Below are 57,671 nucleotides of genomic sequence, written 5' to 3'. Positions count from 1 at the left end.
GTAAATGAACTGGCTCCGCGTCCTCATAATTCTGGCCACTATACGATGGAAGCATGTCACACTTCCCAGTTTGAACAGCACATTCGCGCTATATGCAACCTGCCGCTGGGACCTGCCGGTCTTTTGACACCGGTTGTGATGGTGAATGTACTAGGCGAGCATGTCGAGCCGCTCCTTAAATGGATTGCCCAAGACGAAAGCGGTGCAGGGGCATCGGGAGTTACGGCTAAGCTTCATTTATATGGCAAGCACGAGGCGAAGATCAAACGCAAAATGGGCCATGTTAACCTGTTGACGGAAGATTATGATCTGGCGCTGAAATGGATCGAGAAGAGCGGTATCTGGAACTCATAAGTTGAGGGATGTTCTTGAGACTGATACATTGTATGAGACAATATAAACAGGATCTATAACTTTAACTATCGGAGGATTAACCATGATTGAAAGATACAGCCGACCGGAAATGGTCGCGATTTGGACGGAAGAGAACAAATTCAAAGCTTGGCTGGAAGTTGAAATTTTGTCGTGTGAAGCTTGGGCGGAGCTGGGCGTTATTCCTAAAGAAGATGTAAAAGTGCTTCGTGAAAATGCCGCATTTGATATGGACCGTATTTATGAAATTGAGCAGGAGACGCGTCATGATGTTATTGCTTTTACACGTGCAGTGTCCGAGAAACTTGGTCCGGAGCGCAAATGGGTTCACTACGGCCTGACCTCGACGGATGTCGTCGATACGGCACTTGGCTACCTGATCAAGCAGGCTAACGAGATTCTGGAGAAGGACCTTCTGAACTTTATCGAAATTTTGAAAAATAAAGCCATTGAGCATAAAGATACGGCGATGATGGGCCGTACACACGGTGTACATGCAGAGCCGACTACCTTCGGCCTTAAAATGGCGCTTTGGCATGAAGAAATGAAACGGAATCTGGAGCGTTTCCGTTTTGCGGCTGACGGTGTGCAGTACGGTAAAATTTCGGGCGCGGTAGGTACTTATGCGAATATCGATCCTTTCGTAGAGCGTTATGTATGCGAACACCTGGGAACAAGCCCGGCTCCGATCTCGACTCAAACTTTGCAGCGTGACCGTCATGCGGAATATATGGCTACTTTGGCACTGATCGCGACTTCACTCGACAAGTTCGCAACGGAAGTCCGCGCTCTGCAGAAGAGCGAGTTCCGCGAAGTGGAAGAAGCTTTTGCCAAAGGTCAAAAAGGTTCATCGGCTATGCCCCACAAGCGCAATCCGATCGGTTCTGAGAATATTTCGGGATTGTCCCGTGTAATCCGCGGACATATGGTTTCGGCTTATGAGAATGTTACGCTGTGGCATGAGCGCGATATCTCGCACTCCTCTGTAGAGCGCATCATTTTACCGGACGCAACAATCTTGCTTAACTACATGCTGAACCGTTTCGGCAACATTGTGAAGAACCTGACGGTATTCCCGGAGAACATGAAGCGCAACATGCAGAGCACTTACGGAGTTCCTTTCTCCGGCCGCGTCATGACCAAGCTGATCGACAAAGGCTTCAGCCGCGAGCAGGCTTACGATACGGTTCAGCCGCGTGCGATGCAGGCATGGGAAGAACAGCGTTCTTTCCGCGAAATCGTGGAGAATACTTCTTCCATTACGGAAGTGCTAAGCGCTGAGGAGATTGAAGATTGCTTCAATCCAAGCTGGCACCTGAAACATGTAGATACGATTTTTGACCGTCTCGGCCTGAAATAAATTCATGAAAGATCTGCTTGGGAGGACGTAACTATGGGCGCAAACGCCGCATTGACGACAGCCGAACATCTGATAAAAGCCCCTTTGGTCTACAAGGGAAAGGTTCGCGAACTGTACGATTTGGGAGAACACTACCTGATTGTCGTAACGGATCGGATTTCCGCTTTCGATTATATATTGAAGCCTGCGGTGCCAGGCAAAGGCAACGTTCTGAATACGCTCAGCAAGTTCTGGTTCGATGTAACGGCTCCTTTTATGGCTAACCATGTGGTGCATACGGACGTTGAACTGTTGAAGGATATCGTGACAGAACCTGAGCTGCTGAAAGACCGGATTATGGTTACCCAAAAAGCAGCCCGCATTCAGATTGAATGCGTGGTCCGCGGTTATATTACGGGCGGAGGCTGGCGCCAATACCAGGAAACCGGGATGATTAACGGCATTAAGCTGCCGGAAGGTCTGCGCAAGAATCAGGTGCTGGAGTATCCGATCTTCACGCCGGCAGCCAAGAATGATGTCGGTCATGATGAAGACATTACTTATGATCAAATGTGCGAGCTGGTTGGTGAGCAGGTGACTCAGCAGCTGCAAGCCAAAAGCATTGCGCTATACGCGCTGGCTCATACTTATTGCGAGCATCGCGGTATTATTTTGGCGGATACGAAGTTTGAATTCGGGTTTATCGGGGATGAGCTTATCCTGATTGACGAAGTGTTCACACCGGACTCTTCCCGTTATTGGGCGCAGGACAAGTATGAACTCGATACCGAAATCGACTCGATGGACAAAGAACCTGTCCGTACTTATCTGGCTAATTCCGGCTGGGACAAGAACAGCGAGCCGGACGAGCTTCCCGCTTCGGTTGTGGAAGAAACGTCCCGCAGATATCGTGAGATTCTAGACCGGTTGACTGCCGAAGAATAAATGGAATCGGCTCAAAAGGAAACGGTAGTTCAGGTGTTCTTGTAACACCTCTATAGATAGATACACAATAGGCATGTAGCCAAGAACGGTCGAGACGCCGAAGGCAGCAAGCGCTGGCCCAAACGGACAGCATGCAAGAGGGCGATCGATAACTAAGGGAGGATAAACCGTAATGAAAGCAACCGTCTATGTGACGATTAAGCAAAGTGTATTGGATCCGCAGGGAAATGCCGTTCAAGGGGCTCTGCATTCGATGGGATTCGAAGAGGTCGGCAAGGTACGTGTAGGCAAGTATTTGGAGCTGGAGCTGGATACAACAGACCGCGCAGAGGCGGAAACCCGGTTAACCGCTATGTGTGAAAAGCTGCTTGCGAACACAGTCATTGAAGATTACCGCTTTGAACTAAACTAACTGAACGAACTAACGGATCAGGAGGATTATCCCATGAAATTTGCGGTACTGGTATTTCCGGGTTCTAACTGCGATATCGACTGCTACAAAGCGGTAGAAGACACAGTGGGCGAACCGGTCGATTACGTGTGGCATACGGCCACGGACTTATCCGATTACGATTGCATTCTCGTACCTGGAGGCTTTTCTTACGGTGATTACCTGCGCTGCGGAGCGATTGCACGATTTGCATCGGTTACTGCGGCATTGGTGAAGGCAGCCGAGCAGGGTAAATATATTCTTGGCATTTGCAACGGGTTTCAAATCCTGACAGAAGCGGGACTGCTCCCGGGGGCACTACTCCGTAACCAGTCTCTGAAATTCCGCTGTCATTCCACCAAGCTTCAAGTCGTGAATAACCAGACACCTTTTACAACGGATTATGCCGAAGGTGAAATCATTGATATTCCGATTGCTCACGGAGAAGGCAACTACTACTGTGATGAAGCGACTCTTCATGAACTTCAGCAGAACAACCAGATCGTATTCCGTTATGAGCAGGGTTCCAACCCGAACGGATCGGTGGACGATATAGCAGGAATCAGCAATAAAGAGGGGAACGTTGTCGGCATGATGCCGCATCCGGAGAGGGCGGTTGATGCTCTTCTGGGATCGGCGGACGGCAAACGCATGTTTACATCGATTTTAAACGCTTGGAGGGAACAACATGGCACAGCAGTTAGCCGCTAAAGAACCGAACGCAGAGCAAATCGCCGAGCAGAAAATCTATAAGCAGATGGGTGTCACCGATGCGGAGTATGATCAAATCTGCGGATTTCTCGGACGCAAGCCGAACTACGTCGAAATTGGCGTCTTCAGTGTCATGTGGTCGGAGCACTGCTCCTACAAGAATTCCAAGCCGCTTCTCCGCCGTTTTCCAACGACGGGCGAGCGTGTACTCATGGGTCCCGGTGAAGGCGCGGGTATCGTAGATATCGGCGACAACCAGGCAGTTGTATTCAAAATAGAAAGCCATAACCATCCGTCTGCGATTGAGCCTTACCAAGGCGCTGCGACGGGTGTGGGCGGTATTATCCGTGATATCTTCTCGATGGGCGCGCGTCCGGTTGCACTGCTGAACTCGCTCCGTTTCGGACGTCTGCAGAACGATCGTGTGAAGTACTTGTTCGAGCATGTTGTATCGGGTATTGCCGGATACGGCAACTGTATCGGTATTCCGACTGTGGGCGGCGAAGTAACTTTCGACGAGAGCTACGAAGGCAATCCGCTCGTAAATGCGATGTGTGTCGGACTGATCGATCATGATAAAATCCAGCGGGGTGTTGCCAAGGGCGTCGGGAACCCGGTGTACTACGTCGGCCCGGCTACAGGCCGTGACGGCATCCACGGTGCGACTTTCGCATCCGAGGAGCTGACGAGCGAATCCGAAGCGAAGCGTCCTGCCGTACAGGTAGGCGATCCGTTCATGGAGAAGCTTGTAATGGAGTCCTGCCTGGAGCTGATCGATACGGGAATCGTTCTGGGGATCCAGGACATGGGCGCTGCAGGCTTGACCTGTTCGAGCGCAGAGATGGCGAGCAAGGCCGGCAACGGTCTGGAGCTGTACCTGGATGAGGTGCCGCAGCGTGAAGAAGGTATGACGCCTTACGAAATGATGCTGTCCGAATCCCAGGAGCGCATGCTGTTCGTTATTGATCCGAAGGATGAAGCGCAGGCGCTGGAGATTTTTGAACGCTGGGGCGTGATCTGCGCCAAGGTCGGCAAAGTAACCGACGATGGCCGCTTGAAGCTGATCCACCAGGGTCAAGTTGTCGGCGATATGCCGGTGACCGCCCTTGTGGATGAGTGCCCGGTTTACAGCAAGCCTTCGGCTGTACCTGCTTACTATACAGAGCAGGCGAATCTCGATACGAGCCGTTACGAAGAAGTGACGGATCTGACCGGTTCGCTGAAAAGTATTCTGGGCTCCCCTACAGTGGCGAGCAAAGAATGGGTTTATAACCAATATGATTACATGGTTCGTACAAGCACGGCGGTCCAGCCTGGTTCTGACGCAGCTGTCGTCACAATCCGAGGTACACGCAAGGCGCTTGCTATGACAACCGACTGCAACAGCCGTTACGTGTATCTCGATCCTGAGGTGGGCGGACGAATCGCGGTCAGCGAAGCGGCGCGTAACATTGTCTGCTCCGGCGGCGAGCCGCTTGCCGTAACGGATAACCTCAACTTCGGCAGCCCGGAGAAGCCTGAAATCTTCTGGCAGCTGGAAAAAGCAGTCGACGGCATGGCAGAAGCATGCCGTGAGTTGAGCACGCCGGTTATCGGCGGTAACGTGTCGCTGTACAACGAGAATGCTAAAGGCGCGATCTACCCGACACCGGTTGTCGGCATGGTAGGCCTGATCCAGGACGTGGATCATATCACGACACAAGGCTTTAAGAACGAAGGAGACGTCATCGTACTGCTTGGCGAAACCAAAGCGGAGCTGGGCGGAAGCGAGTTCCAGAAGGTCGTGCACGGCGTTGTGGAAGGACGTCCGCCACAACTGGATCTGCAGACCGAGAAGCGCCTCCAGGCAGCTGTACTTGGCGCGATCCGCCAAGGCCTCGTCGCTTCGGCGCATGACTTGTCCGAGGGCGGACTGGCTGCGGCTGTCGCGGAGAGCAGCATTTCCGGCAACCTCGGAGCGAAAGTGGATTTCCGCACGGAACTTCGCGCGGATCACGCTCTCTTCAGCGAGAGCCAGTCCCGCATTCTGCTCAGCTGCCGTCCGGACAAGCGCGATGCGCTGACCGCCTGGCTCCAGGAGCAGAACGTGGCTGCACAAGTGATCGGAACGGTAACAGGAACAGACGTGTTGCTGAACATCAACGGACAACCTGGCGTTCAAGCTGCGGTAGCTGAATTGAGGCAGGTCTGGAAGGACGCGATACCATGTCTGATGCAGTAACAGCCATGTCCGCAAGCAAGCTTTGGACGGGTGACTACTACAACGAAGGCCACAATGCCCATGACGGCATGTTCGATAAGCTTAAAGAGGAATGCGGCGTGTTCGGGGTCTTCGGACACCCGGACGCGGCTTCCTTATCCTACTACGGGTTGCACGCGCTGCAGCACCGTGGGCAGGAAAGTGCGGGGATCTGTACCGCTGACGCAGATAATTTCAATTACTACCGGGGCATGGGGCTGGTTAAAGAGGTTTTCGATCAGAGCAACCTTCCTTCACTCGTAGGTACATCCTCGATCGCTCATGTGCGCTATTCCACGGCAGGCGAAAGCAAGCTGGCGAACGCACAGCCGCTGGTATTCAAATACCGTGAGGGAGACCTTGCGATTGCAACCAACGGGAACCTCGTTAATGCGGGTGAAATCCGGAGGCAGCTGGAGAAACAGGGTTCCATCTTCCAGACGACGAGCGACACAGAAGTCGTTGCGCATCTTATCGCGCGCTCCAAGTATGACGATATTGTGGATGCTGTTAAAGACGCACTGAATCAGGTGATAGGCGCGTATGCTTTCCTCGTGCTGACGAAGGAAAAGCTGATCGCTGCACTTGATCCCAATGGTCTGCGCCCATTCGCAATGGGCAAGCTCGGGGATGCGTATCTGTTCGCTTCCGAGTCCTGTGCGTTCGACATCGTGGGCGGCACCTATCTGCGCGATCTCCTGCCGGGCGAACTGGTCGTACTGGACCGTGACGGACTAACGGAAGACCGGTTCACAGAAAGTCATACACGCGCAACTTGCGCGATGGAATATATTTATTTTGCTCGTCCGGACAGCGACATTGATACCATCAATGTCCACTCCGCGCGCAAACGGATGGGAAAACGGCTCGCTGCGGAAGCATTCGTAGACGCAGATCTGGTAACCGGCGTGCCCGATTCCAGCACTTCGGCCGCAATCGGCTTTGCGGAGCAGACGGGCATTCCTTATGAGCTCGGGCTGATCAAGAACCGCTATACCGGCAGAACGTTCATCCAGCCGAGCCAGGAGCTGCGCGAGCAAGGTGTGAAGATGAAGCTCAGCGCGGTGCGCAAGGTCGTGGAGGGCAAACGTGTCGTCATGATTGACGATTCCATCGTCCGCGGCACGACTTCGCTTCGTATCGTTAATCTGCTCAGAGAAGCGGGCGCTACGGAGGTTCATGTGCGGATCTCGTCGCCTCCGTTCCAGAATCCTTGCTTCTATGGCATTGATACGCCGAGCCGCAAAGATTTGATCGCCGCTCAGAAGACGATCGAAGAGATCCGTCAGGCGATCAATGCAGATTCGCTTTACTTCCTCAGCCAGGAAGGGCTGATCGATTCAATCGGCCGCAAGGCGGGTGTTGAGAACGGTGGCTTCTGTACAGGCTGCTTCGACAATCGTTATGTGACGTATGTCAACGATAGTGAAGATGCTTCAGGCGGCTGCGGCTGTTAGCACAGGGCTTTGCTCGCTGTCCGGTCTCAATATTAACGGAACAGACAGCGTACCAGATAAGATAGAGCCGGCAGATAGAGATAGCCATAGAACATGAGATAGTTATAGAAGATAGAGAAGATAATGCGGTAACGATAGGATAGCTTGAGCTTAAGCAGTGCAGAGTGGAAACCAGCCAAGAGCGGCGGGTACATTTGGACGATCGGGGAGTGAGACAAGTGTCGGAGGCTTACAAGAAAGCAGGCGTTGATATCGCGGCCGGTAACGAAGCGGTCGAACGGATGAAGAAGCATGTGAAAAGAACATTCCGTCCTGAAGTATTAACGGGACTGGGCGGCTTCGGTTCTTTGTTCAGCTTGAATAAGGACAAGTATGAAGAGCCTGTGCTCGTGTCGGGTACAGATGGCGTGGGTACGAAGCTCAAAATCGCTTTTGCCATAGACAAGCATGATACAATCGGGATCGATGCGGTCGCCATGTGCGTCAACGATATCGTGGTTCAAGGCGCGGAGCCGCTCTTTTTCCTAGACTATCTGGCCTGTGACAAAGTGGTTCCGGAGAAGATTGAATCCATTGTAAAAGGGATTGCTGATGGCTGCGCGGAATCAGGCTGTTCGCTGATCGGCGGAGAAACGGCGGAAATGCCGGGCATGTATACCAAAGGGGAGTATGACATTGCCGGGTTTACCGTAGGGATTGTCGACAAGAAAAAAATCATCGACGGTTCTACCGTTCGTCCTGGCGACGCGGTTATCGGCCTTGCTTCCAGCGGCGTTCACAGTAATGGGTTCTCGCTGGTGCGAAAGCTGCTTCTCGAAGAGAAAGGGCACGCTTTGACGGATTCGATCGATGAGCTGGGCGGTGTACTCGGCGATGTGCTGCTGGAGCCGACCAAACTGTATGTGAAGCCGGTTCTGGGCATCCTGGATGAAGTTGAAATCAAAGGAGCAGCGCACATTACGGGCGGCGGTTTCCTTGAAAATATTCCACGTACGCTGCCGGATGGCGTAAACGTGAACATTCAATATGGTTCTTGGCCGATTCTGCCTATCTTCTCCCTGATGCAGCGTGAAGGAAATATCTCGAACAATGATATGTTCCGCACGTTCAACATGGGAATCGGGATGGTCATCATCGTGGCTCAGGAAGAGGCGGACAAAGCGCTGGCGATTGCGCGTTCGCATGGACACGAAGCTTACCGGATCGGCGAAGTGACGGAAGGCGATAAGATCGTCACGTTCGACGGAGCGGAGGTTTAAGATGCGCAAGCTGCGGATCGCCGTGTTCGCTTCGGGAAGCGGGTCCAACTTTCAAGCGATCTCGGACGCGGTTCATAACGGGACGCTTGATGCAGACCTCCAGCTGCTCGTCTGTGACCGGCCGCAGGCGCAAGTGGTTCAGAGGGCGAAACAGGCGGATGTGCCTGTTTTCGCTTTTTTACCGAAGACGTATTCGGGCCGGGAAGCTTATGAGAGTGAGATTCTTACTCTATTGAATGAGAAAGAAATTGATCTAATCGTGCTTGCGGGTTATATGCGTATTCTGACGCCTGTGCTTGTGGAGCCCTTCTATGGCCGGATGATCAATATTCATCCTTCGCTGCTGCCTGCTTTTCCTGGTGTGAGAGGGATTGCGCAAGCACTTGAGTACGGTGTGAAGATGACCGGCGTGACCGTTCATTATGTAGACGGGGGCCTCGATTCAGGCCCGATTATTGCCCAGCGCGCAGTGGAAGTGCAGGAAGACGATACCGAAGACAGCTTGGCGGAGCGCATTCATGCGGTCGAGCACGAGCTGCTGCCGCTGGCTATCGGCTGGATTGCAGCGGGAAGAGTCAAGCTGGACGGACGCCGGGTGACCGTGAGTTCATAGGAAGTTAAATCAGGAAGTACAAAACGGATCACAACTAATTATTGCGGATAAATAGGAGGAGAAACTGTGGCAATCAAAAGAGCGTTGATCAGCGTATCGGATAAAACAGGGATCGTGGAATTTGCAGGCGAATTGGCGAAGCTGGGTGTGGAGCTCGTCTCCACAGGCGGAACAAAGACACTGCTTGAGCAGCAGGGAGTGCCCGTTATCGGTATTTCCGATGTAACAGGTTTTCCGGAGATTCTCGATGGACGTGTAAAAACACTGCACCCGGCCGTACACAGCGGCCTGCTGGCGATTCGTGACGATGCGGAGCACCGCAAAGTGATGGAAGAGCTCGGGCTCGGCTACATCGATCTTGTGATTGTAAACCTGTATCCGTTCGCAGAAACCATTGCAAAGCCGGATGTAGAATACGCGGATGCTGTTGAGAACATCGACATTGGCGGACCGACTATGCTGCGTTCCGCAGCTAAGAACCATGCATTCGTCTCCGTAGTGGTGGACGCTGCCGATTATGAAACGGTGCTTGCTGAAGTTCGTGAAGGTTCGGATACCACCCTGGAGACGCGTAAACGTCTGGCAGCGAAAGTATTCCGTCACACCGCGGCTTACGATTCCCTTATCTCTGAATATTTGTCCGCTCAAACGGGCGAAGAATTCCCGGAGCGTTACACCGTTACTTATGAAAAAGTACAGGATCTCCGCTATGGAGAAAATCCTCATCAGAAAGCCGCTTTCTACCGCAAGCCGCTTGCCGGAGCCGGAAGCATTGCTACCGCGGAGCAGCTTCACGGAAAAGAGCTTTCTTACAACAACATCAACGATGCTAATGCAGCTCTGCAAATCGTGAAGGAATTTACGGAGCCGGCTGTGGTAGCGGTTAAGCATATGAACCCTTGCGGCGTCGGAATCGGCAGCACAGTGAAGGAAGCGTACGAGAAAGCCTATGCGGCTGACCCTACCTCTATTTTTGGCGGAATTGTAGCTGCTAACCGCCCGGTTGACGGTGAAACGGCGAAGCTTCTCCACGAAATTTTCCTAGAGATCGTGATCGCGCCGGACTATACCCCGGAAGCGCTTGAGATTCTTCAAGCGAAGAAGAACATCCGTCTGCTTAAGCTCGGCAACATTGCAGGTGCTGAGCGTAAGGCGCTGCCGATGGTTACTTCCGTCGAAGGCGGAATGCTCGTACAGGATAGCGATGTACATGCAATTGCGGAAAGTGACCTTAAGGTAGTAACGGATCGCCAGCCGACCGAGGAAGAGCTGAAGCAGCTTCTTTTTGCCTGGAAGGTTGTGAAGCATGTGAAATCCAACGCTATAATTCTGGTAGCAGACGATATGACAGTCGGTGTTGGCGCTGGTCAAATGAACCGTGTCGGCGCTGCCAAGATCGCAATCGAGCAGGCGGCTGACAAAGCCAAGGGATCGGTACTGGCATCGGACGCATTCTTCCCTATGAGCGATACGCTTGAAATTGCGGCTGCGGCAGGCATTACGGCCATTATTCAACCGGGCGGCTCCATCCGTGATGAAGATTCGATTAAGGTAGCGAATGAAAAAGGCATCGCCATGGTTGTGACAGGCGTTCGTCATTTCAAACACTAAGAGGCGGGAGGTACGACATTATGCGTATTTTGGTTATCGGCCGTGGAGGCCGTGAGCATGCAATCGTATGGTCGCTCCGCAAAAGCCCGAAGGTCACGGCTCTGTTCTGTGCGCCGGGTAACGGCGGAATCGCCGAGCTTGCCGAGTGCGTGCCGATTACGGAGTTTCAGTTTGCGGAAATCGCGGAGTTCGTGCGCGGGAATGCGATTGATCTCGTTGTAGTCGGACCGGACGATCCGCTGTATGAAGGCATTGTGGACTATCTGGAGGAGCATGGCATCCGTGCGTACGGACCTAACCGGGCCGCGGCGGAGATCGAGGGCAGTAAAGTATTTATGAAGCATCTGCTGAAAAAATACGAAGTGCCTACGGCTGCATACGAGGCTTTTGAGGAGTATGAAGCGGCGCTCGCCTACCTGCATAAGCTTGGCGCTCCAATCGTTATCAAAGCGGACGGGCTGGCCGCAGGTAAAGGCGTTATCGTGGCCGCGACTCTGGAAGAGGCCGAGAAGGCTCTGAAAGAGATCATGGTCGACAAGCTGTTCGGCGCATCGGGCAACCGCGTCGTCATCGAAGAGTTCCTGCAGGGGGAAGAGATGTCCCTGCTGGCTTTCGTCGATGGCAATGTAGTCAAGCCGATGTCACCGTCACAGGACCATAAGCCGGTCTTTGACGGCGACAAAGGTCCGAACACCGGAGGCATGGGCACTTATTCGCCTGTACCGCACATCCCGCAGGAGATCGTACAGCAGGCGCTGGATACCATCGTGAAGCCGACGGCTGAAGCGATGGTGAAGGAAGGCCGTCCGTTCCGCGGCGTATTGTACGCGGGACTGATGCTGACCGAGAACGGACCGAAAACGATCGAGTTCAATGCCCGCTTCGGCGATCCGGAGACGCAGGTCATTCTGCCCCGGCTGAAAACCGACCTGCTGGAGATCATTCTCGCGACACTCGAAGGCCGCCTGGCGGACCTGGAGATCGAGTGGAGCGACGAAGCAGCCGTATGCGTCATCCTCGCATCCGGGGGCTACCCGGGCTCGTACCCGAAAGGGCTGCCGATCGAAGGACTGGACGCCGCAGGCGACGCGATCGTATTCCATGCGGGTACGGCGCTTGAGGGCGGCCGCCTGGTCACCAGCGGCGGCCGTGTGCTCGGTGTCACCGCGCTGGGCCAAGGCATCGCAGACGCGCGCGAGAAGGCTTACGCGGCGGCTGAACGCATCACCTTCGAGGGTAAGCAGAATCGTACGGACATTGCCTTGAAAGCTCTGAAGGCTATGAAGTAAAAGCTTCTGGCGGCAGGAATGAGCGGTGTGAGCGAGCGGGATTCCTGTGGAACATGCTGCGCTGCCTCCCAAGGGTAGACATTTTGTCAGGCCCTATTAGCTCATTGCAGCTGAATTTAAAAGTTTGCACGGCTATCAGATAAGATATAGCGTAATTAGAAGCAGGCTACGAATACGGGGAAGGACACTCCCTGCGATAACTAGCTTGCCAACAGGCACACCTAAACATCCCGGGACCATTTGTTGCACAATGGTCCCGGGATGTTTTTTTGGCGTAGAAGCCGACCGGGAAAAGGAGATCATTCGCGGGACGATACGTAGGACGATGCGTAGGACGATGATTATTCTAAGTGATATCTTTAAGTGTTAATGTTTTTTTCTCTTCTTAAGTGTACCTTTATCAAGCCAGTACAGCTGGAGCTCGTTTTTGTGTTTGTAGACATGAAAAACGGCCGCCAATGAACCGAGAATAAGTGCAATGGACACCCAATGATCCGTAATCCAATACCAAGTCTGTTTCATAGAGAGTTCCTCCAAATCCAGATGCGGTTATGCAGCTGCAACGCCGGAAGTCACGAAAACCGCTGATGCGCCCGGACTCTAATATCGCTCCTATTATTGCCTACAGGGGTACCGGTAATCCTTTTTGAAAACCAATGCCTAAGAAATTTAATGTCCTTGTCTCTATTTTGTGACAAATTGTATCAATAATATGAAAAACCTATTTACAAGTTACATTATGTATCGTAAAGTAGAACAGGAAAGATTTGTATTAAGGAGGGCGAGAAATGAAAAAGTTGGTTTATGGTTTGGCAATGATGCTGGCTTTATTCCTGCTTCCTTTGGCGGCTTCAGCGGCATCCATCACTCAGGTTCAGGTTAACAGCAAAACGATCGGTTTATCGGCAGAACCGCAGATTTCAGGAGATACGGCTTATGCCGACCTGAATTCGGTTCTCGGAAGTCTCGGATATACCGTGCAGAACAATGTGTATGGCTCCGGGTATCTGGCTTCCAAAGACGGTTCCAACATCCAATTGGTTCCCGGCTCCAGCTCATTCATCGTAAACGGGGAAACGAAAGAGGCGGGGGCATCCGTTGTGAGCAGCGGAAGCACGCCACAGCTTAATCTGAAAGCTTTTGCAAGTTTGACAGGACGACAATTGAAAGTAAACTCCGAAGCAGGCCTTATTTCGCTCAATGATACTTTGCAAACAAGCGTCCTCGAAACACTTTACACTGGTACGCTGACAAAGGAGACATCTTCAAAAGCCAGAGCGGTCTTAAGTTCAACCGGGTATACGGGCTTCATTACCATTTATTATCCGGATGGAAAGAAATTTTATGAAGGCGACATGGTGAACAGCAAATTCGAAGGCAACGGAAAATATTACGATTGTTTCGGAACTCTCCGTTATGAGGGGAAATGGAAAGATAACAAGTTTGACGGGAACGGTAAGTCATACTATGAAGACTCACATCCGGAATACGACGGGAAATGGAAAGCGGGCCTTAAACAGGGATACGGCGTGTATAACTGGACATGGGAGCCTTGCCCGGGCATTCCCGATAATGTGAGCGGCTACAATAAGTACACCGGATTCTTCAATAATGACGAATTCAATGGAGTAGGCCGCATTAAATGGGCGGACGGCAGCCGCTTCGAAGGTAACTTCATAAATGGAGTGATTCAATGCGGGGGCACTTTCCACTGGACGGATGGCTGGAAGTACATCGGCATGTACAAAGACGGTCTGCGTCATGGCTATGGTACGGAATATGATCCAAACGGAACGATCATTTATGAAGGTGAGTTTAAGAACAGTGTAGCAGAAGGCTATGGCCGTTTGTATGACTGCGATGGCAACCTCGTTTATGAAGGAGAATTTGTAAACGGGCAGCCTGCCGGTTCCGTTAACTCTGTATCGGCTACAGATTTGGAAGAGCATGCACAGCCTGAATTTGAAAAGACTTTGGCAGAACAGCAATAAGAACATAGTGTCAGTAACCGGCAGCTCCTTTTGGAGCGCCGGTTTTTTTGATGCGGGAAGTAAGGGGAGGAATTGTATAGCACAGTTGCGGGAATGAAGGACAAGTAATGATAGGCAGTGAAAAGAAAATTACAGGCCTATGCATATGGGAGAATGGTGTCGCTGCTTTCCTGCGAAAATGATTCTGATCTGCCGATGTGCCCAAGCAGGTTGCTCGCTCTGCTACTCCAAAAACCGCCGGCGAAGTTCTGGCGTCGGCATCATGCACTGCTCCCGCTGCCCGAACCAGCGGTAGCGGTTGCGTGCAACCCAGCGGTATACCGCGTCACGGAGCGGCTTCGGTACGGCGATGAAGCCGTACAGCAGCGGCCACGGGTACCGCAGGCGGCGCAGCACACGCAGTCCGGCGGTGGACTGCATGTAAGCGCGGTTTCCTTCGACAAGTACGAACGTGTCGAAGGAAACCGCGGGGAGGTCGTGCCGGGCAAGCAGCCTCTGCCCGGCGTCCGACTGCAGCGCCGCGAAGCGGACCCGCCCATGCGGGTCGCGGCGGATGGTAAACATGACGGCGGAATTGCACAAGTTGCAGACGCCGTCGAACAAAACAACGGGCCCGTCCATATCCGGGCCCGCGGTATGGCTGCGCATCCCGATCACCTGCCATTCTTGTTCCTGTGGAATACGTATCTATTCCTCTAGTATACCACAGCGGCATGGCAGGGAGCGCAGAGGGCTTTGCGCAGGAGCCAGCACAGCTGCGGCTAAAGTCCGGGAACAGTGATGCCGCAGATACAGCGAGGAGGGAGCGGGCGCAGCACAGCCGCCTCCGGGGCTGCTGCATATGCAGGTATGCTGGCTGATTGACACTACGGGCAGGCAAGTGTGAACAGAGCAGCTCTGCACGAACAGGATAAAAGGATCAGCGAACCCGTTCTCCATTCAAAACTGACAACGAGTGATTGAAGTTCTGAAGGCCGAGGCCTTCTTGGCTGGATGCGCTTCGGCACCCGAATCTCCACAGAAAGGAAGTGATCCGGCCACACCTTCCGATACGGATACCTTGTTACGACTAAGATATGGCTCTGCATGACGGCGCTGACGCCAAAGGCCTTTAATGCCTGACGAAAAGGCCGCAGCTGCGGCCTCTTCTAAAATTTCTTCCCCGGCAAAGCCTTCTCAAGCCTGCTTCATCCCCTACCGCCGGGACCTGCGGGAACGCCGGCGGGACGTGCGTTTACTCCGGTAAACAGTCGAAGTGCTTTTACGATTAGTGCGGCGGCTCTTTTTCTTCTTCCTTCTGCGTTTCGTGGCGGAAGCCGTTTCTTTGGTTGCCGCTTTGGCACCGAAGCCGCTGAACATCAGCTTGAGCATCGGAGCGAATTGCTGGACCGAGCCTACGAATTTCTGTACCTTACCCATGGTGCCGATGACACCCTCGATTCCGCCCATGCGGTCAACAATGCCTTTGATCTGGTTGAAATTCATGTTGCCTAGAAGGCCGGCGGCACCGCCGCCGGTACTCGCTGCTGCCTGCGTGGTCTGCTGAACAGCCGGGAGGTTACTGCCGCCAGGGAAGAAGTCGGAGTAGGTCGGCCCCCCCGGCTGAAATCCGCCACCGCCAGGGAAGCCCCCTTCACCGCCTCCAAAGCCTCCTCCGGGGAAGCCCCCGCCTTGAAACGGAGCTCCCTGACCTCCGCCAGGTCCCGGTGAAAACAGACTTCTTGTATGCACCTCCGGCTGTTGGCCGTATATCGGATATTGGGAGTTCACTTTCATTCACGATCCTTTGCATCAGGATTTACTAGTACAGCGTATGTGATAGGCAAACGTTTGGTTTGGACGGATGTCACGGGTCGGGGAAAATGCCACGGTCAAAAACACAGTCACGGTTTAAGGCGGTGACGCATAAAAATTTTACAGTTTTGCATTTCTAAAGGAAGGATATTATAATGAATCTGTCGAAGAAGTAAACACAGTTCTAATTAGTTGGATAGAGAATGTAATTCTAGGGGTTGAAATGATGCAGCTGAAAAAACTTAACGATAAAGCGATCGACCAGCTTTTCGAGGCGATCCTTACTTTGAAAGATTTAGAAGAATGCTATACATTTTTTGATGATCTGTGTACGGTCAACGAGATTCAATCGCTGTCCCAGCGTCTTGAAGTAGCCCGTATGCTTCGCAAGGGATGCACGTATAATCAGATCGAAGCAGAGACTGGTGCAAGTACGGCAACCATTTCACGCGTAAAACGCTGCCTGAACTACGGCAATGACGGTTATGTGCTGACGCTGGACAGATTGAACCGCTAATACCGGAGCAATTAACCGGCAGGGCATACCGGCCTCTACCTTTTCTATTCAAAGGAATGGCCATATGTGAGTGAGGCTCGCGACTCTAGACTTCGCGGACTATTACCAGGTAGCCGGAGCTCCTCAAGAAGCTGCGGGACTGCATAGAGGAACGATAAGCGGCAGATAGTGCATGCGGCCGTACTTTCCAAAGACGCGGTTATTCTACGCAGAGAACTACTTTGTACAGCATAGCGTTCTTGTAGAATGTAGCCGGAAACCTTTAAGACCGGGTTTGCTTTTATTTATAAGCTGCCATCTATAGTTTTTGCCTAACTGCTTATTGGTTTAGGTTATGAAGAAGCGGCCTTTCGTATAGGACGGGACAGCGCACTTACTTGACTTGCTGCATGGATGATCCAATCTTTTTAAGGATGGAGATCAGCGTGCGCTGAAGACTTTTTATACAATCTAATAAGCTCCGGATGGTTTGTAAGTCTTACAGCCTGAAGGACAGAGAGCCGATATTTTGTATGGGCTTCTGGAGATGGATGATGCAACACGGACCTTCTTTTCGCGAGAGCGATGCCACACATAGACGAATCCCTTCTTTACACCCGTAAAGGGGGATTTTTCCTGTTTATTGACAGACGGGTTCAGTTTGGGTAGCATGAAATCAGGATTCAAACCGGAGCGGAGTGAAGACCATGCGGAAGTATGGAGTACTTGTTATCAGTCATGGCTCCCGGAGTCCCGAATGGGTTCAGCTCGTGGATGAAGCCGTGGCTGGCATGCATGTGCCGGACGGCATACCGGTGTTCGGTTCTTATCTGGAGCTTGTGGACGGAAGATTGATCGGGGACGGCATTACATGGCTGGAGAATCAGAATGTTACCGATCTGATCGTGGTTCCGTTATTCGTATCGGCAGGGAGTACGCATCTCGATGAAATCGCGTATGCGCTCGGGGTCAAGCCGGAGCCGCAGCTGCCGACGGATCTGGAGCCTTTTGCTATTCGGGCACAGATGCATATGTTGTCTCCGATGGATGAGGACGCAGATCTGCTGGCAGAGATGGTGTATGAGAAAATAAGCGGCTTATCGGACAACCCGGAGCGGGAAATTGTCCTGCTGATCGGGCATGGCAGCGTGGAGAAGCATTTTCATCTGGCCTGGCGGAGAAGTCTGGAGCGGATCGCAGAACAGCTGAAGAAGATTGGCGGCTTCGGCGAAGCCGATATTGCGATGCTGCTGCCGGACCAGACGAAGCGGAAGATGACCTGGTGGCACAAGCATAAACCGCAGCATGCGGTGATTATTGCGCCGCTTTTTTTGAGTGAGGGCTATTTTACCAAACAGGTTATTCCTGCAAGGCTGCAGGGGTACGACTACCGATATAACGGGCAATCTATATTGCCGAGTCCGAAGGTCAGCCAGTGGCTGGAGCGGCAGGTTGCTCTATTCTATAAACAGGTACATTATGAGCAAAAAGGTGATAAAGAGAATGGCCAAACGTGCTAGATTGATCTATAATCCTACTTCGGGTCGGGAAGAAATGCGCAAGCGCCTGCCGGAAATTCTGCAGCGTCTTGAAAAAGGCGGCTTCGAAACGTCTACCCATGCAACGATTGGCGAGGGAGATGCGCTGATGGCTGCTTCCCAGGCCGCGGAACGGGAATTCGATCTTATTATTGCTGCAGGCGGAGACGGTACGCTGTATGAAGTGGTGAACGGAATTGCCGAGAAACCGAACAGGCCGCCTATCGGTATTTTGCCGCTCGGGACGACGAATGACTTTGCCCGGGCTCTGAACATTCCGCGTGACTGGGAAGATGCGTGCAATCTCATTGTCCGTAACTATACAAGGCCGATTGATGTCGGCAAAGTGAATCAGAAGTACTTCATTAATATTGCGGGCGGCGGCTCCATGACGGAGCTGACCTACGAGGTTCCGAGCAAACTTAAGACGATGATCGGCCACCTTGCTTATTATGTAAAAGGACTCGAAATGCTGCCGCGCCTGCGTCCGATCGAGATGTCTTTAAAGTGCGATGAAATGGAGATTCATGAGGAAGTAATGCTTTTTCTCGTGGCGAACAGCAACTCTGTCGGCGGTTTTGAGAAGCTTGCGATGGATGCGAGCCTGAACGACGGGCTTTTTGATGTGATTGTACTCAAAAAGTGCAACTTGGCAGAGTTTATCAAAGTCGCATCTATGGCGCTAAGAGGCGAGCACACGAACGATCCGAACGTGCTTTACTTCCAGACGAAGAAGCTTGAAATTACTTCGCACGACTATGTCCAGCTCAATCTGGACGGCGAACTCGGCGGCACTCTGCCGGCGGTGTTTACGAACCTTCAATCGCATATCAACATCATTGTAGACGAATCCGGACTATCGACATATAAACATCAACGCAAATAGGGAGTTAGTATAATGAACAAAAATAATCGGCGGAGCAGTTCGACGTCGGGTCACAAGCGCGCCGGCGGGGCAGGCAAGCCCCGCGGCGGGTCGGTTGAGCAGGGCAGTAAGCGCAGTGCGGCTCGTGTTGAACGAGAGCAGCGGTCCGGCTTGAGCGGAGAAAGGGCTGCGTTTGGCGGCGGGCAGAGTGAAGTGAACAGCGCGCAGACAGGGCAGGGCCGTAAAGGCGCTGCCCGGCATGCTTCTGGCGGCAGTAAGCGTGCCGGGCGGGAACAGCAGGCAACGGGTGGCAGCGGCAAACGTCCGGCCCATACAGCACTGGCTGGTCTGCCCGTGGAGAAGAATGGCGAGTATACCGCTGAGATTATCGGTATTGGACATGACGGAGAAGGGGTGGGCCGCGTTGACGGCTTTACCCTTTTTATCCCTGGTGCCCTGCCGGGCGAGCGGGTAAGAGTTAAAGTTCTTAAGCTGAAAAAGCAGTTTGGCTACGCCAAGCTGCTCGAAGTGCAGAAAGCGAGCCCGGACCGTGTCGGGCCTCCTTGCCCGATCTATGACCAATGCGGAGGCTGTCAGCTCCAGCATCTGGACTATGCGGCGCAGCTGGAAGTGAAGCGTCAGCTGGTTGTAGATAACCTGGAGCGGATCGGAAAGCTTAAGGTAGCGGATCGCACGGGCGGCGTGGTTGGTGCTGCAGATCGTTATTCGGGAGATTACCGGATGGTTAAAGATGCCGGGCAGCCAGCGGACGCTGGGTTAGGGATACCGGAGAGCCAGATTCTAAACGAAGATGTGCTGGAATCTGCGGAGGTTGGCAAAGGTATGGATACTGCCGGAAGTGCTGTCAGTGCTATCAACGAGGCTGATGACAGTGTGGGTGAGGGTGCCTATGCTAATAATACCGGCGATGCTGACCTATACACAGGTATGGCTGGTTCACAGGGTTCGCTAAGAAGCAGAGAACTGCAGCCATTGCAGGATACGGAGTTTGTGGATGCAGCATCTCTGCTGGATAGTGCAGGTGACGGGGATACCGAGATTTTGACGCAAGATGGGGCTGGACATGAGGCTGTTTTTGCCGGGACAGAAGGCATTGTGGTGTATCCGACTATTGGAATGGACGACCCATGGCGTTACCGTAACAAAGCTCAGGTGCCGTTCGGAGAAGAGCAGGGCGGTCTTGTCGGAGGCTTCTATGCACAAGGCAGCCACCGCATCATTGATATGGAAGCTTGTCTGATCCAGCATTCCAATAACGATGAAGTCATTGCGAAGGTGAAAGAAATCGGCCGCAGGCTGGGAATTCGCGCCTACCGTGAGGAGACACATGAAGGACTGCTTCGCCATGTTGTCGTTAAGGTAGGCTTCCGCACAGGCGAAATTATGGTCGTGCTGATCACCAACGGCGAAGAAATTCCGCGCGCTGCGGAGTGGATCAGGGAGATTCGCGCCGCGATACCAGGCGTAGCAAGCATCTGCCAGAACGTGAACACCGGAAGAACCAACGTCATCTTCGGACGGACGACGCGTGTGCTCTGGGGCCAAGAGGTCATCTACGATTACATCGGGGATGTGAAATTCGCCATCTCGGCCCGCTCGTTCTTCCAGGTCAACCCGGTTCAAACCGAGGCGCTGTATGGCAAAGCGCTCGAATATGCCGGGCTGACCGGCGGAGAAACCGTGGTCGATGCGTACTGCGGCATCGGCACCATTTCGCTCTTCTTGGCGAAGCATGCCAAGAAGGTGTACGGCGTCGAGATCGTGCCGGAGGCGATCGAAGACGCGAAGCGCAACGCGCTGCTGAACGGCATCAGCAACGCGGAGTTCGCCGTGGGAGGAGCGGAAGACGTCCTCCCCGAGTGGCAGCGCGCGGGCGTCCGCCCCGACGTGATCGTCGTCGATCCGCCCCGCAAGGGCTGCGACGAGCGGCTGCTGGACACGATCCTCCAGCTCCGTCCGGAGCGGGTCGTGTACGTGTCCTGCAACGCCTCCACCCTCGCGCGCGATTTGCGCGTGCTGGAGGATGGGGGGTACCGCACCGTCTGCGTGCAGCCGGTGGATATGTTCCCGCATACGACACATATAGAGAGCGTTTGTTCCTTGATTTATAAGGGTTTTGAGTGAGTGGAGAAGGTTGTTGGGGACGAAATGGGACGGAAAGCTTATTTCCGTCCCTGTTTTCGTAATAAAATTGTTTCGAATTTGTCAGCTGTGTTTTACGCTCCCGAAGAAGGATTGAATACAAGAAGGAAAAGAAAAGACGCTGGGATGAACACTATCCCAACGTCCTTTGATTGATTGCGTGGTTATATTACGAATAGGTTTTCAAACTTAACGGCAGTGGTTTTGGTCTATGGAACGGAAGAAAAGGCATAGGCATTATCCCTCGTGTGTCAGTTATAGACGATTATTGCCTGTTTGTGAAGCAAACTTGTCTGCAGTGATGAGCCATATAAACCTCCAAGTTGTTGTTGGCGGCGGCTTTTATTGATTTCTTTTTGCCTGCTTAATGAAATTTGTTATTTTCTCCATTGTACTCTCAAAGTCATTCATAACCTCGTGTTCCCATACTCGTAAAACAAGCCATCCTGATTTTGAATAGTAATTATTAACATCATTATCTCTGCCAACATTCCTCTGGAGTTTTTTCTCCCAGTATTCTACATTTGAACTCGGCTTTTTTCCGTGTATTGGACAGGAATGCCAAAAGCAAGAATCAATGAAAATGACTAATTTATACTTTTGGATGGCGATGTCAGGATTGCCCATGAGCTTTCTAACGTTTCTTCTGAATCTGAACCCTTTATTCCATAATTCCTTTGTAACCTTGCTTTCCAATGTAGAGCCCGAAGAACGTATTGCCTTCATATTCTTCGAACGTTGTTCTTGTGTAAACATATCCGCCATAAAATCCTCCAAGATAAATCGTTTTTGTCTTAATGTATAGTCCTATTACATTAGAATGAGAATCTAGGGTCGATAATTTCCCGTTGACTACAAGGACTTTCGACCCTATTGTCGAATTGGAATAATTAGGACCAGAATAAAATACAAGGTATAAAAACGTACATTAGCAACACTCATGAGTGTTTTGGGACATTGATTGTAATTGCCTCGGCGGTATGAAAGTGAAGTTGTTAACTTTTTTATTATTACAGGAAGATAGTCCGGAGTGGATACTGTACTGTTTTGACGGCACCTATTCGGGAAGGTCCAAATATTACAATCAATGTCGAAAATCAGAGTAAACGCAAAGGAGTATTTAAATGAAATTGTTATATTCTAATATATTGCCCCTTAGTGTACCCGAAGGTCAAGAAACATTTATTGACTGTTTTAATGAGCAAATTGCAAAATCAGATCGTATTGAGATTGCGGTTGGGTACGTATCGCGTGCTGCATTAGAAGAACTAGACAATCTGGTTGAAGAACATAATTTAACTAACATATGTCTTAATATTGGTATGTACTTCACCGAAGGAATGCCTGAAGGAACTTATAATATTGCGCTTGAGCTGGATAAGAAATGGAAAGAGGCTGGTATTGGCGAAATTAGGATTGTAAAAGTACTTAAGTACCATGGTAAATTATACTGCTTTTATCAAGAAGGAACCGCTTTTTCCGCTATCATTGGTTCTGCAAACTTAGGAGCAATCAAAATGGAGGCCAGTAATCGCCGACAGTATGAAATTTCATCGATTACTGACGATTCTACTGAATGCAGAGAAATCGCAGAGTTTATAGATAAGCTTAAAGAACAGAATTGTTCTTCTAATATTGCCTCCATAGTAGGAATGCCGCTAATTAGAGAAGTTAATACATCGCTTAGCGGCATCGACAAAGTAACGCAAATTCCTCAAACGGGTGTACAGCTTTATGAAAAACATAAAACAGAAGTTTCATTTGTGTTGCCGTTAAAAGTCCCGGCTTACGATGAGCGGCAAATGGATGATGGCAAGCATTTTACGAAATCAAATATTAACGTTTGCTATGCAGCACCACGTAGTAGGAGAAAATCCCGTGATTGGTATGAAATCCAACTGACTGTCAGTAAAGAGATTACCCGCTCTGTAGGATACCCTGAAAAGAACAAAGCCTTTTTTGTTGTTACCGATGACGGTTATTGGTTTAAGGCTCATACCACAAGTGATGGCAATAAACAGTTCAGTGCCGTTGGTGATGAGCTTATTCTTGGTCGTTGGATTAAAGGCAGACTTGCGGCTGCAGGACTTGTAACACCTGTTAACGATACCCAAGCTGATATAGATCGAAAAGGAATGATTACTAAAGAAATGTTGCAAGCATATGGTTGCGATAGCCTTGTCCTTTCCAAAACTGACCAAAAAGCTTTGGACGAAGAGGGAGCTGAGCTTGATGTGTGGGTTTTATCGTTCGAAACCACAACTTTGATTGAATGAGAGGGGCGGCTATGCAATACTTAAAAACATACCTTCAAAAGATTACAGATCGAGGCAATGTAAAATTGGCAGAGTCCATTGCTAAAACTGCTGAAGATATTGGCAATCAACATATTCGCAATTTCTCATTTATAAGTCATGAAATTGGTCTGTTGTTTGGCAATGTACAGTCTGGAAAAACCGGTCAAATGTTTGGTATCATGTGTAAAGCTACTGACTTCGGTTTTCCAGCATTTATCTTGCTCACAACGGACAATGTTGTTTTACAGCAACAAACATTGGATCGCCTCAGAGACGACTTGGATGGTTTCTGTATCTGCGGTGAAAACGATTCTGGTTTATTTATTGAAAATAGCCTTGTTAAGCCAGCAATTGTTGTTCTAAAGAAAAATGCAAGAGTACTAAGATTGTGGGCGAATGTATTTAATTCAACTGGCTTTATGAAGGGCAACCCTTTATTCATCGTTGACGATGAGGCGGATGCGGCTTCATTGAATACACTTGTAAACCGCAACGGTCAGTCATCGATTAATAAATATTTGGATTCTATAAAGAATGGGGCATCAAGCAGTTTGTATCTACAAGTTACTGCTACCCCTCAAGCGATCTTATTACAGACAAGAGTTTCCGAATGGCATCCATATTTTTCATACTACTTCCGTCCAGGCGATGGCTATTTAGGCGGAAATTTTTTCTTCCCGAATACTGGAAAGCCTGAATGCATTAATTATCTTGAGACAATTAATCGACCAACGCGAAACGTTGTTATACGCCACCTTGCTGTCTCAGCGCAGATAATGGCGACCGGCGGCAAAGTATCAAATTGCCTTGTACATCCGAGTGTTCGTCAAGCTGTCCACCAACGTTTTGCAAACGATGTAATAAAAGAACTTGGTTGGTGTGTTGAACACATTAATGATGATTTTATATCTGAATTGCAAGTTCAGTATGCTTCTTTAGCACCCGAGAAAAGCGGAAAACTTCCGTTTGACGATATCTACAAGATTACCAAGGAATTGTTGGTGAATAAGGATATAAAAATCCTCGTGATGAACGGAAAAACAGACGTTGAAAGATCAGAGTATGAACGAGGCTGTAATATTGTTATAGGAGGAAATACCCTTGGCCGGGGTGTCACCTTCCCTGGATTGCAGACTATTTACTATACAAGAACAAGTAAAAAACCGCAAGCTGACACTATGTGGCAACATAGTCGAATGTTCGGTTATGACAGAGATCCCGGCATGATGAAGATATTTATAGAAGAACAACTTTATAAATTGTTTTCTGATATCAACGCCACTAATAATTCTATCATCGCTCAGATAGAGCGAGGTATTAATGATATAAAAATCTATTATCCAATCGGAATTAATCCAACAAGAAAAAATGTGCTTGATAATAAACATGTAGAGGTTATCTCTGGAGGGACAAACTATTATCCGTTTGATCCAGATAATGATTCCATTGAGGGCATTACAAAGCTATTAGAGCCTTTTTCTGATGATGAGCCTCACTATCAGGTGAATTTGAGATTTATTAAGGAGATATTGTCACATATTATTCCTAGTGTTGATTTTAAGCTGGATGCTTTCCTTTCTGTCATTGACACTATTCTATCGGAACAACCAGCAGGACAGGGGATTTTAATAGTTCGCAGAGAAAGAAATGTAGCACAGGGAACAGGTGCTTTATTGTCCCCAAATGACTGGAAACTTGGTGGCACATTCCTCGACAAAATAGTCCTTACCATGTACCAAGTCACAGGAACTAAGGGTTGGGGCGGTAAAGCTCTTTGGGTGCCCAATATTAAACTTCCTCACGACACCATGTATTATGATGTGATTGAGGATACTACAGAAGCTTAAGGGGGGAACCGAGTATGTTCACTAATAATATACCACAAAGAATTCTATTTGCCCCTTCACTTCAAGGGGGAAATACTTTACTGATATTAAGTGGATATGCCACCCCTAATATGGCTTCGTGGTTAATAAAGAGTTTTCAGGAACAGGATGTATCTCCTATAAATATTTCGTTACTGATAGGCATGGTTCCTTACAACGGGCTGAGTGTTCCTATACATGAAGGATTTAAAGAACTCCATGGCAAGGCATATCCAAATGCCGTGGAGAATTTTACTTGTAGTTATGTCTGCGAAAACCCTCCAGTCCATGCGAACTTATACATTTGGTTGCAGGATGGAACACCAATGCTGGCTTATACGGGTTCTGCTGAATTTGTACAAAACGCATTTATTTCATCGCGAAAAGAAGTCATGGAATATTGTGACCCAGAAGAAGCATATGATTTTTTTGAGAAAGTCGAAGCAAGCTCTATATACTGTAACCATTCAGAGGTTGAGGACCATATCGTTCTCCGTCCCACACATCAAATTTTAGATGCTGAAAACAATCCCATAACTACCTTGGCTGGGGAGGGTATTGGTTCCATAAAATTATCTCTTCTTACGAATAAAGGTGACATTGGAGAAAAGTCCGGTCTAAATTGGGGCCAGCGTAAGGGGCGAAATAGAAATCAATCATATATCCATCTTCCTTCACAAATCGCAAGAACAGGTTTCTTCCCATTAAATAAACAGCATTTTACTGTAGTCACTGATGACGGTCATACGCTCCTATTAAGGGTAGAGCAACAAAACAATAAGGCGATTACAACACCTCTTAGTAATGCTCAACTTGGAGAATACTTTCGAAACCGTTTAGGTCTTGGAAATGGTTCGTTTGTAACGAAGCAAGACCTGTTGAATTATGGAAGAACGGATGTTACCTTTTACAAAATTGATGATGAGCAATACTTTATGGATTTCCACGTATAAAAAAGCAGTTACTTTGTTAGAAAGTCAACAAAGTAACTGCTTTTTTATACTTTAATACTTGGGGCAACGCTCTCGTATTCAATTCCAGCAAAACACTTTAAAATAGCCTCGAATATAATTTTTGCACCTTGGCAAGGTACAGCCATACCAATTTGTTTTCGTACACTCTCTTTACTTCCTATGAATCTATAGTTATCAGGGAAAGTCTGTAATCTTGCCCGCTCTCTACTAGTCAACGCTCGTGGCTCTTCCCAATGATAAATGTGTGTTCCACCGCCGCCGCTTCCTGTAACTGTATAGGAGGGCTTTGTTGGATCGAGTCTTTTATAGATTTGACTTATTTTTGCACCTGTAACGTTAAGCCTCAGCTCTTCTGGGAGGTCTGCTGTGAATGCGTTCTGTCCAGGAAGAATATGTTGCAATCTTCTAACAACGTTCGCTGATTGATTCGTCAATTCGTTATTAAAAGCGTCTGTTGGAATAGGAGGGTTTTCTATTGCATTTCTACATGTATTATCAATTAAGGTATAAGGCGCTGTTGATGGAACTTTAAATTCAATGCCGATATCATTTCGTATGCCAACAATTATCAAACGATGTCTTGCTTGTGGTATCCCGTATTCCTCAAACTTATACAGATGAGGTGTAATCGTATAACCGGCCTCTCTCAATTCTTTGAGAATCATAGTGAAGGCCTTGCCATCATTTGCATTTCTAAGTCCACCTACATTCTCTGCTACAAACCACTGCGGTTTAAAGATTTTTAATGCTTTGACCCCATATGAGTACAAGGGACCGTAAACTCCGTCCATACCTTTTTGTTCACCAACAACGCTATAATCATTACAAGGGAAACCAAAAGCAAATGCATCAATTGGAGCTAGCTTAGACATATCTAGCTTTCGAATATCCTCATGGTATACAGAATTAGGTGCATCGGGACAAATATTAAATCTATAAGTTTCACAGGTATCCGCGTCATAATCATTCGCCCACTGATGTACAATTCTAAAATTGTCATTATCTATATTTGCATTTATGGCTCCCCAAGCAATACCGCCCGGGCCGCAAAATAATTCTCCAAGCCTAAAAATCATAACTGATCAACCTTCCTTTTTTTGTTGAGAAAATCGATCTGAGCTTGAATGTGTTGCTTTTCCTCGTCATCCAGAGATGAAGCACCTTGAAACACAAACCGATATTCTTTAATATCTTCCTCATTCAGATAACCTGCTAACACATAAAGTGGTAACAATTGAATGTTATATAAACGTGCAAGTTTTTTTAAATCATCAGGAGTACAATTAATCTGTCCTCTCTCTATCTTGCTAAGTCTTGAATCTGTTAAGTTGGTTAATTCATACACCTTTTTTAGGCTCAAATCACATTTTTCGCGACTCTCTTTCAATCGATCGCCTAACGCGGTCATACTACCACCTCTAGTGTTAGAATAACATATTCGCTGCGAATTTGAAAGATATTTCATTAAAATCGCTGCAAATTTGCAGCGCAATAAAAAAGACAGGCCCCTTTTTTTGCGAAATGTCTCTCAAACTAGTTTGGAATCGGTAATGGTCTTTTCGATCAGACAAGAATTAAGTAGTCGGTTAAATTCTTCAATCAAGCATATGGCGTACTTGTCACAATTCCTAAATAAGAACATGTGTTTGCTTAGATCTTACCAAATAATCGTTCGTACATCAAGGTTGAAAAGGTGCTGGTATGTTTTCAACCTTGATAGAATTTTGTTTCCGCTTTCCTAATGATCAATAATGTCGCACTAAAAGTTCTTGCTAATTTGATAGACCCAATTGCTAGAATAAAATTACATCTGACGATAGGAGGAAGTACAATGCCTCAAGCAGGAGTTTCTTTTATAGTTGAGATTAAGGAAGCACATATTATGTGGTGGGAATTTCATCCAAGTAGACGTTCTCATTCAAGACGTGAAGTTTATGGAGAAGGCTATATTCAAATTCCAGCTGGTAGTGCTTATAATTATGGTATTTTTAATAGAAATAATCCTTTCGGAGCAAATGTTCGGTATAACTGCACATCATATAATGGATATTATAACGGACGCTTACTTGCTCAAGGTAATCAGGGAGGAGACCCTAATTATGCCAAGCAATTTTCAGAAGAAGAAAACTTAAAAGCTATTGGCGATTGGTATGATTACGTAGGTGCTACAGCTGGTGATTATGTTAAAGTTGTATTTACTTCACCAACTGATATGATAATCGAGCATAGTTGTACTCCGAATGAATTCCATATCTAGCTTGCAGACGGGTGTAGGAATCCCCTCTTCATATTACTCTCTTGTAACTCTCTTGCAATACGATCACGTCCTTTCCCTGTAAGAAAGCCTTCGAATATCCTTCTGACAATATCAGAGTGGCGTCATTTCGGATGAATAACCTACCATCTTTCACTTCATAACCAAGTGGTGGAATTGATCCTTTAAACTCACCTCGTTGAGCTATGAGCTTGAAAGTTGTCTTTACACGATCACTGATGTTCTGTGATTCTCGCTCATACATTCATGCGTATAAACCGAACATATGGACGTTACCTTCTAAAGTATTGATAGCATTATCAAAAGTGTTAATATGGAGGTTATGCTGTTCCGCCATATCTCTGATTTCATAGGATAGTCGTCCATTCCTCGCTAATCTGGATAATTCCTTCGCCATAATCACATCGAATTTGTTGGCTTTGGCATCAACGATCATACGTTGCAAAACAGGACGTTTGGATATGTTCCGCATACTTTTTAGCCTCTTGCTCAAGATATTCATCCGTGCCTTCGTTTGCATTATAGGTGACGAATGGAGGAAGATAGGTGCCATTGCATCTGGTGACGGTACTTTGTATGGGTCTTAATAATTCGCTGATCGTGAACCAGTTGTATCCCCCTGAACGGTATTGCCTATCCGTACCGCCTGTCGTCGTTGCGACCATAAACTCTTTGCCTTTTAAATTATCCCCTCCGGGTCCAAAAGCCCAGCCAAACGTCAATACATCATCGAACCACTTTTTTAAAAGAGGAGGGCAGCTATACCAATAAAAGGGGAACCGAAACACAACCCGGTCATATTGAAGCAGCAATTGTTGTTCCCTCTCCACATCGATATTCCAATTGGTGTACTCCTGATAGAGGTTGTGAAAATAGATGTCGGTTTGATCTCTCAGCTCTCGTGCCAACGCCTGATTAGCCCGGGAATTATTTAGATTGGGATGCGCAGAAATAACCATAATTTTCATAACAATCATCCTTTCTCATTTTTCGTAGCATCACGATCTACATCCCCATTATTATGCGGAATTTCATTTTTGCAAAGTACGCTTTTTTTTCAGACTAAGTCCTGTGAAACGTACCATAGACGAAGCCTGATTTCGGCAGGTAGTACGATAATCCGTACTAAGTATGATTAATCATCGTACTGTTTTCATTCTGGATACTTTGATAAAATTACTAACAAGGTAAAGATCATGTGACCGGGAGATGGTAAGATGCGAGAGGAAATTCACTATTCTAATAATACACAGGGGATACTTGCCACTCTGCAGGTGATCGGAGGAAAATGGAAGCCACTCATTTTGTTTATTTTATTGCATCAAGGCACAAAGCGATTCGGGGAATTGAGACGTCTGCTTCCGAATGTCACGCAAGGAATGCTTACCAATCAGCTTCGTGAGATGGAACGGGACGGACTCATCATACGCCGTGTGTATCAAGAGATTCCCCCAAAAGTTGAATATTTTTTGACTGATCACGGAAGAACGTTAAGTTCGGTTTTGACCGATATGTGCGGATGGGGATTTAAGCATATTGAATTTATGAATAATGCGAATGGGAACGACACGAACTCCCTCTGACGCTTACGGCGTTGCCAGTCTAACATTTTATTCTCCGAGTCTAGTCCTTTATTTTTCAGTCCAACACTTTATTTTCTCTGGACACTAGGAATATGAATAACATTTATGTATGCAGCAACCAGGAGTGGCCACACGTTATCGGTGTTGGCTGCTTTTGTTTTTGTATACAGCCCTCTGAATTTATCCTGAATTACTATGATCTTTCCTATCCAATTAAAAAACCTCTCCAATAATTTAGTTAATTTGAACCGAAAACGCTTCTCTGCGTGTTCGAACCTCATTCTAGAGTAATACACTAGTGTTAGGGTCGAGAGCTGTCGCAGGAATAAAAAAACGACCACAGAGCAAATGACGATGCTCCATGGCCTGCATCGCTTCGCAATACTCATAATCGTCAGGGTTTGCGATCTGCGATCTCATCCGTGAACAGCTGACCAATTTCATCTGCTGTCAACCCGAGCTTTAAATATAACTGGATGGCCATGACTCGATCTACGGCAGACTCGGCGAAACTCCGATAATCGTTCTCTAGCCTATCTGGTTGCAATAGCCCTTTTTTTCGTAATGCCGGATGGAACGAATGCTGACGTTGGTCAATCGGGATAACTCACCTATTTTCACTTTTATGTACCTCCTTGATAAATGCTCAAGTCGGCAAATGCAAATTGAATCTACATAATCCTGAATCCAGTAAAAAATATCATCTCCTCATTCGGAACAGGAGGACTTCCATTTACGGTGATTGATGTATTGCTCACCCCACTCGTCCAATTGGTCAAATATTGATTTCAGCGTCATTCCAAATTCACTCATTTCATAGACAACTTTTGGCGGTACTTGATTATAAACCGTTCGAATGATGATGCCGGCTTCCTCCAATTCTCGAAGTTGCTGAGTTAACATTTTGTGTGTAATATCGGGAATTTTCTTTTTTAATTCACTCGTTCTCTTGCGTGCAGATCCACAGTTTAAGTGACATAAAATTAATAATTTCCATTTCCCCCCTATAACCTCCAATGCCGCTTCGGCAGGGATGTTAAACGTTCGTATATCCTGTATTTTCATGGGATAACCCCCTTAAATGTTTGGTTGGAATAGGTACTTTTCGGTGCCTATATTACCTTTTAGTTCCTATTGTACAAAAAAGTGCGTTCTTCCTTTTTTTTGCATCCTATCTGATAATCATATCGTACCTAGTAGAAAATGGAAGGTGATTAATATGAAAATCTTGACCGTTGTTTCGCACCCTAGGGTGCAATCCTTAACCTTTTCGGTTGCAGATAGATTTACACAGGGACTCACTGATGCGGGACATGAGACGGAAGTGCTTGATCTGCATCGCAGCGGGTTTAATCCTATATTGTGGGAGCCAGATGAACCCGAATCGTCATCCGAACGCAAGATCTACTCGCCAGAGGTTGAAACAGAAATTGAACGAATGAAGCAACACGATGCTCTCGCGTACATTTTCCCGGTATGGTGGCATAGTTTCCCAGCCATACTTAAGGGATATATCGACCGTGTATGGAACAATGGTTTCGCGTACGGCTCCCACAAACTGCATCATAAAAAAGTACTGTGGATTGGTATGGCATCGGCTCCGAAAGAACACTATGAGAAGTATGAGTACGACAAGATGATGACCCATCACCTTAACATCGGAATTGCCGGTTTCTGCGGAGTCTCTAATAGCAAGGTTGAGATATTGTATGACACTTTGGACTCAAGACCGGAAACTTTCGACAAACTCCTGACGCAAGCGTATCATCTCGGACTATTTTATGACAATGATTTAAAGTCCGTTGCTCAATAGCTCATTTTTCGTGAAGCCACTCTCCTCACGAGAATGGCTTCGCTTATTTTAAAATAGATTTTGAAGAAATATGAGCAATATCAACGAAAAGAAACAACGAGTAAGTGAGCGGTATCATGAGTATTTGTTTATTATCTATCATTGAGAGTTGCCGTAGAATGCCGTAAGGCTGAATGGTAAAGCAAAATAACACAGGATAAAATGAAGGAAAAGACGCTGGGTGGATTATCCCAACGTCTTTTTATCTACTTGCTTAGTATCCATAGTAAACAGATTATCATTTATCAGCTGCTGCCTGGTCGGCAGTCCGCAGAGGGTAGCCATAAATGTTCATTGTTGTGGCGACTCCTCTAACTTCATATAGTACTTGTATTTTTAACTAATCTTCTTATATCCTCTAATAAAGTGAGTTCTGCACTAATCACATCATTCAAATAGTTAACAACAATGTTTTCTTGGTATTTCCTACTAATTATCATGAACCGCAACTTATTTATTAAAGCAATCCAAAAATTATTTGCATGTTCCAACGATGACAATAAATTGTTTATACCTTGTATTTCAAATTGATTTTGTTTCAAATACTGAAGAAATATGTGTTTACTTTGTTGGATAATAGACAGTTTCCATTCGAACAATTCACAATAATTACAATTATAACTATAGACTTTACTTTCTAAATTGATCATTTCATTTTGTAGAAGTTCCTTTAGTTTTATTAATCCTTTGATATTTGGATGGAATAAACTACTTTCGTTACTATGCGGATCAGAATCACTATAAGCGAGTATTTGCCTGCAGAAATTAAGGAAATTATTAGATTCGTTGTGAGGGTTAATTTTATTTACGTCGATCGTAATTTTGAAAAATTTAAAATAACAACTAAAAGCAGGCTCAAGTTCAACTAGATCAATCATTCCAACGTTTCTACTACCGTTATAAGGAATAAAACTTTTATTCAGTAGAGGATCGTTTTCTAAATAAATTAATTTATTATTTTCAATTTTAATTCCTATAAATATATGATCAAGTTCTTCATAGTTTTTCGGATAAATAAATTTACTTTCAAATGAAACAAAGTTTTTATAAAAGGGGACCCTTGGTGGGAATGTGCCGAAAGGTACTAAATGTCCTTTACTTAACTCCAAAGCGTAATCATTAAATAGTTTATTTCCGAGACTTGCATGCATTTCAACGTCAAAAATGTGATTGGAGGTATGGTTCCATGGAAACCGAATTGCGATGTCTTTTAGTAACTTTTCCTTCTCATCAATTTCTACATAGAAAGATGGATTTTGTAAGAAAACAGCGAAAGGTTCTGCTTCGAGCTGTATTCGTTCTTTAAGCGCAAAATAAAGAGGGATCTGAAAACAATCTAGATACTTCCATAGTTCATCGGGTCTTCCATTCATTAGAAGGTAATCGTTCGGATCAAGAATCATATTCAATTAAGATCTGTCCTCCTTGTCGCGGCGCAGACATAGTGTCTTATTATTGAGTGTAACCTTGAATAAAAACGACTACTTCATCAATTGTGGACATATTCTTCATGATTAAAAATTCATCTTGAATTTCAATTCCATATTTCATTTCAATCATAACCATTAAGCGGATAAACATAATGGAATCAAAACCATTTTCCGCCAACTGGTTGTTGAGTGCAGTCGAAGGCTTATGATCCATAAGTTCATAAATGAATTGTTCAACTTGATTTCTGATATTGCTCATTGTATACGCTCCTATTATTCTGATGCCTAATATAAACATGACATTTAGTATGTAGATTAACGTATTTGTTAACAAAATTTTATCATACACTATCCAAAAAAATCAATATATTAAAAGATATATATAATTCTGGAAATTAGCTCTTCTAATTATACATCGGGTTCCACAGGTAATTCTAAGGGTGTAATGGTTGAACATAGCGGTGCCTGGGAATTGAATAAGCAAGTCGACTCATACAGAAAGTAACTGGAATTGGCCTCCAGATTATTTGTTGTTAGAATGGATGGGAAGTACACAACAGGAGATGACATAATTTATGTATAAAATGTTTATGACAATACGCTGCCCTTCTACTAACAGCTTGTGGTAATAATGATACGGATATTCGAAATGCGGAGAGTACAGAGGGGAACCGGCAGCAGTCCGGGCAAACAGGAGACGTACAGGAAGATTCGCAGGAAACAACCAGCCCAACGAAGAAACTCAGCGTCCATCTGAAGAAAGTGCAATTCAGGAGAAGTGGTCTTCTCTACAATTGGATAGAGAAGGACAAATTTTCAATGAAGTCCTACAGTGAAAATGTTAATGAAATACCGTTCACGGGGTGATGAGTCTTTCGAAACTTACCAAGAGGTTTTTTGACCTTTTCGATTCGAAAAGGCTTTTTAAAGGAGGCAGCCAAACAAAAGGTTGGGTGTACAGAATCATTTCTCTAATGATGATATATCATCCCTGTCATTACTTGTGTCATTCTTTGAATGGCTCAGATTGGCTGCTTTTGTTTGCAAACCCTGTTTGGAATAAAAATTAATAATGTCATCAATAGTGGAAAATACGACACTAACGTTCGAATCATGTGTACTTATGTTGATAGAAAACCGCTTTTCTGATGTAGTAACATCTTTATTTTATATTAGCATTTGGTGACTTAAGCTTGATTTAAAGCTTTTTTCAGAGTAATTCCTGCCGTGAATATAGGAACTTTACCTGCCGGAAGTTGCACCTCTTCACCGGTTTTGCGGCTTTTTCCCATGCGTGCTTCACGATTACGGACATCAAATCTCCCGAAGCCGACTAGTTGAACTTCTTTGCCTTGCTTTAAAGCTTCAAAAATTGAGTCCAGCACATGTGTTACAGCTTTTTCAGCGTTCTTTTTTGAAAATCCACCAGATTTAGCTACTTCTTCTATTAATTGATCTTTGTTCATTTGCGATACCTCACTTCTATAATTATAAATTATGAAAATGACAACCTTCGTGATTGTCCATTAGAAAAAATTGATCTACATAGAAACGGTTATTGAACAACAGGAAGGGAGAATTAGACTTTCAAAAAACTCAAAATTTGTAACATGACACATAATGCGGGGAACATTGAGTAACCAAGAATTATATACGTGGCTGCTCGTTTTCTCCTCTTTAGATAAAAAAACTGCCCTTAACACTTGTTAAGGACAGTCACTGTGAATTACAGTTTTACAACATTTTCGGCTTGAGGACCGCGGTTGCCTTGAGTTACATTAAATTCAACGCGTTGACCTTCGTCCAACGATTTAAATCCATCCCCTTGAATCGCAGAGAAATGAACGAATACGTCATTTCCGCCTTCCACTTCAATAAATCCAAAACCTTTCTCTGCATTAAACCATTTCACTGTTCCTGTTTCCATAATAAAATTACCTCCAATTTGTTATTAACATGCTTTTTTTAAAACAAAAAAATCACATATTGAAAAAAGTACCATTACATAAATGATCACTTTTTCAATATGTGAGTTTATGTTAAATCCGTTTATAACCTGATAATAGCACACAAAAGTGTGATAAGCAAGTTTGTGTTGTTCTCCTTTTCCTATATGCCATATGTGATACCGTCTACATGATGTGAAAGCATCTCTGGTGGAGAACTTAGTCAGGAGTTCGGATCGAGCTTGGGCAAAGTACGCTCAGAAGCTCGGAGGCTTCCTTAGTTTTTATGTTTTTCGCGCTCTAAGCAATCACCACATTCGCAAGTGTTGCTTACGAATTTGAGGTCGTTAAACCGCCCTATGCGCCGCTGACACAGGAGATTCCGATTCGTTATACAAAGTGTTATTACGAGCGTTTCCTCATTTTTCCAAAATAACAAAACCGCTACATCCCGATACTAGGGACAAGAAACAATGTGGTATACTATTTTAAACGCATATATAAAGGGGTCTCATTTCATGACAACCGATCAAATCTCGCAATTCGAAAAGAAAATCATCATCCGCAACATTGAACGCGAAGATTTCGATAAAATCATCGCGCTGCAAAATATTTGTTTTCCGAACATGGGCCCCTGGAAGCTGGATCAATTGGAAAGTCACGTCCGCACGTTTCCCGAGGGTCAAATCTGCGTCGAGCTCGACGGTGACATTATCGGCTCCTGTTCTAGCCTGATCGTGAACTTCGACGATTATTTGGAGCAGCATACGTATTCCGAGATCACGGACAAGGGCTATATTCGCAACCATAACCCCCGGGGAGGGAACCTCTATGGGATGGAAGTTATGGTGCATCCGGATTTCCGTCGCATGAAAATCGGCAGAAGGTTATACGAGGCGAGGAAACGGCTGGCGGAGCAGCTTAACCTCAAAAGTATTATCGTAGGGGGACGTATCCCGGGGTATCACAACTATTCCGATAAGTTGTCGCCAAGAGCTTACGCGGAGGAAGTGCTGCAGCAGAACATCTACGATCCGGTGCTGACCTTTCAGATGATGAACGGATTTACGCTGAAGAGGATCATTACCAATTATTTGTCCGATGATGCCGATTCTGAGAATTTCGCGGCCCTGTTAGAATGGAATAATATCGAATACAGGCCGAGTATCAACAAGACGCTGTATAAAATGTCTTTCCCCGTCCGCATTTGCGTAGTCCAGTATATGATGAAGAAGATCGATTCTTTCGAGGAATTCGCCACCCAGTGCGAGCACTACGTGGACGTGGCATCGGATTACAAATCCGATTTCGCTGTTTTCCCGGAGAACTTCACCATGCAGCTGCTTTCCTTCTTGGATGAACGCTCTCCGAGCTTGGCCGTCCGGAAGCTCACGACATATACGACCAACTATGTGGAGTTATTCTCCGAACTCGCGGTCAAATACAACGTAAATATCGTAGGCGGCTCTCACTTCGTCGAGAACAATAACCGGATCTACAACGTGGCTCACTTGTTCCGCCGGGACGGCACAATTGAGCAGCAATACAAACTGCATATTTCTCCTAACGAGCGGAAGTGGTGGGGCATCAACGGGGGTAGCTCACTCGAGGTGTTCGACACGGATTGCGGTAAAATATCGATTCAACTCAGCAGCGATATCGAGTATCCGGAGTTGTCGCGTATCGTCGCAGAGGAGGGGGCGCAGATTATATTCGTTCCTTTCTGCGCGGAAGACAGACAGACGTTCCTGAGGGTGAAGTACTGCGCACAGGCCAGGGCGATCGAGAACCAAGTGTTCATTGTGACCGCGGGAACGGTAGGAAATTTAACCCATGTGGATAACGTAGACGTTCAGTATGCCCAGTCCGGTATCTATACGCCGGCTGATTTCTCTTTCTCTCGCGACGGCATCGCGGGGGAGTGCAGCGAGAATACGGAGACGGTCATCATGGCCGAGGTAGATATGGAAACGCTGGAAAGGTACCGTAAGTCCAGTGATGCATTGTCGTTCAAGGATCGCCGGACGGACATCTATTCCTTACAAATACGTACTTAAAACATACCAGAGGTGCTTATGAAGAAGTTAACGATTGCAACAACGCAATACGGTCTCACCGATATCCGTACCGAAGAAGAGTTCTGGACGGGAATCAAGACGAAGGTTCGGGATGCTGCCGAGCAGGGCGCCTCCATGATCGTATTCCCGGAGTACATGACGGCTCACTTGCTAAGCATAGAGCCGTCGATGCTGCACGATGAAGCGTGTTATTTTCTGGACGGGCTGACGGATAAATATATCGAGTTCTTCGGAGAGCTGAGCCGAGAATACGATATTGCTATACAAGCGGGGACGCATATTTGCTTAGAGGAAGAGGGTAAGTACTCGAACAAGGCATTCCTCTTCTTTCCCGAGGGACGGGTGGAAACGCAGAGAAAGGTGCATCTTACGCCGGAGGAGCAAATTCGCTGGCCTCTGGTCGGAGGTGACGAGCTTAACGTATTCGACACGGAGTGGGGCAAGATGGCGATCTTGACCTGTTACGACATCGAGTTTCCGGAGCTGGCAAGGGCAGCCGCACTTCGCGGCGCGGAACTGCTTCTATGCCCTTCCTATACCGATAGTTCCTTCGGGTACCATCGTGTGCGGCATTGCGCCCAAGCGAGGGCGATCGAGAATCAGCTGTTCGTTGTATTAAGCGGCCTCGTTGGAGCTTTGTCCGAGGATCGTCCGCAGGTGGACATTGGTTTTTGCCAAGCGGGCGTATTCACTCCATGTGATCTACCGTTCGCCGCGGATGGCATCTTGCAGGTCGGAGAAACGAACGAAAACAGGACGGTGCTGGCGGAACTTGACTTCCATAGGCTCCGAGAGAATCGCGAACGCGGCGCGGTAGCACCTTTCTACGACCGCCGCCCCGATCTATACGAACACGAACACCAGAAGACGCTGCTGTAAACCGAAAAGGCCGTTTGGTCCCTTGCGAGAGGGGTCAAACGGCTTTTGTAGTACCAGAAAAGAAAAAATTAAGCTTCGAAGAAAAAGTAACCCGAATCGAAAAGAAAATCTTAAGAGATTAGCAAATTTTTGGATTTCACCTGTTGTCGCGGATGGTTTTCAATTAGCCTGTACAGGTAATAAACGCTACTCAATTCTCATCTTAAAAGTAAAGAGCGGCGGGACTTGGCCCAGCAAGACAGAAACATGAGACTAAGAAAGCCCATACTCACTTCTAGGCTGGATCTTGGCTAAATCCATGATTGAAACAAAAGGGTTTTTCTGGACGCTAAGTATCCATTTTTTGCAAGATGTGGTTATATTCACGGCGGTGCTTAGGAATTGAATAAGCAAATCGATCATACAGAAAGTAACGGGAATTGGCCTCCCAATGTATTTGTTGTTAGAATGAATGGGAAGTACACAACAGGAGATGACATAACTGATGTATAAAACATTTATGACATTAAGTGCCGCTGCCCTTCTGCTAACAGCTTGTGGTAGTAATGATACGGATATCCGTAATACGGAGAGTACAGAAGAGAACCGGCAGCAGTCCGGGCAAACAGATGTCGTACAGGAAGATTCACAAGGAAATAACCAGCCCAAAGAAGAAACTCAGCGACCATCTGAAGAAAGCGTAAATCAGGAGAAGTGGTCTTCCCTACCTGAGTATGATACGATTATTCAACAAATCGGTGATAAGGATTATCAGTTCAAAACGGTAACCGATAACGAAGGCGATCGAATACTTCTCATAGAACAAGACGGTAAAGAGCGCTACAAGACCATCTATGTCAAAAAGACGAAGCGTCTTAAAATCATTCAATTGGATAGAGAAGGACAAATTTTCAATGAAGTCTTGCAGAAATAAGATATATAATGAATTACCCTTCACGGGGTTGAGGAGGTTGTCTTAACAGGCATCCTCTTTTTTATTAGCTTGAGCAAACTTATTGGTTAAAATCATTTCCTTCAAAATTTTGTTAAAGAATCCGATATATAAGGAGGCAACCGATATAAAAGAAAATCATATGGGGCAAAAGAGGGGACTATTAAAATGTTTAATCGTAACAAACTAGGTGTTTGGCTTGGAATGGCCGTTGTATTGCTATTGGTCAGCGCTGGATGCGCAAAGGAACAAACAGACGAGGAGAAGCTGGCGGAAGCAATTAAGAATTCGCTTGCGAACTCTGTGAATAAGGCAGCAGATCCAGCCGCTAAAAAAGAAGAGCCCACCGTGGAGTCTAAGCTAAGCGAGATCAGCAATTTTGTAACCTCGAGCATTTGGAATGAAGGATTCGTTAACATAGGCTGGTACAAAAATAGCGGTACTGGCAGCACTGGCGAGAAGATCGATATAGATTTCACTATTGACCGCCTAGGTAAAGCGATGGAGAAGAAGGCGGAATATAATACGTATATACAGGGTTTGGATGCGAAGTACGATAATGTGAAGCAAGTATGGGCCAAACTCTCCAATGAAGCCGATATCCTATATAAACAGTTAAAGGAAAGTAAGCCCCAAGCGAACGACAAGAGTTACAAATTCGATACCGGATTATTCAAGCAGTATAGTGAAGCTTTTAAAGATGATGTACGAGCTCTAAAAACGAAATAATTAGACCACTTATTGAAGAGAATAGGCGAAAACAGTAGAGGGGCTGATGCTCCTCTTTTACTTTTTCTAAGTGCCAAACGAATAATAAAAGGAAGGAATTGTTCAATCATCTATTGAAAACATTAAAGCAACTGGTTATTTGTGGTATCAATTTCTAAGCTAATAAAGGAGATGTCAATGACAGAGAGTAAATATAGGCGGTTGTTTGATTTCATCCGCTACTTCGAGGACGAGAGTGTGCAATTCTGCAAATGGCAGCCGGGCAAAGAGGTTAAAGACGGAGTTTACTCGATGCCCTATTGTATTTACGACGAGAAATTACATACGTTTATTGGTGCGGTAAACGACTGTGACATCTTGCTGCCAAACTATTTAAATGTGCTGGGCAGTGCGATCGGAACGAGTAATGAAGCTCTTCAAATCATTAAGGGAACCAACGATCTGGAGATGCTGCAGGCGATCCTGACCTATTACGTTCGTCAAGAAAGGTTTTGTGATGGAACATGGGCGCAAGCTGCGGAGAATAAGATATTTCTGAATATTTTATTGAAGCTTAAGGAATGTCTGCCTGATGATTTTTAAGCACATTTCTTTCCGGAAGATTAAGATCTAATGACCACCATTCTAATCCTTGCTTAAAAAAGGAGAATATATGAATATTCAAGCGGTCTTCGGGCAATTTCCCATCCTCGCGTCGGATGATCTGATACTGAAACAAGTTGACGTCAGCCATCTTGATGAGGTTTACAGCATTTACAGCAATGACGGAGTGTTCGAGTATTGTGGAATAATCCCCAAACATAACCGGGACACGGTCAAGAAGATGATCGGCCATTTTGAACGGGATTATAATAAGAAATCCAAAGTTAAATGGGGGTTATTCCTAGGCAGCGAAAGCGATAAGCTTGTGGGTATAATAGAAGCTTTTGATTTGAATCAGAAGGTAAACATGGTGACGATCGGTTATTTCCTTGAGGAATCATATTGGGGCAAAGGAATTGCGACCCGCGCGGTAGAGGTACTGGTTCGATTTTTATTCGAGGAAGCCGGAATAAACAGAATTCAGGCTGAAGTGATGCCCTTGAATGAAGGTTCGAAGAAGGTTCTGCTCAAGAACGGTTTCCTCCAAGAAGGGACGATTAGACAAGCAGCCCTGTGGCCGGGCAAAGGTGTTGTGGATTTGGAGATCTATGGCATACTCAAGATTGAGTACGACAAGCTAAACCAAATTCGTTGATAACGATGGGAATATGCCAATAAAGAATAGTCAGTTATGTGGTATAAGCAAAATGTACCTGAGAAAAAGAGTGTTCCATTTGAGAGGATTTTTTATATGGCTGAAAAATGGACAGTTGTATCGAGCCCAGGGAGTGCGGCGTATCACTTATGCCATCCTGGAAGAAAAGGGGCATTATTGTAGATGAAATAAGAACAGCGCGCGCCGATACTAATCGGCACGCGCTGTTTGTTTAAGTATATTATCCGCGCGAAGGAAACTCACCTTGCAAGCAGATGATAAAAGTCTGCGCGATAAAAGGCTGCATGTTGTTGTGCGGCTGTGAACCGCCCGTAACGTTCAGAGCCACCGGCGACATCTGTACGTTAGGAGTCGGATCATACAGATTGGGAGCGGGCGAGAATTCGTCAGGAGGCTCGCCTTGCGCCCAGAAGTTCTGGGTCGGATCTCCGACCGCTCCTGCACTATCAATCGCCTGCGGCATATGTGTATGCGATGGCATCTCTGTAGTAAGAAGCGTTACCGTCTGTTCTCCCACCTTCTGACCCATACTGCGCGGAGTCAGTCCCTGACCGCTGCCCTGGTGCATAGGAGCCGTGCCCATCAGATTCGGAAGCGCAAAGGTCGTTTTGCCGTCTCCGCCATATTGAACGCCGAGGATAGAGAACAGGGCTGTATTTTGAGTAATGGACATTAACTGGCCATTGCAGAGTGCCCAGCCTTTGGGCGCAAAATTTCCCGCAAATATACGGATTTCACCAATATAAGCGTCTGCCATTGATTAACCCTCCTTTTCTAGTTCCGGCTAGGGAAAATGCCTTGAATTGCTATAGCAAAGTTTAGAGACAAATAAGGCTGCATGTTGTTATGGGGCTGGCTGCCGCCTGCCTGACCGATGGCGCCGCTATTCATCTGAATCATCGTAGCTGCGGGATCGTACACAGATCCGTTGGCCGCCGCCCATACATTATTCAGCGGAGAAGGATCGCTAGCCGAGGTGGAGGAAGCCTGCACCTGATGTGTATGCTGAGGAATTTCCGACACGGTCAAAGTATGAGCGGCTTCACCTGCCGCAGTTCCGAGCGGGATTGTGCTGGAAACATGAATCGGGACGCGGCCGCGGTAATCCGGCAGTGCAAAGGTAGTTACCCCGTTCCCGCCATATACGTTGCCGAGCAGGGAGTAGAGGGCCTGATTTCCGTTGATTTGGAGAATTTGGCCTTCGCAATACATCCAGCCCCTTGGAGCATAGCCATTAGCGAATAGTCGTACTTCGCCCACAAACGGTTCTGACATGGTAGAACCTCCTTTAATTCATTAAGATTTAGAATCACTTGTTAAGGCTGAGAAGGGAAAACTCCTTCTAATGCAATGATGAAAGAAATGGTTAATGAGGGCATTACATTATCGTGAGGCTGATTGCCTCCTACGGATGACAATGCTTGATTGCTCATATTAACGGGAGTGATGCCGGGGCCGCCGCTGGCAAAATGCCGGGAAGAGCTCATGCTCCATACGTTGTTCTGGGGAGTACTGTCTGTCGCAAGCGTACTGTTGGCATTGGCGATATGGGTATGGGAAGCGAGCTGACTGGAAGTCAGGGTGACCGTTTCGGTTCCGCCTTTATTGCCCCAAGGATATGTTGGATTCTTGTGAATCGGAACCCTTCCCTGAAGATCCGGCAGGGCGAATGTGGTCTGACCATTTCCGCCATACGTAGTGCCTAGCAGGACATATAGGGCTTCGTACTCGGCAATAGAGAGTACTTGACCGTTGCATAAAGCCCAGCCTCTGGGAGCGAAATTGCCCGCAAACATGCGGATTTCACCCAAATAACAATCGCTCATGGTGAGTCACCTCTTCATTTAAATGTTTGTAGGGGTAGTGCAGGACTCCATTCCATACGGAGATGAAGTCCGGAAACGCCGGTATTGCCAAAGCCTAGCCTCTGATAGAGCCGCAATGCGGGACTGTCCGGAAGAACGTGAAGCACAAGCTTCAGGGAAGCGGTTACAGCTTCCTCCTGAAGTTCACGGATCAGCAAGCTGCCTATCCCTTGGTTCTGATGAATGGGCAGCAGGGCAATATCGACCAGCACCAGCGAGTCGTTCGTGCGGGCAACTAGTATTCTTCCGGCTGGAGAATCGCCTACGTGGATGATAAGTTCCTCGGCGTCAGGATACTGGGCGGTATAACTGTTTTTTTGAGCCATCCATTGCATATGCAAGAACGGGCGCCTCATCTGCTCATCCCATCCCCAAGCTTGCAGCTCCGCTTCACGGGTGCTTGCATACAGTTGGAACAGAAAGGGAGCATCGGCAGGGCATGCCGGTAATTTACGTATCATGTTCCCTCCCCGATAGGCCGTTGGGCCTAGAATAGTTCGATTATAACGCACTGATTGTAAAATTACACCATTCGTTTTTCAAAAAGTGACATTCTATATTAAAATTCTACAAAACCCATTTACCAGGAAATGGAGATGTCTTATTATGGATATTAGCGTAAACAATTTTGGCCTAGTAACTATATCGGTACAAGGAGGACATTTAGTAAATAGATGGAAAGTAATATCCTTATCGATCCTGCCCAAAGGCGCGGGAGTAGGGCATGGATTTATTCAGGTAACAGAGAGCAATGGATGGGAGAGAAGATTCGATTATGAACGTGTATAAGTATGTAAAAGTAGTGCTGGTTGCAGTGCTGGTTCTGACCTCATCAGGCATAAGTCCCTTCCTTGCAAAGGCGCAAGTCGCCAGCTGGCAGAGTATAGCAGATCCTAAAATTACTAGCATCTCGACAGTGGGCTACTCGAACGGGAACTGGCTGATTTTTAATACTTCCGGCAGCTATTCCTATTCTACTGACGCGATTACTTGGAACAAAGGGGCAACAGAACTAGATGTGAATAGTAGAAGATGTAACGGTAAAAAAACAATAAATATGGGGTATGAGTTGTTAGTTAGTTGTGACAACGGAGATATAGTGGCGTTGCCGAACGGTAAAAGTCCTGCCGACATAGGAAATTGGGAGGCAAGAAGATCTCTCGGCGATAGTGTCAATCACAATCTGACCGCGATTGCTACAGATGGTGCGGGTACGACCGTAGTAACGGGTCAAGCCGGTGCGATTCTGGTGTCAAAAAACGGGACTACTTGGGCAGACAATCGACAGAGCGGAATAAACCCATATGGTGTTGCTTTTGGGGAAGGAAAATTTATTGTCACGGGCGACAATTCTGCCAGCAAAAGCGTGCTCTACTCCTCAACGGACGGGGTAACGTGGACTGTGGTGAGCGGAGCAAGTCCCACGCAGCGTCTGAGAGGAATCGCGTACGGCAACGGTAAGTTTGTTGCTGTCGGATACAGCGGGTATATTTATGTTTCCGAAGATGGCGTGACCTGGAAGAAAGAAAATCCCCCTTCAGATGTATCAGCAATCACCTATACAAATTTAACATTTGGAGCGGGCAAATTTTACGCCACGGGAACGAAGGAAACATTGATTTCTTCCGTAGACGGTATAAATTGGGAAACTGAGATGTACACCGGCACCAGCAGCAAAAATTATACTTCGGTTGCGGTGACAGAGGGGCGTGCGATTGTTGCCGCTTCAGATCTGCTCAAAACAGCCGTCGTGAATACGCCGGCATCGAATGTCACTACTTTTGCAACCACTGGCAAGACAACGACAACAGCAAGCTTCAGCTGGACCGCAGCAAGCGGAGCGACAGCGATTAGTATCGAACAATCACCGAAAGGTCAGAACAACTGGACCACAGCGCAAACGGGAGCAATCGGCGTCTCCGCTGCAAACGCAACGGTCACGGGTTTAACCCCAACGACCGAGTATGATTTCCGTCTTGTCGTTACAGGGGGCACGAACGCAGGCAACTCGAACGTAGTATCGCTGCAAACCGCTACACCAATCGTGCCAGTTGCAGATTTCGCAACTACCGGCAAGACGACCACGACAGCGAGCTTTAGCTGGACGGCAGCAAACGGAGCGACAGCGATCATCGTTGAGCAGTCACCTAAGGGCCAGAATACTTGGACCACAGCGCAAACGGGAGCGATCGGGGTCTCCGCTGCAAGCGCAACGGTCACGGGTTTAACCCCAACGACCGAGTATGATTTCCGCCTTGTCGTGACAGGCGGCACGAACGCAGGCAACTCGAACGTAGTATCGTTGCAAACCGCTACACCAATCGTGCCAGTTGCTGACTTCGCAACTACCGGCAAGACGACCACGACAGCGAGCTTTAGCTGGACCGCAGCAAATGGAGCGACAGCGATTAGTATCGAACAATCACCGAAAGGTCAGAACAACTGGACCACAGCGCAAACGGGAGCGATCGGGGTTTCCGCTGCAAGCGCAACGGTCACGGGTTTAACTCCAACGACCGAATATGATTTCCGTCTCGTCGTTACAGGGGGCACGAACGCAGGCAACTCGAACGTAGTATCGCTGCAAACCGATACACCAATCGTGCCAGTTGCTGACTTCGCAACTACCGGCAAGACGACCACGACAGCGAGCTTCAGCTGGACCGCAGCAAATGGAGCGACAGCGATCATCGTTGAGCAGTCACCGAAGGGCCAGAATACTTGGACCACGGCGCAAACGGGAGCGATCGGGGTCTCCGCTGCAAGCGCAACGGTCACGGGTTTAACCCCAACGACCGAATATGATTTCCGCCTTGTCGTGACAGGCGGCACGAACGCAGGCAACTCGAACGTAGTATCGTTGCAAACCGATACACCAATCGTGCCAGTTGCTGACTTCGCAACTACCGGCAAGACGACTACGACAGCAAGCTTCAGCTGGACCGCAGCAAACGGAGCGACAGCGATCATCGTTGAGCAGTCACCGAAGGGCCAGAATACTTGGACCACAGCGCAAACTGGAGCGATCGGGGTCTCCGCTGCAAGCGCAACCGTCACGGGTTTAACCCCAACGACCGAGTACGATTTCCGCCTTGTCGTGACAGGCGGCACGAACGCAGGCAACTCGAACGTAGTATCGTTGCAAACCGCTACACCAATCGTGCCAGTTGCCGACTTCGCAACTACAGGCAAGACAACCACCACGGCGAGCTTCAGCTGGACCGCAGCAAGCGGAGCGACAGCCATCATCGTCGAGCAGTCACCTAAGGGCCAGAATACTTGGACCACGGCGCAAACGGGAGCGATCGGGGTCTCCGCTGCAAGCGCAACGGTCACGGGTTTAACTCCAACGACCGAATATGATTTCCGCCTTGTCGTGACAGGCGGCACGAACGCAGGCAACTCGAACGTAGTATCGTTGCAAACCGATACGCCAATCGTGCCAGTTGCTGACTTCGCAACTACAGGCAAGACAACGACAACAGCGAGCTTTAGCTGGACCGCAGCAAACGGAGCGACAGCGATCATCGTTGAGCAGTCACCGAAGGGCCAGAATACTTGGACCACGGCGCAAACGGGAGCGATCGGCGTCTCCGCTGCAAGCGCAACGGTCACGGGTTTAATTCCAACGACGGAGTACGATTTCCGCTTGGTAGTAACTGGCGGCACGAACGCAGGCAACTCGAACGTAGTATCGCTGCAAACCGATACGCCAATCGTGCCAGTTGCTGACTTCGCAACTACTGGCAAGACGACGACAACAGCGAGCTTTAGCTGGACGGCAGCAAACGGAGCGACAGCGATCATCGTTGAGCAGTCGCCGAAGGGCCAGAATACTTGGACCACGGCGCAAACGGGAGCGATCGGGGTCTCCGCTGCAAGCGCAACGGTCACGGGTTTAACCCCAACGACCGAATACGATTTCCGCCTTGTCGTGACTGGCGGCACGAACGCAGGCAACTCGAACGTAGTATCGCTGCAAACCGATACGCCAATCGTGCCAGTTGCTGACTTCGCAACTACAGGCAAGACAACCACAACGGCGAGCTTCAGCTGGACCGCAGCAAATGGAGCGACAGCGATCATCGTTGAGCAGTCGCCAAAGGGCCAGAATACTTGGACCACAGCGCAAACGGGAGCGATCGGCGTCTCCGCTGCAAGTGCCACCGTGTCGAGCTTAACCCCAACGACCGAGTATGATTTCCGTCTCGTCGTTACAGGGGGCACGAACGCAGGCAACTCGAACGTAGTATCGCTGCAAACCGCTACACCAATCGTGCCAGTTGCTGACTTCGCAACTACCGGCAAGACAACTACGACAGCGAGCTTTAGCTGGACCGCAGCAAACGGAGCAACAGCGATCATCATCGAGCAGTCGCCAAAGGGCCAGAATACTTGGACCACAGCGCAAACGGGAGCGATCGGGGTCTCCGCTGCAAGCGCAACGGTCACGGGCTTAGCACCAACGACCGAGTACGATTTCCGCCTTGTCGTGACTGGCGGCACGAACGCAGGCAACTCGAACGTAGTATCGCTGCAAACCGATACGCCAATCGTGCCAGTTGCTGACTTCGCAACTACTGGCAAGACGACGACAACAGCGAGCTTTAGCTGGACGGCAGCAAACGGAGCGACAGCGATCATCGTTGAGCAGTCGCCGAAGGGCCAGAATACTTGGACCACGGCGCAAACGGGAGCGATCGGCGTCTCCGCTGCAAGTGCCACCGTGTCGAGCTTAACCCCAACGACCGAGTATGATTTCCGTCTCGTCGTTACAGGGGGCACGAACGCAGGCAACTCGAACGTAGTATCGCTGCAAACCGATACACCAATCGTGCCAGTTGCTGACTTCGCAACTACCGGCAAGACGACTACGACAGCAAGCTTCAGCTGGACCGCAGCAAACGGAGCGACAGCGATCATCGTTGAGCAGTCACCGAAGGGCCAGAATACTTGGACCACGGCGCAAACGGGAGCGATCGGCGTCTCCGCTGCAAGTGCAACGGTCACGGGTTTAACCCCATCAACCGAGTATGATTTCCGTCTCGTCATAATCGGCGGCACGAACGCAGGTACGTCCAATGAGGTATCGGTGACGACACCTGCAGCTTTGACGTATTCCCTCTATCCGATCGGAGATCAGACACTGAACGCTCTTGTCATCGGATACGCATCAGGTACTCAGGAGATCAGGAATATCGGGCTGTTCCGTACGGGAACGGGCAAACTGAGTAATCTGAGTGTTTCTCTCAGCGGTACGAATGCCGGTGATTTTGAAATCACTCAACCGGTCCTGACAGAATTGAATGCAACTAATTTGAATACGGATTTTACTGTCAAAGCCAAAGACGGCCTTGCAGCCGGAACTTACACGACACAGGTCACCATATCGGCCACGAACATGACGGACGTGACTTTAACCGTTACACAAGTGGTGAATCTTCCTAATGTTCCTGCCAATCCACAGAATCTTACAGCAGCGGCCGGGGACCGTCAGGTCGAACTGAACTGGAGCACAGTAACCGGAGCTACCTATTATGATGTTTACAGAGGGACTGCTTCCGGGGTTTATGACAGTACGCCAATCGCAACTGTGACGGGCGCCACTTATCTTGCCAAAGATTTGACCAATGGGACAACCTACTACTTTATAGTGAAGGCAGGGAATCCGGGCGGCAGCAGCGCAGCTTCTAACGAAGTCAGCGCAACCCCGGGTGCCGTTCCACTGGCTCCAACGAATGTAACTGCCGTAGCCGGTAACGGTGAAGCGACAATAACATTCACGGCTCCGATAAATAATGGGGGGCTGCCGATCATTCAATATGAAGTAACGGTGTCGCCTGGGAATACAATCGTAACGAATGCATCCAGTCCGGTCACGATAACGGGACTGACTAACGGCACGAGTTACACGTTTACGGTAAAAGCAATAAATGCAGCAGGAAAAAGTGAAGCTTCTGCCGCTTCCAATGCGGTGATTCCTGCCGCGCCTTCTGGTGGAGGAGACAATGGCGGAGGTAACGGTGGAAACACCGGCAGCCCATCTCCAAACCCGGATCCACAGCCACAGCCAAATGGTGTGGATGTGATCATTAACGGTAAACCGGTAAACGCAGGAACACTCCTTGCAACCAGCCGCAACGGTCAGAAGGTCGTAACCGTCAGCGTGAACGAGGAGATGCTGAAACGTTATCTTGAAGGAGAAGGTAAAGGTGCGGTCGTAGTTGTTCCCGTTACCACTGAATCCGATGTATATGAGGCTGAGTTGAACGGTCGGATGGTTAAACACATGGAAGCAGGGCAGGCTGTCATTGAAATCAGCACAGATTCTTCTTCCTATATCCTGCCTTCGCAGCAGATCGGCATTGATGTGATTTCCCGGCAGTTTGGACAAAGCGTCGAGCTTCAAGATATCAAAATTTATCTTCAAATTGCGGAACCATCCGCGGATATCATCCGTCTGATGAACGAAGCAGCCAAGAAAGGCGGCTTTGAGACAGTTGTGCTACCGCTCAATTTTACCGTACAAGCGGTATATGACGGCAGAACGATAACTGTAAACAATTTCAATAGCTACGTAGAGCGCACGATGCTGATTCCGGATGGCGTAGACCTCAGCCGGATTACGACAGGCGTTGCGGTAGAACCAAACGGAACGGTCCGACATGTACCGACCAAGGTAATGAAGAAGGACGGCAAGTATTATGCGATTATTAACAGTTTGTCGAGCGGCACTTATGCCGTTGTCTGGCATCCGCTGGAATTCAAGGATGTCGAGGGCCACTGGTCTGAGCAATTCGTGAATGATATGGGATCGCGGATGGTAGTCAGCGGAGTGGGCAGTGAATTATTCCAGCCGGACCGCGATATTACCCGTGCTGAATTTGCCGCCATTATTATCCGCGGATTGGGGATTAAGCTGGATAACGGCAAATCTTCATTCGCCGATCTGAATAGTTCAGACTGGTACTATGATACTGTGTATACGGCTCATAAGTATGACTTGATCAGCGGTTTTGAGGACGGAACGTTCCGTCCTGAGGATCGGATTACCCGTGAACAGGCCATGGTCATTCTTTCGAAGGCTATGCTCCTTACAGGCTTGAAACAGAAGCAGGCCGACAGTTCAGTTGAAGAGCAGCTGAAAGCTTTTACAGATGCTCTAGATGTATCGGGCTGGGCGAGAAGCGGTATCGCCGATAGCGTTCAGGCCGGTATTGTAACCGGCAGAAACGGCGGAAAACTGGCACCAAAAGCCTTCATCACCAGAGCGGAAGTAGCTGCTACCTTGCAGAGACTTCTCCAGAAATCCGATTTAATTTGAGGGTTTAAGATTTCAATACATGAACCTTGTCACATTAAAGGTTACCGTAGCAGCTGTTTAGTGACTGCTGCGGTAGCCTTTTTTGCTTATTAATTCTCTGTCGGCACCGGTTCGGTGCAGAGTGCATATTCAGAAAATATTCAACAGGTTCTGTTCTAATGATAGATGCGAATATAATCGCATACTGCGGCACTATCTTGGATAGATAAACCCCCTGAAACATTTTTTTGGTAGAATAAAGAATAACGAGGGGCAGGGGTAGAGGGCATGAAGGTGATCATTGTCGATGATGAGAAGCTGGCTTTGAGAAAAATAGAGAAATTGCTGGGTGACCAGGAAGGATTGAATACAGAAATTGAACTGGTCGGGGCGTTCCAGGACCCAGTGGAAGCCCTTGAGGCTGTTCAGCGCGAGACGCCGGATATAGATTTAGCGTTCCTGGATATCGAGATGCCGGAGATGAACGGTTTTGAATTGGCGGAGCGGCTGTTGGCGCTGTATCCGCAGCTCCAGGTTGTTTTTGTAACGGCTTATCACAGTTTTGCTGTGAAAGCGTTCGAGGTCGATGCGCTGGACTACTTACTGAAGCCGGTTCATCCTTCCAGGCTGTCCGTGACTTTGAAAAGAGCGGCAGCCGGCCTTGCTGTGCCTGCGAGTTCAGGCCGTGATAACCCGGCCGGTACAATGTTGTGCTGCCTGAGAAGTCTGCATTATGTGGATACAAGCTGCCAGAGGCAGTACTTTTCATGGAAGACGCTGAAAGCGCCGGAATTGTTTGCGTATCTGATCCATCACCGCGACAGAACGGTGGGCAAGCAGACGCTTATCGATCTCCTGTGGCCGGATTATGATTTCAAAAGGGCAACCGCCCAATTACATACCGCCGTTTATCAGATCCGTAAAATGATCAGAAGCTGCGCACTCGACATCACGGTCAAATACCAGGATGAGGCTTACCGGCTGCTATGGGGCAACACAACGCTGGATGTGGAAGAATGGGAGAAGAGTCTGCAGGCTGCTCCTCCTGTCACGCGAGATACGCTAGAGCTGCATGTCAATATCCTGGATCAATATGCAGGCGATTATCTGGAGGAACACTGGTATTCCTGGTCGGACTATGAGCAGGAGCGGCTGCGGCTGCTATGGCTCCAGCATGCTAAGCAGGTGGCCGAGTACCGTGCGGAGCTGGGGCATTATCCGGAAGCAATCGGGCTGTACCAGACTATGATGGAGAAGTTTCCTTACATGGAAGCAGGGTATTACGGACTGATCCGGATCTATGCGCTGCTTCATAACACGGCGGAAGTAAGACGGATTTATCAACTGCTAACGGATGAGCTGGCAAAAGAATACGGGACCGCACCCAGTGAGGTGCTGAGGGAGTGGTACCGGCAGTGGGAACTGGAAAATCCGTTGACTATGCATATGCAGTAGATCAGACCAGTTAAGCAGTTCAGAGATTGCAGGAAGGGGAGTCGGGTGTTGAAAATCAAAATCATATCCGCGCTTCTGATGATTGCCGGGGTGATTCTCTTCAGCTATCCCAAGGTTGCGGAGATGGTAGAGGATGCCCGTCAGCAGAAGCTGGAAAAGGATTGGATTGCCAGCTTTCAGAATGTGGAGAGTGTCTCGGAGTCCACTCAGGTTCCCCCTGTTTCTGATGAAATAGGGACTGTGGAAAGCAGCCCGCAAGACACGGCCGAGCTCATGAAGAGTTACGCCGGGTCCGGGAAGGTCGAAGGAATTCTGGAGATCGATAAAATCGGTTTGCGGCTGCCAATTATGGAGGGGGCTACCAACCGCAATCTGAAAACGACGGCGGCCAGCATCGAACACACCGGCACTGCCGGAGAAGTCGGCAACTATGCGATCGCCGGGCACAGGAACCGGACCTACGGCCGCAATTTTAACCGGCTGGATGAACTCGAAGCGGGTGATCAGCTGAAGGTGGATACCGGTGAAGCGAGTTACCAATACACCGTAACGGAGAAAACGCTGGTTAAACCGGAGGATGTCTGGGTGCTGGAGGGAGACGGCAGCAGCAAAGAAATTACCCTCGTTACCTGTCATCCTATCGATAATCCGACCTACCGCCTTATTGTCAAAGGACGCATCATTCCATAAAAAAACCGCTCAGGCTCCCGCAGGGAGAACCAGAATGAACAGCGCGCCGCAAGTGCCGCGCCTTCTGGATCTGAGTGGTTTTTTTGACGTATAAGAGATGAAGGCGGAGCTTGTCTATATTCAGAAAATATTCAGAGCAAGGGCATATAATGGATTTGTTTGGCTGCTCTCTACAATCATCAGGATTTAGCATAGAAGATGCAGTTAGAAAAGACTACAAGAGGAGAGGTGAGAAATTCGGATGTTAAGAAAATGGGGAAAGCTGCCCTATGCTTGTATGGCAGTTATCCTGCTGCTCAATCTGCTTGCCCCTTCATCTTTTGCGCTCGCTAACGGCGGATCAGGTGGAACAGGCGGAGGCACATCCGTTACGACGGGGGTATATGGCGCAGATGGCGATTCATCTGTCAACAGCAGTGTCTACGGGGACCCTAAGGCGAAGGGCTTGGCGGCCAGCGGCCCGGTTATCCAGCAGAATATCATTACAGGGATATCGATGAAAGACAAGGACGGCAATAAGATCGAAGATGTCCGCCTGGATCAGGGAGCAAGGGTTCAAGTAGATGTTTACTGGACACTTCCCGATAATCACGGATACAGCAACGGATCAAGCTTTACCTTCGATCTTCCGGACAAGTTCAAGGTAGACCGGGTATTGACCGGTGAACTGGAAGGCGATGTAGGGACGTACGAAGTGACGCCTGAGGGACAAGTTACGTTTGTTTTCAGCGAAGAGATTGAGAACAATCAGAAATGGACCGGGAACTTCTACGTATGGAGAGAATTTGAGGAAAGCAAATTTTCCGGCGGGACTAATCAGGAAATTATTTACGAGTTCCCCGGAGTGCAAATTGTTATCCCCGTTTATTTCAAAAGCAAAAGTACCAAAGAAATGAACAAGACGGGCTCGCCGGACAAAGGCAGAAATCCGGGTAAAATCAGCTGGACAGCAGATATAAATCTCGGCGAGAAGAAGATTCAGAATGCGGTGTTCAAGGATACGCTGAAGGGTGACGCCAACCTTGATATGGATATGAACTCCATTGAGGTGTATGCACTTGAAGTGCAGCTCGACGGTAAGCTTGTACAGAAGCAGAAGCTGGACCCGAATACCGATTATACAAGTACGCCGAATGCGGGCGGATTCGTGCTCAATCTCGGAGACATCAGCAGCGCTTACCGGGTTGTGTATATAACCGGTATTACCAGCACAGCGGATAAGACTTATGTCAATGAGGCAGAACTGTCGGGTACGGGGCTAAGCAGTCCGCTGCCGGCTACGGCAAGCGTACCGGTGCAATTCAGCAAGCCGCTTACGAAGAATTCGCCGGCTTATGATTCGGCTTCGCAGACGATCACATGGGCGGTTCAGTATAATTACAATGAGCAGACCATCGCTGCCAACGATGCTTGGATCGATGATATTATTGAAATGAACCAGCAGGAGCTGATTCCTTCGTCGTTCGAAGTATACGAGATGACGATTGACTCCGGCGGCAATGCGGCACAGAAGACGGGGACGCCTCTGACCGAGAATACGGATTATACGGTTACGCCAACCGCTACCGGATTTAAACTGGCATTTACCAGTGCGGTAGACAGCGCTTATGAAATCAAGTACAAGACCAAAGCGGTAGATCGGGTACATGCCGACAAAATCACCGTGATCAATAAAGTATCCATGCCGGGTGTTCCGGAGATCAAGGCATACCGGGATATCAATCAGGTCATTTTCTGGAAGACATATGGCAAGATTGATTATGCGCTTAAAATCATGGATTGGAAAATCAGTCTGAATGACGACGAGAAGCAAATGTCGGACGTGTACATTCTGGATGATTATGCCGGACAAGGCATGACGATGCTTCCGGATACGCTGGAGATCAGCGGATTGACCAAAGATACGGATTATAAGATTGAAGCCGACCCGGATTATACGGAAGGTTTTAAAATTACGTTTCTGAAAGATATTACTACGAAACACATGATCACGTACTCCACTCAATTCGATCCCGCAAGCAACAAAAAGACCCAATACACAAATAATGCGCACCTCAACTGGGTCGAAGGCGGAGTGCAGCAGATTGCCATCAGCAAGACGGTGAATCGCCCGCTCGACAATTATACGAAGGATAACGGCGGAAAGTCCGGCAAATACGATGCCGTTACCAAAGATATCAATTGGACGCTGGATATAAACTATAATCTGCATAAAATTGATCAAGGGGTTGTCCGGGATTTCTATACCGGGGAACAGACTTTCAAACCAGGCTCAGTAAGCGTGCAGGCTCTGAAACTTACGGGCGGTGACAACGGAGTTACACCAACGGGTGCACTTCTGGTACTGAATCAGGATTACAAGATCGAGACGAAGACGTTGAACGGAAAAGACGGCTTTGAGCTGACATTCCTAAAACCGATCGATTCGGCCTACCGCATTAAGTATACAACCAGCCTGGAGAATCATCCGGTTGCAGCTGTATACAGCAATGAAGCGGTTCTGATTGACGCATCACAGCCGGCCAAGGAGCTCTATAAGAAAACCGCTACCGTTAAGCCGAAGTTCGGCGGTGAGTATATCAATAAAACCGGCCGTCAAGGTACCGGAGTCAGCCAGGAGTATGCATACTGGCAGGTGAATATTAACCGGAGCCAGTCTGTTGTGGAGAATGCGGTATTGAAGGACACTTTGTCCGCGAATCAAATTCTTCTGCCGGGCTCTTTCAAACTGTACCATACAAGAGTAGTGGCGGATGGCACGCTGGCTAAGACAGGTCCCGTCAACGAAACGGAATATACGCTGAACGTGCAGGCGAATTCGTTTACCCTCACGTTCAAAAACACGCTGCACGAGGCTTATATACTCGAATATGAGTCCTTCATCAATGCGGATAACGGCGAGTCCATCAGCAATAACGCCACACTTGCCGGACAATCCTCCGGCAGTGTGCAGGAGAATGGACATGGCAATTTTGTTGCCAAATTCTCAGGAGCCGGAGGCGGTGCTCAGACACCGGGCAAAGGCAATCTGAAGGTTATTAAAGTAGATGCTGCGACTAAAGCTCCGCTTCAGGGAGCGCGCTTTGCCCTCTACGACAAGAGCGGAGCGACCCTCCTTCAGGAGCTGGTTACCGATGCGAATGGAGAAGCGCTGTTTGAGAATTACAAGTATAAGGAATACATGCTCAAAGAAGTATCCGCACCAGCCGGATATTTGATCTCCGATGAGTATAGAGTCGGCAAAAAGCTCACCTTCACCCAAACTGCGGCAGAAGTGACCGTAAACAACACCAAGGGTGTCTGGGATGTGGAATTAACGAAGGTGGAGCAGGGAGTTCAAGGGAAGGAGCTTGAAGGTGCTGTCTTTAAGCTTCAAATGCTGACCAATGGCAGCTACGCTGATGTGCCAGGTAAGAGCGCCCTTGTAACCGACAGCTCGGGTACCCTTATGCTGTCCCATCTTGATCCCGGCAGCTATCAGTTCGTTGAAACGACTGCACCGAAAGGCTTTAAGCTGAGTACGGTGCCTGTGACTTTCACTATTGAAGCCAATCAATCGGCTCCCAAGAAAGTAACAGCGGTCAATGAGCGCTATATCGGATCTGTGGAGCTTGTCAAGACCGATGAGTACAATAACACCCCTCTTGAAGGGGCGGAATTCGAACTAAGGGACGAGCAGGGCAATATGCTGAAGACGGGCTTGAAAACAGATTCCAGCGGGAAACTGCTGGTCAACGGCCTGAAATCAGGCGGCTACCAGTTCGTTGAAGTTCAGGCTCCGGCCGGTTATGTACTGAAGCTGGATCCGCTTAAATTCGATATCGTGGACGATCAGCAAGTCGGATTGACATTCACGAACAGCCGGATTACCGGTTCAGTGAAGCTCACTAAGATCGAGACAGGACGTCCGGATCAGAAGCTGAAAGATGCCCAGTTCCGGATTCTGGACCACGATAAAAAGCCAGTCAAGGACGGCAGCGGTCAGGACATAACAGGCCTTCTCACGGACGCGAACGGTGAATGGACCGTGTCCGGTCTTAGACCGGGCCGCTATTATGCGGAAGAAACCGCTGCACCGGCGGGTTACACGATCCAGAAGGCCTTGACGGAGTTCGAGGTTGTGGAAGGTCTTGAAACGGCTGTCGTCGTGGAAAATTCCCGCATAGTCAGCGGAGGCGGCGGTGGCGGTGGCGGAGGAAGTGTCGATCCGAACCCGCCGGTAACACCGCAGCCACCGGTAACACCGGATCCTGATCCGGAAACTCCGGTGACTCCGAATCCTAAACCGGAACCGCCGGCAACGCCGGATCCGAAGCCGGACCAGCCGGGCGGCGGGAAACCGTCCGATCCCGGGACTGACGGACCGGCAGATCCGTCTGTGCCAGGCCAGCCGGAAGTTCCGGGTGAATCCGGAACTCCGGATACAGGCGGCACGGACAGTGGAGCGCAGCCGGGCGGAAGCAACCCGCCGGCAGCAGGCGGAGCGGGTGAGAGCGGCGGCTCTGACAGCTCCGAAGGCGGCAGCGGCGGCTTTGTTAAGGATACGAGTGCCAGTAACGGAGGCAGCGCGAATTCGACCCAAGGCGGCTCCGGCAAGGGCTCAGCGGCTGACGTACTTCCTCAAACGGGGGAAGCTAGCAGTCTTCCGATCCAGCTTGCGGGCCTCGGCCTGATGGTGCTGGGAGCTGTCCTGTATCTGCTCCGCAGAAAACATGGCGGGAAGCACGGAGTATAGTTTCGCATGATTAAAGCCGGTCTTGCGGCCGCCGGTCTTCGTCCTTTTCCGAGCTAAACGGGAAAGTCATACCGGCGGGCAGCGAAATCAGGCTCTAAGTCAAGAGTTAATCTAAAGCAAGCCGATACAGTGTACAAGTACAGGATTACAGCAAAGGGCTGTTCCGGGTCATCGTGGATTGATATGCTCCCCTTTAAGTAGACAGGTTTAATAAATAAACCGACTACTTGGAGGGGGCATTTCTTTTTGGCATACATACATGAATATAATGGGACCGAGAAAATGGCGATCATAGAGGAGCTTCAAACAGGTGAAGCCACTCGGAAGGAGATCGCCGACAAATACAACATCAGTGTAGGTACACTGGTGAAATGGCGGCATCGGTATGAGTTATACGGGATTGAAGGATTGGAA

The 57,671-nt window shown here is 48.3% G+C and carries 51 protein-coding genes and 1 pseudogene (1 of these 52 running past the window's edge); 33 read left to right on the top strand and 19 right to left on the bottom strand.

All coding sequences use genetic code 11. The annotated features are described in order from the left end of the window. The 11 genes from purK to purD form a co-directional block, all read left to right on the top strand. On the top strand, window positions 1-354 hold the end of the coding sequence (gene purK / locus AR333_RS23280; protein WP_084783999.1) for a 5-(carboxyamino)imidazole ribonucleotide synthase. The gene continues 1,038 nt to the left of window position 1, outside the view; 354 of the gene's 1,392 nt are visible here — the last part of the coding sequence; the start codon falls outside the window, past its left edge; the stop codon is at window positions 352-354. Between the two features lie 82 nt (window positions 355-436). Beyond that, window positions 437-1,732, top strand: coding sequence for an adenylosuccinate lyase (purB, locus tag AR333_RS23275; protein ID WP_068777755.1), 1,296 nt, complete (start codon window positions 437-439; stop codon window positions 1,730-1,732). Window positions 1,733-1,765: 33 nt separating this feature from the next. After that, a complete protein-coding gene (locus tag AR333_RS23270) occupies window positions 1,766-2,656 on the top strand; it encodes a phosphoribosylaminoimidazolesuccinocarboxamide synthase (protein WP_068777754.1) in 891 nt (296 codons plus the stop codon). 172 nt (window positions 2,657-2,828) lie between these two features. After that, the gene (gene purS, locus AR333_RS23265; protein ID WP_068777753.1) at window positions 2,829-3,068 is read left to right on the top strand and encodes a phosphoribosylformylglycinamidine synthase subunit PurS; all 240 of its coding nucleotides are present in this window, start codon (window positions 2,829-2,831) and stop codon (window positions 3,066-3,068) included. 33 nt (window positions 3,069-3,101) lie between these two features. Beyond that, on the top strand, window positions 3,102-3,797 hold the full coding sequence (purQ, locus tag AR333_RS23260) for a phosphoribosylformylglycinamidine synthase subunit PurQ (protein WP_068777752.1): 696 nt from the start codon (window positions 3,102-3,104) through the stop codon (window positions 3,795-3,797). Further along, complete coding sequence (gene purL, locus AR333_RS23255) at window positions 3,775-6,018, top strand: phosphoribosylformylglycinamidine synthase subunit PurL (RefSeq protein ID WP_068777751.1); 2,244 nt, start codon at window positions 3,775-3,777, stop codon at window positions 6,016-6,018. The genes purQ and purL overlap by 23 nt, the downstream gene beginning before the upstream one ends. Next, entirely contained in the window at window positions 6,003-7,493 is a 1,491-nt protein-coding gene (gene purF, locus AR333_RS23250; RefSeq protein ID WP_068777750.1) for an amidophosphoribosyltransferase, read from the top strand. The genes purL and purF overlap by 16 nt, the downstream gene beginning before the upstream one ends. A gap of 218 nt (window positions 7,494-7,711) precedes the next feature. Then, the gene (gene purM, locus AR333_RS23245) at window positions 7,712-8,752 is read left to right on the top strand and encodes a phosphoribosylformylglycinamidine cyclo-ligase (RefSeq protein WP_068777749.1); all 1,041 of its coding nucleotides are present in this window, start codon (window positions 7,712-7,714) and stop codon (window positions 8,750-8,752) included. Window position 8,753: 1 nt separating this feature from the next. Continuing rightward, on the top strand, window positions 8,754-9,365 hold the full coding sequence (gene purN / locus AR333_RS23240) for a phosphoribosylglycinamide formyltransferase (RefSeq protein ID WP_068777748.1): 612 nt from the start codon (window positions 8,754-8,756) through the stop codon (window positions 9,363-9,365). A 66-nt stretch (window positions 9,366-9,431) separates the two neighbouring features. After that, a complete protein-coding gene (gene purH / locus AR333_RS23235; protein WP_068777747.1) occupies window positions 9,432-10,976 on the top strand; it encodes a bifunctional phosphoribosylaminoimidazolecarboxamide formyltransferase/IMP cyclohydrolase in 1,545 nt (514 codons plus the stop codon). Between the two features lie 20 nt (window positions 10,977-10,996). Then, window positions 10,997-12,265, top strand: coding sequence for a phosphoribosylamine--glycine ligase (purD, locus tag AR333_RS23230; RefSeq protein WP_068777746.1), 1,269 nt, complete (start codon window positions 10,997-10,999; stop codon window positions 12,263-12,265). 366 nt (window positions 12,266-12,631) lie between these two features. On the opposite strand, the gene AR333_RS25100 is transcribed toward purD, so the two are convergent. After that, entirely contained in the window at window positions 12,632-12,787 is a 156-nt protein-coding gene (locus AR333_RS25100; RefSeq protein WP_172798926.1) for a hypothetical protein, read from the bottom strand. 266 nt (window positions 12,788-13,053) lie between these two features. On the opposite strand from AR333_RS25100, the gene AR333_RS23225 reads away from it, so the two are divergent. Continuing rightward, window positions 13,054-14,256, top strand: a complete 1,203-nt coding sequence (locus tag AR333_RS23225; RefSeq protein ID WP_084783997.1) for an MORN repeat-containing protein — start codon at window positions 13,054-13,056, stop codon at window positions 14,254-14,256. Window positions 14,257-14,478: 222 nt separating this feature from the next. On the opposite strand, the gene AR333_RS24435 is transcribed toward AR333_RS23225, so the two are convergent. After that, a complete protein-coding gene (locus AR333_RS24435; RefSeq protein ID WP_084783995.1) occupies window positions 14,479-14,904 on the bottom strand; it encodes a thiol-disulfide oxidoreductase DCC family protein in 426 nt (141 codons plus the stop codon). Window positions 14,905-15,450: 546 nt separating this feature from the next. After that, window positions 15,451-16,032, bottom strand: a complete 582-nt coding sequence (locus AR333_RS24830) for an aminotransferase (RefSeq protein WP_253735957.1) — start codon at window positions 16,030-16,032, stop codon at window positions 15,451-15,453. A 244-nt stretch (window positions 16,033-16,276) separates the two neighbouring features. On the opposite strand from AR333_RS24830, the gene AR333_RS23210 reads away from it, so the two are divergent. From AR333_RS23210 to rlmD, 4 genes are all read left to right on the top strand, one after another. Continuing rightward, a complete protein-coding gene (locus AR333_RS23210) occupies window positions 16,277-16,567 on the top strand; it encodes a YerC/YecD family TrpR-related protein (protein ID WP_068777744.1) in 291 nt (96 codons plus the stop codon). Between the two features lie 686 nt (window positions 16,568-17,253). Further along, window positions 17,254-18,066: a sirohydrochlorin chelatase gene (locus tag AR333_RS23205; protein WP_068777743.1), complete on the top strand. Its 813-nt coding sequence runs from the start codon at window positions 17,254-17,256 to the stop codon at window positions 18,064-18,066. Next, on the top strand, window positions 18,050-18,970 hold the full coding sequence (locus AR333_RS23200; RefSeq protein ID WP_068777742.1) for a diacylglycerol kinase: 921 nt from the start codon (window positions 18,050-18,052) through the stop codon (window positions 18,968-18,970). Before AR333_RS23205 ends, AR333_RS23200 begins: the two co-directional genes overlap by 17 nt. A 12-nt stretch (window positions 18,971-18,982) precedes the next feature. Next, entirely contained in the window at window positions 18,983-21,094 is a 2,112-nt protein-coding gene (gene rlmD, locus AR333_RS23195) for a 23S rRNA (uracil(1939)-C(5))-methyltransferase RlmD (protein WP_253735956.1), read from the top strand. A gap of 360 nt (window positions 21,095-21,454) precedes the next feature. On the opposite strand, the gene AR333_RS23190 is transcribed toward rlmD, so the two are convergent. Continuing rightward, window positions 21,455-21,877 carry a very short patch repair endonuclease gene (locus AR333_RS23190; protein WP_068777741.1) on the bottom strand — a complete coding sequence of 141 codons (423 nt, stop codon included), beginning with the start codon at window positions 21,875-21,877 and terminating at the stop codon, window positions 21,455-21,457. A gap of 359 nt (window positions 21,878-22,236) precedes the next feature. Between AR333_RS23190 and AR333_RS23185 the strand changes: the two genes are divergently transcribed. Genes AR333_RS23185 through AR333_RS23175 form a run of 3 tightly spaced genes read left to right on the top strand, consistent with a single transcriptional unit; the run spans window position 22,237 to window position 26,227 of the window. Then, window positions 22,237-23,388 (top strand): restriction endonuclease PLD domain-containing protein, encoded by a 1,152-nt coding sequence (locus tag AR333_RS23185; RefSeq protein ID WP_068777740.1) that lies wholly within the window; start codon window positions 22,237-22,239, stop codon window positions 23,386-23,388. Between the two features lie 11 nt (window positions 23,389-23,399). Continuing rightward, a complete protein-coding gene (locus tag AR333_RS23180; protein ID WP_068777739.1) occupies window positions 23,400-25,256 on the top strand; it encodes a Z1 domain-containing protein in 1,857 nt (618 codons plus the stop codon). Window positions 25,257-25,270: 14 nt separating this feature from the next. After that, window positions 25,271-26,227, top strand: a complete 957-nt coding sequence (locus AR333_RS23175) for a restriction endonuclease PLD domain-containing protein (protein WP_068777738.1) — start codon at window positions 25,271-25,273, stop codon at window positions 26,225-26,227. Window positions 26,228-26,271: 44 nt separating this feature from the next. On the opposite strand, the gene AR333_RS23170 is transcribed toward AR333_RS23175, so the two are convergent. Further along, on the bottom strand, window positions 26,272-27,324 hold the full coding sequence (locus AR333_RS23170; protein WP_068777737.1) for a DNA cytosine methyltransferase: 1,053 nt from the start codon (window positions 27,322-27,324) through the stop codon (window positions 26,272-26,274). After that, on the bottom strand, window positions 27,321-27,656 hold the full coding sequence (locus AR333_RS23165) for a helix-turn-helix domain-containing protein (protein ID WP_068777736.1): 336 nt from the start codon (window positions 27,654-27,656) through the stop codon (window positions 27,321-27,323). The genes AR333_RS23170 and AR333_RS23165 overlap by 4 nt, the downstream gene beginning before the upstream one ends. 423 nt (window positions 27,657-28,079) lie before the next feature. Here AR333_RS23165 and AR333_RS23160 point away from each other — a divergent pair, with 423 nt between their 5' ends. Then, the gene (locus AR333_RS23160) at window positions 28,080-28,505 is read left to right on the top strand and encodes a hypothetical protein (RefSeq protein ID WP_216638995.1); all 426 of its coding nucleotides are present in this window, start codon (window positions 28,080-28,082) and stop codon (window positions 28,503-28,505) included. On the opposite strand, the gene AR333_RS25540 is transcribed toward AR333_RS23160, so the two are convergent. The 3 genes from AR333_RS25540 to AR333_RS23145 all read right to left on the bottom strand — a co-directional run bounded on the left by AR333_RS25540 (window position 28,502) and on the right by AR333_RS23145 (window position 29,491). Next, complete coding sequence (locus tag AR333_RS25540) at window positions 28,502-28,603, bottom strand: hypothetical protein (protein ID WP_253735958.1); 102 nt, start codon at window positions 28,601-28,603, stop codon at window positions 28,502-28,504. The two genes, AR333_RS23160 and AR333_RS25540, sit on opposite strands and share 4 nt — an antisense overlap. Window positions 28,604-28,767: 164 nt before the next feature. Next, a complete protein-coding gene (locus AR333_RS25535; protein ID WP_068777733.1) occupies window positions 28,768-28,959 on the bottom strand; it encodes a recombinase family protein in 192 nt (63 codons plus the stop codon). Continuing rightward, a complete protein-coding gene (locus AR333_RS23145) occupies window positions 28,949-29,491 on the bottom strand; it encodes an NAD(P)H-dependent oxidoreductase (protein WP_068777732.1) in 543 nt (180 codons plus the stop codon). The genes AR333_RS25535 and AR333_RS23145 overlap by 11 nt, the downstream gene beginning before the upstream one ends. 249 nt (window positions 29,492-29,740) lie before the next feature. Between AR333_RS23145 and AR333_RS23140 the strand changes: the two genes are divergently transcribed. Next, a complete protein-coding gene (locus AR333_RS23140; protein WP_068777731.1) occupies window positions 29,741-30,106 on the top strand; it encodes a helix-turn-helix domain-containing protein in 366 nt (121 codons plus the stop codon). Between the two features lie 369 nt (window positions 30,107-30,475). On the opposite strand, the pseudogene AR333_RS24420 reads toward AR333_RS23140, so the two are convergent. Together AR333_RS24420 and AR333_RS23130 are read right to left on the bottom strand one after the other, a co-directional pair. Beyond that, window positions 30,476-30,727: pseudogene (locus AR333_RS24420) on the bottom strand (MerR family transcriptional regulator); the annotation flags it as partial. An 87-nt stretch (window positions 30,728-30,814) separates the two neighbouring features. Then, window positions 30,815-31,171 carry a helix-turn-helix domain-containing protein gene (locus AR333_RS23130; protein WP_068777729.1) on the bottom strand — a complete coding sequence of 119 codons (357 nt, stop codon included), beginning with the start codon at window positions 31,169-31,171 and terminating at the stop codon, window positions 30,815-30,817. Window positions 31,172-31,325: 154 nt separating this feature from the next. Between AR333_RS23130 and AR333_RS23125 the strand changes: the two genes are divergently transcribed. Beyond that, window positions 31,326-31,919, top strand: a complete 594-nt coding sequence (locus AR333_RS23125; protein WP_068777728.1) for an NAD(P)H oxidoreductase — start codon at window positions 31,326-31,328, stop codon at window positions 31,917-31,919. A gap of 356 nt (window positions 31,920-32,275) precedes the next feature. On the opposite strand, the gene AR333_RS23120 is transcribed toward AR333_RS23125, so the two are convergent. The 4 genes from AR333_RS23120 to AR333_RS23105 all read right to left on the bottom strand — a co-directional run bounded on the left by AR333_RS23120 (window position 32,276) and on the right by AR333_RS23105 (window position 35,315). After that, a complete protein-coding gene (locus AR333_RS23120) occupies window positions 32,276-33,367 on the bottom strand; it encodes a hypothetical protein (protein ID WP_068777727.1) in 1,092 nt (363 codons plus the stop codon). A 43-nt stretch (window positions 33,368-33,410) separates the two neighbouring features. Further along, complete coding sequence (locus tag AR333_RS23115) at window positions 33,411-33,647, bottom strand: acyl carrier protein (protein WP_068777726.1); 237 nt, start codon at window positions 33,645-33,647, stop codon at window positions 33,411-33,413. A gap of 928 nt (window positions 33,648-34,575) precedes the next feature. Continuing rightward, window positions 34,576-34,854, bottom strand: a complete 279-nt coding sequence (locus AR333_RS23110) for an HU family DNA-binding protein (RefSeq protein ID WP_068777725.1) — start codon at window positions 34,852-34,854, stop codon at window positions 34,576-34,578. A gap of 260 nt (window positions 34,855-35,114) precedes the next feature. Further along, window positions 35,115-35,315, bottom strand: a complete 201-nt coding sequence (locus AR333_RS23105; RefSeq protein ID WP_068669720.1) for a cold-shock protein — start codon at window positions 35,313-35,315, stop codon at window positions 35,115-35,117. A gap of 537 nt (window positions 35,316-35,852) precedes the next feature. Between AR333_RS23105 and AR333_RS23100 the strand changes: the two genes are divergently transcribed. The 6 genes from AR333_RS23100 to AR333_RS23075 all read left to right on the top strand — a co-directional run bounded on the left by AR333_RS23100 (window position 35,853) and on the right by AR333_RS23075 (window position 41,188). Next, entirely contained in the window at window positions 35,853-37,391 is a 1,539-nt protein-coding gene (locus AR333_RS23100) for a bifunctional GNAT family N-acetyltransferase/carbon-nitrogen hydrolase family protein (RefSeq protein ID WP_068777724.1), read from the top strand. Between the two features lie 18 nt (window positions 37,392-37,409). Then, entirely contained in the window at window positions 37,410-38,291 is an 882-nt protein-coding gene (locus AR333_RS23095) for a carbon-nitrogen hydrolase family protein (RefSeq protein WP_068777723.1), read from the top strand. Window positions 38,292-38,775: 484 nt separating this feature from the next. Then, window positions 38,776-39,204 carry a hypothetical protein gene (locus tag AR333_RS23090; RefSeq protein ID WP_068777722.1) on the top strand — a complete coding sequence of 143 codons (429 nt, stop codon included), beginning with the start codon at window positions 38,776-38,778 and terminating at the stop codon, window positions 39,202-39,204. Between the two features lie 186 nt (window positions 39,205-39,390). After that, window positions 39,391-39,951 (top strand): hypothetical protein, encoded by a 561-nt coding sequence (locus AR333_RS23085; protein ID WP_068777721.1) that lies wholly within the window; start codon window positions 39,391-39,393, stop codon window positions 39,949-39,951. Between the two features lie 177 nt (window positions 39,952-40,128). Next, window positions 40,129-40,533, top strand: a complete 405-nt coding sequence (locus tag AR333_RS23080; protein WP_068777720.1) for a DUF6508 domain-containing protein — start codon at window positions 40,129-40,131, stop codon at window positions 40,531-40,533. Between the two features lie 70 nt (window positions 40,534-40,603). Next, window positions 40,604-41,188 (top strand): GNAT family N-acetyltransferase, encoded by a 585-nt coding sequence (locus tag AR333_RS23075; protein ID WP_068777719.1) that lies wholly within the window; start codon window positions 40,604-40,606, stop codon window positions 41,186-41,188. A gap of 241 nt (window positions 41,189-41,429) precedes the next feature. Here the strand turns inward: AR333_RS23075 and AR333_RS23070 are convergent, their stop codons facing one another. The 4 genes from AR333_RS23070 to AR333_RS23055 are packed head-to-tail and all read right to left on the bottom strand — an operon-like array spanning window position 41,430 to window position 43,535. Further along, on the bottom strand, window positions 41,430-41,966 hold the full coding sequence (locus AR333_RS23070; RefSeq protein ID WP_068777718.1) for a phage tail protein: 537 nt from the start codon (window positions 41,964-41,966) through the stop codon (window positions 41,430-41,432). 17 nt (window positions 41,967-41,983) lie between these two features. Then, on the bottom strand, window positions 41,984-42,484 hold the full coding sequence (locus tag AR333_RS23065) for a phage tail protein (RefSeq protein WP_068777717.1): 501 nt from the start codon (window positions 42,482-42,484) through the stop codon (window positions 41,984-41,986). A gap of 41 nt (window positions 42,485-42,525) precedes the next feature. Next, the gene (locus tag AR333_RS23060; RefSeq protein WP_068777716.1) at window positions 42,526-43,035 is read right to left on the bottom strand and encodes a phage tail protein; all 510 of its coding nucleotides are present in this window, start codon (window positions 43,033-43,035) and stop codon (window positions 42,526-42,528) included. Between the two features lie 14 nt (window positions 43,036-43,049). Next, window positions 43,050-43,535 (bottom strand): GNAT family N-acetyltransferase, encoded by a 486-nt coding sequence (locus tag AR333_RS23055; protein ID WP_068777715.1) that lies wholly within the window; start codon window positions 43,533-43,535, stop codon window positions 43,050-43,052. 314 nt (window positions 43,536-43,849) lie between these two features. Here AR333_RS23055 and AR333_RS23050 point away from each other — a divergent pair, with 314 nt between their 5' ends. The 5 genes from AR333_RS23050 to AR333_RS25835 all read left to right on the top strand — a co-directional run. Next, window positions 43,850-50,398 carry a fibronectin type III domain-containing protein gene (locus AR333_RS23050; protein ID WP_068777714.1) on the top strand — a complete coding sequence of 2,183 codons (6,549 nt, stop codon included), beginning with the start codon at window positions 43,850-43,852 and terminating at the stop codon, window positions 50,396-50,398. Between the two features lie 267 nt (window positions 50,399-50,665). Continuing rightward, window positions 50,666-51,832: a response regulator gene (locus AR333_RS23045; RefSeq protein ID WP_068777713.1), complete on the top strand. Its 1,167-nt coding sequence runs from the start codon at window positions 50,666-50,668 to the stop codon at window positions 51,830-51,832. A gap of 45 nt (window positions 51,833-51,877) precedes the next feature. After that, window positions 51,878-52,522: a class D sortase gene (locus tag AR333_RS23040; protein ID WP_253735955.1), complete on the top strand. Its 645-nt coding sequence runs from the start codon at window positions 51,878-51,880 to the stop codon at window positions 52,520-52,522. A 241-nt stretch (window positions 52,523-52,763) separates the two neighbouring features. Further along, window positions 52,764-57,257, top strand: a complete 4,494-nt coding sequence (locus AR333_RS23035; protein WP_068777712.1) for a collagen binding domain-containing protein — start codon at window positions 52,764-52,766, stop codon at window positions 57,255-57,257. Window positions 57,258-57,539: 282 nt separating this feature from the next. After that, window positions 57,540-57,671, top strand: a 132-nt coding sequence (locus tag AR333_RS25835) for a helix-turn-helix domain-containing protein (RefSeq protein WP_216638971.1), incomplete at its 3' end; no start/stop codon positions are given.

Origin of the sequence: Paenibacillus sp. FJAT-26967, from assembly GCF_001541095.1 — a bacterium.
GTDB lineage: Bacteria > Bacillota > Bacilli > Paenibacillales > NBRC-103111 > Paenibacillus_F.
The sequence above is the reverse complement of the archived record's forward strand: the minus strand, read 5'-3'. Positions and strand labels throughout refer to the sequence as shown.

What these genes read in the sequence shown, in the direction of transcription:
- AR333_RS23180 (WP_068777739.1), top strand. Translation starts at nt 23,400, where the DNA reads ATGCAATACTTAAAAACATACCTTCAAAAGATTACAGATCGAGGCAAT.
- AR333_RS23075 (WP_068777719.1), top strand. Translation starts at nt 40,604, where the DNA reads ATGAATATTCAAGCGGTCTTCGGGCAATTTCCCATCCTCGCGTCGGAT.
- AR333_RS23175 (WP_068777738.1), top strand. Translation starts at nt 25,271, where the DNA reads ATGTTCACTAATAATATACCACAAAGAATTCTATTTGCCCCTTCACTT.
- AR333_RS23130 (WP_068777729.1), bottom strand. Translation starts at nt 31,171, where the DNA reads ATGAAAATACAGGATATACGAACGTTTAACATCCCTGCCGAAGCGGCA.
- AR333_RS23070 (WP_068777718.1), bottom strand. Translation starts at nt 41,966, where the DNA reads ATGGCAGACGCTTATATTGGTGAAATCCGTATATTTGCGGGAAATTTT.
- AR333_RS23200 (WP_068777742.1), top strand. Translation starts at nt 18,050, where the DNA reads ATGGCCAAACGTGCTAGATTGATCTATAATCCTACTTCGGGTCGGGAA.
- AR333_RS23115 (WP_068777726.1), bottom strand. Translation starts at nt 33,647, where the DNA reads ATGAGCAATATCAGAAATCAAGTTGAACAATTCATTTATGAACTTATG.
- AR333_RS23185 (WP_068777740.1), top strand. Translation starts at nt 22,237, where the DNA reads ATGAAATTGTTATATTCTAATATATTGCCCCTTAGTGTACCCGAAGGT.
- AR333_RS23060 (WP_068777716.1), bottom strand. Translation starts at nt 43,035, where the DNA reads ATGAGCGATTGTTATTTGGGTGAAATCCGCATGTTTGCGGGCAATTTC.
- AR333_RS23095 (WP_068777723.1), top strand. Translation starts at nt 37,410, where the DNA reads ATGAAGAAGTTAACGATTGCAACAACGCAATACGGTCTCACCGATATC.
- AR333_RS23085 (WP_068777721.1), top strand. Translation starts at nt 39,391, where the DNA reads ATGTTTAATCGTAACAAACTAGGTGTTTGGCTTGGAATGGCCGTTGTA.
- AR333_RS23160 (WP_216638995.1), top strand. Translation starts at nt 28,080, where the DNA reads ATGCCTCAAGCAGGAGTTTCTTTTATAGTTGAGATTAAGGAAGCACAT.
- purN (WP_068777748.1), top strand. Translation starts at nt 8,754, where the DNA reads ATGCGCAAGCTGCGGATCGCCGTGTTCGCTTCGGGAAGCGGGTCCAAC.
- purQ (WP_068777752.1), top strand. Translation starts at nt 3,102, where the DNA reads ATGAAATTTGCGGTACTGGTATTTCCGGGTTCTAACTGCGATATCGAC.
- AR333_RS23065 (WP_068777717.1), bottom strand. Translation starts at nt 42,484, where the DNA reads ATGTCAGAACCGTTTGTGGGCGAAGTACGACTATTCGCTAATGGCTAT.
- AR333_RS23190 (WP_068777741.1), bottom strand. Translation starts at nt 21,877, where the DNA reads ATGGCGGATATGTTTACACAAGAACAACGTTCGAAGAATATGAAGGCA.
- AR333_RS23205 (WP_068777743.1), top strand. Translation starts at nt 17,254, where the DNA reads ATGCGGAAGTATGGAGTACTTGTTATCAGTCATGGCTCCCGGAGTCCC.
- AR333_RS23125 (WP_068777728.1), top strand. Translation starts at nt 31,326, where the DNA reads ATGAAAATCTTGACCGTTGTTTCGCACCCTAGGGTGCAATCCTTAACC.
- AR333_RS23270 (WP_068777754.1), top strand. Translation starts at nt 1,766, where the DNA reads ATGGGCGCAAACGCCGCATTGACGACAGCCGAACATCTGATAAAAGCC.
- purL (WP_068777751.1), top strand. Translation starts at nt 3,775, where the DNA reads ATGGCACAGCAGTTAGCCGCTAAAGAACCGAACGCAGAGCAAATCGCC.
- AR333_RS24435 (WP_084783995.1), bottom strand. Translation starts at nt 14,904, where the DNA reads ATGCGCAGCCATACCGCGGGCCCGGATATGGACGGGCCCGTTGTTTTG.
- AR333_RS23105 (WP_068669720.1), bottom strand. Translation starts at nt 35,315, where the DNA reads ATGGAAACAGGAACAGTGAAATGGTTTAATGCAGAGAAAGGTTTTGGA.
- AR333_RS23170 (WP_068777737.1), bottom strand. Translation starts at nt 27,324, where the DNA reads ATGATTTTTAGGCTTGGAGAATTATTTTGCGGCCCGGGCGGTATTGCT.
- AR333_RS25100 (WP_172798926.1), bottom strand. Translation starts at nt 12,787, where the DNA reads ATGAAACAGACTTGGTATTGGATTACGGATCATTGGGTGTCCATTGCA.
- AR333_RS23210 (WP_068777744.1), top strand. Translation starts at nt 16,277, where the DNA reads ATGCAGCTGAAAAAACTTAACGATAAAGCGATCGACCAGCTTTTCGAG.
- purF (WP_068777750.1), top strand. Translation starts at nt 6,003, where the DNA reads ATGTCTGATGCAGTAACAGCCATGTCCGCAAGCAAGCTTTGGACGGGT.
- rlmD (WP_253735956.1), top strand. Translation starts at nt 18,983, where the DNA reads ATGAACAAAAATAATCGGCGGAGCAGTTCGACGTCGGGTCACAAGCGC.
- AR333_RS23100 (WP_068777724.1), top strand. Translation starts at nt 35,853, where the DNA reads ATGACAACCGATCAAATCTCGCAATTCGAAAAGAAAATCATCATCCGC.
- AR333_RS23165 (WP_068777736.1), bottom strand. Translation starts at nt 27,656, where the DNA reads ATGACCGCGTTAGGCGATCGATTGAAAGAGAGTCGCGAAAAATGTGAT.
- AR333_RS23035 (WP_068777712.1), top strand. Translation starts at nt 52,764, where the DNA reads ATGTTAAGAAAATGGGGAAAGCTGCCCTATGCTTGTATGGCAGTTATC.
- AR333_RS23145 (WP_068777732.1), bottom strand. Translation starts at nt 29,491, where the DNA reads ATGAAAATTATGGTTATTTCTGCGCATCCCAATCTAAATAATTCCCGG.
- AR333_RS24830 (WP_253735957.1), bottom strand. Translation starts at nt 16,032, where the DNA reads ATGAAAGTGAACTCCCAATATCCGATATACGGCCAACAGCCGGAGGTG.
- AR333_RS25535 (WP_068777733.1), bottom strand. Translation starts at nt 28,959, where the DNA reads ATGATCGTTGATGCCAAAGCCAACAAATTCGATGTGATTATGGCGAAG.
- AR333_RS23080 (WP_068777720.1), top strand. Translation starts at nt 40,129, where the DNA reads ATGACAGAGAGTAAATATAGGCGGTTGTTTGATTTCATCCGCTACTTC.
- purB (WP_068777755.1), top strand. Translation starts at nt 437, where the DNA reads ATGATTGAAAGATACAGCCGACCGGAAATGGTCGCGATTTGGACGGAA.
- AR333_RS23050 (WP_068777714.1), top strand. Translation starts at nt 43,850, where the DNA reads ATGAACGTGTATAAGTATGTAAAAGTAGTGCTGGTTGCAGTGCTGGTT.
- purD (WP_068777746.1), top strand. Translation starts at nt 10,997, where the DNA reads ATGCGTATTTTGGTTATCGGCCGTGGAGGCCGTGAGCATGCAATCGTA.
- AR333_RS23055 (WP_068777715.1), bottom strand. Translation starts at nt 43,535, where the DNA reads ATGATACGTAAATTACCGGCATGCCCTGCCGATGCTCCCTTTCTGTTC.
- AR333_RS23110 (WP_068777725.1), bottom strand. Translation starts at nt 34,854, where the DNA reads ATGAACAAAGATCAATTAATAGAAGAAGTAGCTAAATCTGGTGGATTT.
- purS (WP_068777753.1), top strand. Translation starts at nt 2,829, where the DNA reads ATGAAAGCAACCGTCTATGTGACGATTAAGCAAAGTGTATTGGATCCG.
- AR333_RS23090 (WP_068777722.1), top strand. Translation starts at nt 38,776, where the DNA reads ATGTATAAAACATTTATGACATTAAGTGCCGCTGCCCTTCTGCTAACA.
- AR333_RS23140 (WP_068777731.1), top strand. Translation starts at nt 29,741, where the DNA reads ATGCGAGAGGAAATTCACTATTCTAATAATACACAGGGGATACTTGCC.
- AR333_RS23045 (WP_068777713.1), top strand. Translation starts at nt 50,666, where the DNA reads ATGAAGGTGATCATTGTCGATGATGAGAAGCTGGCTTTGAGAAAAATA.
- AR333_RS23225 (WP_084783997.1), top strand. Translation starts at nt 13,054, where the DNA reads ATGAAAAAGTTGGTTTATGGTTTGGCAATGATGCTGGCTTTATTCCTG.